This window comes from Microbacterium sp. Leaf159 (assembly GCF_001423615.1).
In the GTDB taxonomy this organism is placed as follows: Bacteria; Actinomycetota; Actinomycetes; order Actinomycetales; family Microbacteriaceae; genus Microbacterium.
The window spans coordinates 1,657,439-1,710,643 of record NZ_LMOU01000001.1; the positions used below are offsets into that span (position 1 = coordinate 1,657,439).

The following is a 53,205-nucleotide window of genomic DNA, read 5'->3' on the forward strand; positions in this document are numbered from 1 at the left end:
CCGTCGAGATCGTGCCGCGGGAGAAGCTCGGTCGAGCTATGGCCTTCACGACGGCCGGCGGATCTCTCGCAAGTATCCTCGGCATCCCGATCGGCAATGCGCTGGGTGAGGCATTCGGATGGCGGCAGGCGTTCATCGCCGTCGCGATCGTGGGCAGCCTCGTGACGCTCGTGTTGTGGCGCTGGCTCCCCCGCATCGAGACCACGAAGGGCAGGCGCGGATCGAGCCGCCTGAAGTTCGACCGCTCGGCACTCGGGATCGCGATGATCTGCATCCTGATCCTCATCCTGATCGTCGGGCAGACCAGTTTCGGCCCGTACACGACGCTCTGGCTCGAGGAGATCGCGGGTTTCGAGCGGGCGACCATCCCGATCTACCTTCTGATCACCGGAGTGGCCGGAGCCGTCGGCGCGATTCTCGCGGGCAACCTGTACGACCGATACCCCCGCATCACATTCATGGCATCGGGCCTGCTCCTGACGGCGGCACTATGCCTGCTCGCTGTCGTCGCCGACGACGGGTTCTCCCTCCAGCTCGTCGCGACGTCAGCATGCGTGAGCCTAGGTTTCGCTGGGCTTCCCATGATGCTGCAGGCCCGAATGATGCAGACCGCGTCACCGCAGATGAGGCGGATCGCTGGTGCAGTGCAGACGACGGTGTTCAACGTGGCCATCGGCGGTGGCGCCCTCATCGGCGGCTTCGTCGTCTCAGGCGCCGGGGTGGGGGCGCTGCCGTTGATCGCTGCCACAAGCGCCATCGTCACCACAGTCTTGGCTGCGGCATGGGACGCGCTTCGCCGCCGTCGACCCGCTGCCGATCAGGATGAAGCGCCCGGAGCCGATGAGCGGGCGATGCTCGCGATCAGCACCACGGGGTCGATCAGCCTGCCCGGGCGGTGAGCAAGGCGGTCTGAAGCACCGACAGCCATGCGATTGCGCCATTTCGCCGGGGAAGATACGCTCGCAAAGATGCCATCCATCAAGATGGTGTTTCAATTAGTCGAAAAGCGCATCCCCGAACGATTACGACTGGGCCCGCCACACGCCGACGACCGAGGACGCACATCATGGAACATCTCGACACCCGCCTCTCCGTTCACGAGCGTGTGAGCGCGCTGCTCGCGCGCATGACGACGGAAGAGAAGGCCCATCAGCTCACCGGCATCATGGCGTTCGATCTCGTGCGATCCGATGGATCGGATCTCTCGACCACAGAGCACACACTGACTCGCGTGTACTTCTCGCGGAGTTCCTCAGGAAAGGCCGGTGCGTGGAAATGACTGTTGCAGGTGTCGTGGGCCTCGGAACGATGGGCTCGGGGATCGTGCGCCTCCTGGCCCGCTCAGGCATCATCGTTCGCGGATACGACCCGCAGCCGGTCGCCGGCGATCGTCTCACCGATGAAGGACTGGCATCATTCACGACCACGACATCGATCGAGGACTGCGTGCACGGTGCGGACATCGTGTTCGAAGCGGTGCACGAGACTCTCGAGGCGAAGGCGCCCGTGCTGCGCAGCATCTCCGCCGCGACGAACGGAGTGATCGCGTCGAACACATCTACTCTCATGCCCAGCACGATGACGGGATTCGTCGATCGACCCGAACGCTTCCTCGTCGCTCATTTCTTCAACCCTCCGGAGATCGTGCCTCTGGTGGAAGTCATCCCCGCCCCGGAGACGAGTGAAGAGGTCAAGGAGCAGATCATGGAGATCCTCCGCCATCTCGGGAGCACACCTGTCCTCCTCGACCGCGAGTATCCGGGCTTCGTTGCGAACCGCCTGCAGGCCGCGATTCTGCGCGAGGCTCTACACCTGGTGGAAGAGGGCATTGTCTCCCCGGAGAACCTCGACGAAGTGGTCAGGACCGGACTTGGGCCGCGCTGGTCGGTCGCCGGACCGATAGGCGTCGCCGATCTGGGCGGGCTGGACATCTTCGAGCGAGTGTGCGCCGAACTCTTCCCGCGCTTGAGTAACGCGTCTCAACCCCCGGAGGCGCTCACGGAGCGCGTTGCGGAGGGAGACCTCGGAGCGAAGTCGGGCCGGGGGTTCTACCGGCACACGAAGGAAGCGGACGGAGAGCACTTCGACCAGATGGCCGCGCTCTTCGCGCAGCTGCGGAAAGGGAACTGAAAAGATGAATCGGAGCATGACAGTAGACCTCCTCGCAGAGGATCGCTATTCGCCGGTTGTAGACGCCTTCCGCGAGACTCTCCATGAGGTCGATCGCAGTGGTGCGGCCCTATCCGTCTGGGTGAACGGCGAGCCTGTGATCGAGGCGCGTGGTGGCACAGCAGATGCACATACCGGGCAGGCATGGCAGCGCGACACCCTCGCGGTGACCTTCTCGTGCACGAAAGGTCTGGCGGCCATCGCGATCGGTCGCCTTCTGCAGTCCGGGGCACTGGCGTCACTCGACATGCCGCTCGCGGAGATATGGCCCGAGTTCGGGGCGCACGGCAAGCATCGGGTCTCGGTCGGGGACGCCCTCGCGCATCGGGCGGGCGTCTCGGCGCCTCGCACCGACGTCTCCCTCGCGCAGCTGCTCGATGTCGACGAGTTCGCCCGGATCATCGCAGACCAGGAGCCACTGTGGGTCCCCGGCAGCTCACATCAGTATCACGCCGTGACGATCGGAGCGATCAGCGGGCAGATCGTCGCTCGCCTCACCGACCGATCACTCGGTGAGTACTTCGCCGACGAGATCGCCGGACCACTCCACGCGGACGCCTGGATCGGCCTCCCTTCAGACAGGGAGAGGGATGTGGCCCACATCATCCAGGCGCAACCGGCAGATCCGCCGTCTCCATCGACTTCCGACTCGAAGTGGCTGGAGAGAGCGATCACGCTGGGAGGCGCGCTACCGCTGGATCTGCTCGGACCGGGCCCAGGCTTCAACGATCGCGAGCTCCATGCCGCGGAGATCGGCGGTGCGGGCGGCGTGGCCAGCGCCTCCGCCCTCGCCAAGATCTGGTCGGCGACCGTCGCCAGCACCGACGGCGTCCGACTTCTCGAGGATGACACCGTCCGTTCACTGGCCCGATCCCGGAGCGAGGGCACACCGTTCTTCGACAACGGTCCACCCCCGTACCAGGCGTGGGGCGCGGGCGTCATGATCCCCTCGGGGTGGGACCCGTACTTGTCGCCTGCCTCTTTCGGCCACGACGGGGCCGGCGGGCAGATCGCGTTCGCCGACCTCGATGCGCGCGTCGGGTTCGCCTACGTGACGAATCGTGCCGGTGACATGGCACGCGGCATCAGCGTGGTCGATGCACTCAGGGAATCGCTCGCGTAGGGCTTCCTGCCTGGCCCTGCACCCCGTCACAATCGGCTCTTCTCAACGCCCGGGCTTGCGGAGTACGCGAGATCCTGGATACTCTGATTCAACGACTCGCAACGGCGTTTCATTAATTGGAATACGCGAGTCGGGTCCTGTTGCACCGCACCTGCAATTCCCGAAGAGAAGGACGATCGATGAAGATCAGAAGATTTGCCGCACTGACCAGCGCAGCCACCGTGACCGCACTCCTGCTTGCAGGATGCTCCGCCGGAGGCGGGAACGCCCCGGTCAGCGACGACGGAGAGGTCAGCGGAACGCTCACAGGCGTGTTCGCCTCGGCGTTCAAGGAGACCTACGAGGAGATCGCCACCAAGTTCGAAGAGAAGTACCCGGACGTCGACGTGAAGTTCGACTACCAGGGCGGCGACATCAACGCACTCGTCATGACGCAACTGCAGGGAAATACAGCGCCAGACATCCTGACGTCCTTCCCCGGCGGCGTCGAGGGCGACAGCTCCGACAACGTGATCCCGCTCGCCTCGACGGAACGGATCATGCCGCTCGATGTGAGCTGGGCAGACCAGATCCCCGCCGACTGGGAGAAGGACTTCGGCTACGACGGCAAGGTCTACGCGTATCCGGGCGCTTTCCAGCCGCTCACCTCGATCTACAACCAGACGAAGCTGGATGAGTTCGGACTGACTGTCCCCACGACTCTGGACGAAGTCCTGGCCCTGTGTGCGGATGCCAAGGAGAACGGCGTCTACGCCTATGGCCAGGGACTCGGAGACGCAGCCGGTGGCGGACCCCAGTTCCTGACCTACGCGCAGAACGCGACACTGGTGACCGGCCCGCATCCCGAGTTCGACGCCGGAGTCGCGACCGGCGACGAATCCTACCCGGGGTCGGCGTGGGTCGATCAGTTCGAGATCTACCAGCAGATGTTCGATGAGGGCTGCTTCGGTGAGGGCTCGCTTGGTCGCAGCCGCGACCAGGGAGCGACCGAGGTGGCGTCCGGCAACGCACTCGGCATCGTTGATGTCGGCGCCGTTCTGGCTTCGCTTGCCACGCAGGGGCCGGACAACGAATACGTGGTCGCTCCGATGCCCGCGACGAATGACGGCGACACCCTCGTCGCGGCCCTTCCTGGCTTCGTGACGACCATCAATGCGAACGCGAAGAACCCGACCGCCGCACAGGCATTCCTGGAGTTCCTCGGCGAGCCCGAGATCTCCGCGATCTACGCAGACGGTTTCGCCTCCGTCCCCGTGCTTCCCAACGACCAGTACACTCCCCCCGCATCGCTCGAGAGCTTCGCAGCTGCGGTGGCCGAGGGAACGACTGTGCCGCTCGGCGCCGTCAAACTCGAAGTTCAGGTCACACTGAACGAACAGCTGCAGGCGATGTTCCTGGGCGATTCGACTCCCGAGGACGTCGCCAAGAGCATGCAGGATGCAGTCGGCAAGTAGCGACACCGGCGAGACGGGGTGCTGCGATCTTTCGCAGCACCCCGTTTTGGTGTGCACACCCCCGACGTCTACACCCGCACCATCCTCCAGCCGTACTGACCCAGTACGACCCCACTGACCGCTTCCCCGGTGACGAAATCCGCTCCTGCGACGTCGAGCGAAACATCGTCCGTTCCGTGGTTGATCAGGGTCAGGACATCTCCGCGTCGGGCCACCTCCACCCACTCGCTCGCCACCTCGAACACAGCCTGAACGCCGGCGAGATCGGCGAGCCACCGGGTGATGGCGCGCATTCCGGCGTCGTCCGGCACTGACGCCAGATAGTGTGCGACGCCTCGCCCCGAGACACGACTCGTCAGCGCGGGCATGCCCGCAGTGCGACCGTCGGCATATCGTGCGTCGATGACGACCTGCTCGTCGAGCACCCGTATCTCTTCGGCAACGTATTCTCCTCGGACGACACCGAAGGGCGCGTCGATCATCGCAGCACGCTGCCCTGGCTCATCAGCGGAGATCGTGGTGCTGACCGCTGCTCCGGCCGAGTCCTGACTGGTGCGGACGGGTGGCGGCACCAGCGCGCCGAACTCCTCAACGCACACACCCAGGATGCTTCGGAGACCTACCTGGAACCCGCCGTCACGGAACGCGTCCTCAGCATCGACGATGTCGGTGAAGGGTGTGACCAGAAGGCGTCCTCCCCCGTTCACGAACTCCTTCAACGCATCGGCTCCATCATCAGTGAGCAGGTAGAGGTGAGGGACGATCACAAGCGCATAGGCGGAGAGATCGGAACCTGTGTGCACGAAGTCGACCGCGATGTTCTGCCGGTGCAAAGCGGAGTACCACCGCTGCACCAGTGCCAACCAATCGAGACGCACGGGGTGGTCCGGCTGCGAGATCGCCCACCAGTTCGCCCACTCGAATACGAGAGCGACCCGTGCGCCCGACCCCATCTCGCCGTCGTCCGTCGTCTTCGGAGGAAAGGCCGGAAGACTGCTCAGAGTCTGGCCGAGAGACTTCACTTCTCGCCAGGTCCTCGTCTCCAGTCCCGCGTGCGGCACCATGGCCGAGAAGAACTTCTCACTGCCCCGACGCGACTGGCGCCACTGGAAGAAAAGGATGCCATCGGCCCCGCGCCCGACGGCCTGCATCGACAGTGCCTCCATCTGACCTGGCGCCTTGGGCGCGTTGGTCGGTCGGAAGCTCACCACGTTCGTCGCCTGCTCCATCAACAGCCAGGGCGTTCGCGGCTTCAGCGAACGCATGAGATCGCGAGTGAAAGCTGCAGCGCGAAACGAGAACGGGTCGTTCGGCTCGAAGTAGTTGTCGTCGCTGACGATGTCGACCTCGTCTGCCCATGCCCAGTAGTCCAGAGGCTGGAAGGGGCCCATGAAGTTCGTTGTCACCGGCTGCGATGCTCCCGCCGCCTTGATGATGTCCCGCTCCATCACGAAAAGCTCGAGCAGGGTGTCAGAGCTAAATCGTCTGAAGTCGAGTACGCCCCCCGGGTTCACGCTGTAGGGCGATTTGCGCGGCGGCACGATTTCATCGAAAGACCCATATAGCTGGGACCAGAACGCGGTTCCCCATGCTCTATTCAGCGTGTCGATATCCCCGTAACGTCGCTGCAGCCAGAGGCGGAAATGCCGCGCCGCGTTGTCCGAGTAGTCGTAGGCGAGGTGACAGCCATACTCGTTGTTGACGTGCCACAACACCACTGCGGGGTGCGAGTGGTAGCGGTCGGCGATCGCCGTGACGAGGCGTGCAGCCAGTCGCCTATAGTCAGGAGAACTGGGGCTGTACGCCTGCCGACTGCCAGGCCAATAGGTCGAACCGTTCTCATCCTCAGGAAGAATGCCGGGGTACTTTTTCGCCGCCCAAGGAGGCGGCGACGCGGTGGCCGTCGCGAGGTCGACCCCGATTCCGTTCTCGTGGAGAAGGTCGATGATTTTGTCGAGCCATTCGAAGTCGAAGGTGTGCTCGTCAGGCTGGATCCGCGACCAGGCGAACACGCCAAGGGTGGTCATGGTCACCCCAGCCTCGCGCATCAACCGAACGTCGTCGAGCCACACGACTTCGTCCCATTGCTCGGGGTTGTAGTCTCCGCCGTAATACATCCGCTGTCAGCCTTTCTGTAGGAGGCGAAAAGTGCCTCGCGCTCTCAGGGCGTGTCGCGACGATGAGAATGCCGGCCGGGCCCGAATTCGAGGACGTCCACTCCCTCGGCCAAGCGAGCCACACTCCCCGCCGGGACGTCGATGTCGAAGGAGAGAGCCGTCGCAGTGCGAGACCACGAGAACGACGCCTCCCCGCGCGGGGTGCGATGCCTCAGGGCACCGCGCGTGAGCCGCGCATCGTCGATCGGATCCAGGTCGATCACACTCCAGCCCGGCGCGCCCGCGCGCATCCCTCCGACCCGCTGATACACCCAACTCAGTGCACCACCGAGGAAGTAGTGATTGCGCGAGCGGGCGTCGGCGTCCCAGGATTCCTTCATTGTGAGCTCGTCCTGGGCGAACCAGGCGCCCCACCCGGGAGCGGACGTCGTCGTCAAGACACGGACCGCGAGATCGTCTCGGCCGATCGAACTCAACGCGAACGGCAGATAGCGCGCGCCGATGGCACCGGCGTCGAGGTGGCCGCCCGTGCGATGCTCGACATCGTCTGCAAGCCCCGCCGCGACCGACCCGCGATGCTCGTCGGGGACGATGCCCAGCACCAGGGGCAACACATTGAGCGTCTGCCTGTATCCCACGCCCGGCACCGCGTAGTGCCCCACCCGAGCGTCGAAATACACGGAGTGATAGTTGGATGCGGTTCGCTGCGCGGCGCCGCTGAAGCGTGTCGCCGCGTCGGGTCGGTCGACGAGATCCATAATGCTCGCCGCATGCTGCAGAACCGCGATCATCATCAGCGTCGCGGTCGGTGCTGTTCCCTCAGGAGGAATCTGATGACCGGGAGAAAGCCAGTCCCCCCAGCTTCGGATCGGCCAGATACCTTCGCCTGCGATGGCGATCAGAGAATCAGCGTACCCCTCGACCATCGGAGCGAATCGTCGCAGGACCTCGATGTCCCCGGTCTCCCAGTAGACCTGCCACGGGATGAGCACGCTCGATCCGCTCCATGCCGGGTCTGCAGCCTCGCCGAATCCGGGCGTGGGCACGATCTGCGGGATCTCACCTGAGTCCGCCTGCGAATCCTCGTGGTCCTGCAACCACTTGATCCACAGATCCGTGATGTCGAAGCTGTGCAGCGCCGCCTCGGTCGCGACCATCGCGTCCGCAGTCCAGCCGTTCTTCTCATAGACGGGGGTGTCGGTCGGGATTCCCTGAAGGTTGTTGAGGAGCGTTCGTCCGAACGCGGCATCCGCCCAAGCCAGGATCGGATCATCGCAGTCGAACCAGCCGCGTCGCTCGACATCCGTGTGCATCGACACGGCGGTCGGGATCGATGCGGAAGCCCCGCCGCTCGTCTCGACGTCGATCCATCGGAATCCCCGGTAGCCGAATCTCGCCGACCATCCGGTCACCGAATCCTGGACATCGAAGCGGTGAGCGTCCAACTGGGAGACACCCGCGACCAGGGCATTCTCCACCGTCGCTTCGCCATCGATCGAGAGATACTCCCCATAGCGGACGGTGACCATGCCACCGGGCGGCCCCTGGATGTCGAGCAGCACCTTGCCGGTGATCACGGCGCCGAAGTCGTAGGTCGTCCGCGACCCGACGACAGTGGAAGAGACAGGCTGCAGACGACCCGTCTCCCGTGTCGGCTGCAGCGGCGATCGCTGCAGCACCCCTCGCGGGCCGACGATCTCGACCGCTGGCCGCTCGGGTCTCGAGTCGCCGACGGAAACCGAGATCTCGCCGCCGTACAGAGTCTCCTGCTCGGTCGCTCCGGGGGCGGCCCGCCAGCTCGCGTCGGTCCCGATGCCGCGCACGCCGTCGCTGTTCTGCCACTGGACGAGGACGTTCGCCATGGGCTCGGCGTGCCAGGGTGAAACGTGCCAGCCCCAGATGTTCGCGCCGCGAGCGGCGAACATGCCGCGACCCGCCTCAATGCTGAGCGAATTGCTGCCGACACGGAGAAGACCAGTGATGTCCCAGGTGCGGTACAGCACCCGTTTCGAGTAGACCGTCGGAGCCGGCTCGAGAAGCTCATCGCCGATGAGAGTCCCATTGAGCGAGATCCTCCCGTTGCCGAGCACGACGCCGGCAAGGAACGCACTGGTGAAGTCGTCATTCACGTCGAAGTCCCGGGAGAAGGTGGGGTTCGCCGCAGCGATCGTCTCCGCCGCCATGCAGCGCAGCCCCTCGACCCGTTCGCCCCCGATCCGCGCGATACCCGTGATCTGCAGCGGGCTTATCCCGTCATCCGTCGAGTCTCGGTCGGACGAACCCGTGTACCAGCCGACCGCTCCGCGACGACGCGTGAGTCTCAGGAGATAACGACCGGCCGGTGCGGGAGGGTCGAGCTCGACGAAGTGCAGGTGCCGATCCCAGATATGCTGCGGGCCCTCGACCACCCGGCTTCCCACGAGACGGCCTTCGTCGGTAAGCACCTCGAGCGCGAATGCGACATCTTCGAAGAGTCGACCGGTGAGGTCCGCGTGCACGGCGCAGAGGGGCCCGTCCACTGTGAACTCTTGAGAGAGCGGAAGGTCGTCGGCCCAGTCGACCCTCTCCCGCTGCGTGGATCTCAATGCTCGCGTCGACGCCGGGGTAGGGAGCGTGATCCAGGAAGACGTGCCCGCCTCGAGATCGTCTCCGATGCTTCGATCCGTGAGCCGGACTCCGGCGGTGGAAGTCAGAGGTGTCGATGAGATCTCGGTCACAACGGTCTCCACTGATCGTGTCTGAAGGGTGAGCGAAGGCTGTGCCGCACACCACCCGCCAGCGTACGACATGTCGACATATATGGAAACACGTTTACACTTATTGGAAATGAACGGAGTGCCAGGTCCCCGGCCACCACTCGCGGAGAGCGTCGCACGGGAGAACAACCATGGAACGGTTAGCCTGGACCAGCCTCCACGCTCCCCGCCGCCCAGCGGTTCGGGACGACCGACGCGGAGCACCACACAAGGAGAAATCATGACCGCCCCTCAGGACGAGGAACGCCTCGTCGGTGCCGACCGCGTTCTGGCGGTCATGATCGCCCTCTCCGAGCATCCCACCGGAGCCACTCTCGAAGAGGTGGCACACAGCGTGGGAGCAACGAAGTCGACAGTCCACCGCGCACTGGCCACGCTCCGCCGCGCAGGCCTCGCGACTCAGCTCGGTCGAGGCGTCTACATCCTCGGAGATGAGTTCTACCGAATCGCCTTCCGCAGCTACTCCCTGAGGCCCGAGGGGGTGCTCATCCAACCGGCACTGGATGAACTCTCACGCCGCTTCGGCGAAACGGTGCACTTCGCGGTGCTCGATGGGGTCGAAGTCGTCTACCGCGCGAAGGTGGACCCGCCTACCGGCGCGATCCGACTCACATCTGTCGTAGGCGGACGGAACCCGGCCCACGCCACCGGCGTCGGTAAGGTCCTGCTCGCCGAGACAGTGAACTCCGAGGACGAACTTCGCAGCCTTCTCGGCGATGAGTACCCGCAGCGCACGCCGGCGACGATCAACAGCGCAGAGAAGCTCTGGGCGGAACTCGAACTCACCAAAGAACGGGGCTACGGCGTCGACGACCAGGAGAGTGAGGCGGGCATCAACTGCGTCGCCGTTCCCGTACGCCTCGGCCCGGGCCTACCGCCGATCGGTGCGATCAGCATCAGCGGTCTGACCTTCCGCACCCCGCTCGCGCAGATGATCGCACGGCTCGACGAGATCAACTCCGTCGTGCACGACTACCGGGGCTCCAGCTCCGACTGACACCATCGCACCGCGGCGTCCGAGGCCATTCGGGCACCGATGTTTCGTCGCGCCCGATCCCGGCCCAATCCGATCCTCCGCGAGTCACCTGTCGATCCGGACGACTTGCAGGGACCGCTTTTGACGGCTACGCTAAATCAGCGATACGCAACAGCGTTTCAACTATTCGAATTAGTCAAGGGTGACAGAGATGCTCAGTACGCGTGAGGTGACCGACACGGAGATGCCGAGCCCCGCCAAGAAGGTCGAGCGCCGCCGCGGCCGATCCGTCGGACGCAGCTTGTGGTGGATGGCCCTCCCGGCTTTCGCCGTCTTCATCTACGTCCTGATCGTCCCGTCCGCTCAGGGGGTCGGCGCGGCATTCACGAACTGGTCGTTCGCCGTTCCCGATGCGGAGTTCATCGGGTTCGACAACTTCATTCGTGCATTCGAAGGCGACGCCGGTCCCGCGGCCCTGCGCACCCTGTTCATCGCCCTCATCGTGGTGGTGGGGCAGAACGTACTCGGCCTGGGGCTCGCACTCCTGCTGAACGGAAGAGTCGTCGGCCGCAACATCCTGAGGACCATCATCTTCGCGCCGATGGTCGTCTCGGCGCTCGTGGTCGGCTACCTGTTCAAGTACATCTTCGGCCCGCCTGGATACGGAGGGGTGAACCTGGTGCTGGACGCGATCGGGATCCCCCAGGTCGATTTCCTCGGCAACCCGACCACCGCGCTCTGGATCATCATCATCACGGTCATCTGGCAGTTCACAGGTTCAACGATGGTCATCTACCTCGCGGGCCTGCAGGGGGTTCCGCCCGAACTCGACGAGGCCGCAGCACTCGACGGGGCGGGCTACTGGCAGCGTTTCTGGTTCGTGACACGCCCTCTCCTCGCTCCGGCGGTCACCATCAACCTGATGCTCGGACTGATCGGAGGCCTCAAGCTCTTCGACCAGATCTTCTCGGTGACCGGTGGAGGACCCGGAGGTCAGACTCAGACGATCTCGACTCTGATGTACCAGATCTTCTCCCAGTACGGGGAGTACGGTCGGGCTTCCGCGATCGCGGTCGTCCTCGCCATCGCCGTCGGCGTTCTGGCATTCATCCAATTCAGCGTGCTGCGGCGACAGGAGCGGAACTCATGAAGACGACTCGTTCCAGCAGAATCACCACGAACGTGATGGCATACGGCATCACCCTGGTGTTCCTGATCCCGGTCTACGTTCTGGTGAACCTCTCGATCCGTCCGGCCGGAGATCTCACTCCCGCCATCATCCCGAGCGCGAATCCCACCTTCGACAACTTCATCGAAGCGTGGAACAGTTCTTCACTCCCCAGCGGCATCGTGACCAGCCTCATCGTCACCGCGCTCTCCTGCATCGTGGTCCTCATCCTCGGAACGATGGCGGCATACCCACTCGCCCGTTCGACGGCACGCCTGTCGACGACGACCTACTTCGTCTTCCTGGCAGGTCTCCTGCTGCCCTTCCAGCTCGCCACGATTCCTCTCTATACGCAGATGCGGGACATCGGACTGCTGGGATCGGTGTGGTCCCTCGTGATCGTGTACGCCGGCGTGCAGATGCCCTTCACGATCTTCCTGCTCACGACCTTCATCAGGTCCAGCGTGCCGTTGGAGTTCGAGGAGGCAGCTCAGATCGACGGCTGCTCCCCGCTCGGCACCTTCTGGCACGTCGTCGTCCCCCTTCTACGCCCCGCGATCGGCACGTGCCTCATCCTGAACAGCGTCGGAATCTGGAACGACTTCTTCACACCCCTCGTGTTCCTGGCCGGAAGCGGTCAGGTCACCATCCCGATGGCCATCTACCAGTTCGTCGGACAGTACGTGAACAACTGGCCACTCATCTTCGCGTCGCTGATCATCTCGATGATCCCGATCCTCGCTGTGTACCTCCTCTTCCAGCGGTACATCATCCGCGGATTCGCGGGCGGCCTCAAGGGCTGATCGCGCAGACGCGGATGTCATGCACCGACCTGGAGGCCGCTGAGCTGAGCAGCTCCACGCTCACCGCCCGTGTCGAGGCTCTTGGCGCACGGATGACATCCATCCGCCATGGTTCGACTGCGGTCGAGCTGCTCGCCCGGCACGATACGAGAGTGTTGGAGGCCGCGGACAGGCCCGCACTCCCCGATGGTCACCTGAGATTCGCAGACGGCTGGAACGTCCTGATCCCCAACGCCGGCGATTCACGGGTGATCGACGGCGTCGAGCATGAGTACCACGGTGAAGCGGCGAGGCGGGCGTGGCAGCTCTCCGTCTCGGCGAACGCCGTCACCGCCTCGCTTGCGCTTCGCTCATTGCCGTTGAGCCTCACGAGGACTACGAGCCTCGTGGGCGACTCGCTCCTGGTCCGGCAGACCATCCGGAACGACTCCGACGTGCCGCAGCGCTTCGCCTGGGTCGAGCACCCCGTGTTCGATGGCGCGCTGCTCTCAGGCGGAGGCGCAGTCCGAGTCGGCGCGTCCTCGGTCCCGCTGGTGCAGCTCGGACAGGGCGGCTTCGACAGCGCCCGTGTCCCGGCAGGATGCGCGTGCGTCGAACTTCCGGACGCTCGCCTGGCGCTACGGCTCCATTGGGATCCGCACGTGCTGCCGCACATGCACGTCTGGCAGGAACGGCGCAGCATCCTCGGACCACCGTGGTTCGGGCGAGTCGACGGAGTCGGCCTCGAGCCCGCTTCGCACGGCCCCGGTGATCCGGAGTTCGGTCTCGGTCCTCTCACGCTCGAACCGTTCGGCACCCTCGAATCCTTGCTCCGCCTCGAGGTCATCGAGGCGGAACGAGGAGAGTCGCCGCAGCCCGTCGAGGCTGCTCAGTAGGTGGCGCGGCCACCGCTGATGTCGTAGACCGCGCCTGTGGAGAAGCTGACTCGCTCTGACGCGAGCCACGCGACGAGCTCAGCGACCTCTTCCGCCGTCCCCACCCGCTGCATCGGGATGAGGCTGGTGATGTGATCCAGAACGTCCCGCGCGGTCTCGTCGTTCATCGGTGTGGCGATCACGGCCGGGGCGATGGAGTTGACCAGCACACCGCTGGTGGCGAGTTCCTTCCCCGCCGACTTCGTGAGAGCGATGACGGCGGCCTTCGACGCCGAGTACACCGCCAGATTCGGGTTGCCGTCCTTGCCCGCCATGCTGGCGAAGTTGACGACGCGCCCCCAACCGCGGGCCTTCATACCCGGAATGAACGCTGACATCATCGACACAGTGCCCATGACGTTCACCTCGAACGTCGCCCTCCACTGCTCGACACTCGTATCGACCAGCGGCATGTTGGGACCCACGACCCCGGCGGAGTTGATGAGAATGTCGACCGGTCCGATGCGGCCTGCCAGTTCATCGATGGCGGCGCAGTCCGTGACGTCGAGAACCTCGTCGACGTCGCCGGCCACGTCCACCGTGGTCACTCGGATGCCTTCGCGGCGAAGACGTGTCGCCGTCGCGGCGCCCAGACCTCGCGCGCCTCCGGTGATGACTGCATGCTTCATTGGTGTTCTCCTGGAGTGGTGTCGCGCCGAGGGATCTCGACGTGGATCTTGGGGCCTGCACCGGCGCTCGGCGGTCGCTCCCCGGCCAGCACACCGGGGAGATCATCGAGGTCGAGCGTTGCGGCGATGAGAGGGTGGGGATCCACAGAACCGGATGCGTAGGCTTCCACAGTCGGGACGAGACCGGCAGACGCCCCGAGGATGCCGACGGCCGTCACATCTTTCAGGGCGAGAGTCCGAGTGTCGATCATGCTCGGGCTCCCGGCGAGTCCGACGTGAACGATCCTTCGGCCCGGCTCGACCAGATCTAGAGCCTTCGCGGGAAGATGCGGAGCGTTGGAGGCGTCGATCACTGCATGCCATGCGAGGTGCGGCAGGTCCTGTTCTGTCCAGACACCCTCGAAGCCGAAGCTCCGTGCGAAGTCGAGCGAGCGTCCTGGGCGTCCCAGCAGATGCACCTCCACGCCGGCCGCCCGGGCGAACAGACCGCAGAGGAGACCGATCGTCCCCGGTCCGAGCACGAGCACGCGCTCGCCGGGGAGCACACCCGCCGCATCGACCGATCTCCACGCGTTCCCGCCCGGTTCCACCATGGCTCCGGCCGCGTCGTCGACCGAATCGGGTAGCGCGACGAGGGCGGATGCGGGCACAGCGACCTGCTGAGCGAGAGCGCCCGGTCGACCGCCCCGCACGCCGAGCTCCTGGCGGAACTCGCACACATGGTGAAACCCGCCGCGGCATCGGGCGCAGACACCGCAGCCGAGCATCGTGTCGCCTGTGACCCGCTGGCCGAGCCACGACTGATCGACCTCGGAACCGACTGCGGTCACGGTGCCCATCCACTCGTGACCGATCCGAACCGGGTAGGCGGCATGACCGTCGTGCAGATACTGCATCTCACCCGTGTAGAACTCGACATCGGTTCCGCAGATGCCGGCTCGCATGACGTCGACGATGACCTCGTCCGGCCCTGCGACCGGATCTACGACCGACTCGACCGATGCCTGGCGCGGCCCTGAGATGACGAGCGCTCTCATCGGGGTTCCCGCACGCTCTGACGCTGGTGGCCGAGGCCATCGATATCAAGCTCCATGACATCGCCCGCCCGCAACCAGATCGGCGGTCGATGGCCCATCCCCACCCCTGGCGGGGTGCCGGTGTTGATGAGGTCGCCGGGCTCCAGCACCATGAACTGGCTGATGTAGTGGACGATGAAGTACGGATCGAAGATCATCGTCGACGTCGACCCATCCTGTCGGGTGACTCCGTTGACCGAGAGTCGCATGCCGAGATCGAGTACGTCGGGGACCTCATCCTGAGTGACGAGCCACGGGCCGACCGGGTTGAAGGTCTCGGCGGACTTGCCCTTGAGCCACTGGCCGCCGCGCTCGAGCTGGAAGGCACGCTCGCTCACATCGTTGACGACGACCCAACCGGCGATGTGTTCCTTCGCCTGTGCGGGCGACTCCAGGTAGCTCGCACGGCTGCCGATCACGATGCCCAGCTCGACCTCCCAGTCCGGCTTCGTCGCGCCCCGAGGGATCCGCACATCGTCGTTCGGACCGACGATCGTGTTGGGGGACTTCGTGAAGAGGATCGGCTCGTCGGGTACTGCCTGGCCGGTCTCCGCCGCGTGGTCGCTGTAGTTCAGCCCCACACAGATGATCTGATGGGGCCGCGCGATGGGTGCTCCGATCCGCTCACCGAGCAGCGAGTGAGTATCGCCGGCAGACGTCCGGTGAGCGACGACGGAGGACAGGCTTGCGAGACCGCCACTGGCGAAGAAACCCTCATCGAAGTCATCGACGACGTCCGACAGGTCGACATAGGAATCGTGGTCGATGAAGGCGACGGGCCTTTCGAATCCGACCTCGCCGATACGAGCGAGCTTCATGGGTTCTCCTTCTCTTCGCGCAGCCCCTGCCACGGTGACACTCGCATGCCTCGGACTCCGGGCCTGGTGGTGAACAGCTTCCCCGAGTCCGGATGACGCGCGAGCTGTGCTTCGGTGAGCCCCTGCCGGGCTGTGGTGATGACGAGCACATCGAGGTCGAGACCGGCGAAGGCGACGCTCGACACATGCGGAACGTCGAGGACGATCGTGGTGACCAGCTCTCCGTCCGGCGTGTAGCGCCTCACCTGACCGGCGCCCCAGACGGCGATCCAGAGACACCCCTCCTCATCGGTGCAGATCCCGTCCGGGAATCCTTCCTCGAAACGGATCAGCGTCTCTCGCGCTCCGACTCGACCCGTCGTGGGTTCATAGTCTCGGCGATACACCGAGCGGCGCTCGGTGTCGACCGAGTACATCACCGTTCCGTCCGGGCTCCAGGCGAGACCGTTCGACAGCGTCAGGTCGTCATCGATGACGGAGACATGCCCAGCACCATCCACTCGAGCGAGGATCTCCGTGCTCGACGGGCCTGCAAGTGACAGACTGCCGACAACGAATCTGCCGACCGGGTCGGGTTTTCCGTCGTTGAGCCGCGCGTCGAGCTCCGCCCGGATCAGCGTGGCGATCCTGCGCGACGACCCACTCTCGTCGAGAGTGACGAGTTCGCGCCCGTTGGCCACGATCCATGATCCGTCGACCGCCACGGCGACCGCTCCGACGGTGCCCTCGAACGCCACGGTATCGACCAGCTGAATCCGGCCGGACGGCTCGAGGACGCCGATCATCACGAGTGCACGATTGATGTCGACCCAGAGAAGACGCTGGCGATGCGGATCCCAGACCGGTCCTTCGCCGAGCTCGCACGCGGTCTCCTCGGCGAGCAGGACACGAGGCGTTGCCGTCATTGGCTTCTCTCTCTCGACGAGGTGCTTCACTGGGTGCACATGGTTCCAGGACCCGATGTGGTCTCGATGGCTACTATAATCATTTTCCGACATACAAACCCAATTTCCGAAAGTTGGTAAAGCGCATGCACGGAGAACTCAGGAGTACAGAGTGGTACTCCGGCGACGATCGAAACGCGTACATCCACCGTGCATGGATGCGACGCGGCACACCCGACAGCGCATTCCGAGGCCGCCCGCAGATCGCGATCGCCAACACGGCATCGGACCTCACCCCCTGCAACTCTCACCTCGACGAGATCGCGCAGTCCGTGAAGAACGGGGTCTACGAGGCTGGCGGCATACCGTTGAACCTTCCGGTCGTCTCCCTCGGCGAGACCCAGGTGCGGCCCACCGCCATGCTCTGGAGGAACATGATGGCGATGGCGACGGAGGAGATGCTCCGCGCCAACCCCATCGATGGAGTCGTCCTCCTCGGCGGCTGCGACAAGACGATTCCCGCTCTGCTGATGGCTGCCGCCTCCGTGGACATCCCCGCGATCGTCATCCCCGGTGGCCCCATGCTGACCGGGCACTTCCGTGGCGAGGCGCTCGGATGCGGCACCGACGTCTGGCGGCTCAGCGAGGAGGTCCGTGCCGGCACCCTCAGCGAGACTCTGTTCAACAAGTCCGAGTCGTCGATGATCCGCTCCAAGGGGCATTGCAACACGATGGGCACTGCATCGACGATGGCACTCGTCGCCGAGGCGCTCGGAACTATCGTTCCGGGGCTTGCAGGGACCCCCGCGCCTGACAGCCGTCTGCTCGAGATGTCGCACCATACAGGGCGCCTTGCCGTCGATCTCGTCCACCAGGATCGCAGGCCCTCGTCGTTCCTGACGAAAGCGAGCTTCCACAACGCGATCGTCGCGCTCGCGGCGATCGGCGGATCCACCAACGCCGTCGTGCACCTTCTCGCGATCGCGGGGCGGCTCGGCATCGATCTCAGCGTCGACGACTTCGACCGGATCGGGTCGGATGTTCCTCTTCTCGTCAATCTGCAACCCGCCGGACGCTATCTCATGGACGATCTGTACCGCGCGGGGGGCTTCCTCGCGGTTATGAAGGAGGTCCGGGATCTGCTCGATCCCAGTGCCCTCACTGTGACCGGGAAGCCGCTGACCGACTATCTCGACGAGGCTCAGATCTGGGATCCCGATGTGATCTCGCGACGAGCCGCGCCTCTTCAGCCGGCCGCAGGCATCAGCGTCGTCCGTGGATCGCTGGCCCCCGGCGGTGCCATCATCAAGCCCGCAGCGGCGTCTCCGCATCTGCTCAAGCACCGTGGCCAGGCGGTCGTCTTCGACTCGATCGAGGACTTCCACGACCGGATCGACGACCCTGATCTCGAGATCGACGAGACCTCTGTGATGATCCTCCGCGGGTGCGGACCCATGGGGTATCCGGGCATGCCCGAGGTGTCGAACATGCCACTCCCCAAGAAGCTCCTGGAGAAGGGCGTGCGCGATATGGTCCGGATCTGCGACGGACGGATGTCGGGAACCGCGTACGGCACCGTCGTCCTGCATGTCACCCCCGAAGCCGCCGCGGGAGGTCCGCTCGCCCGCGTGCGCACGGGCGACTGGATCGAACTTGATGTGCGCAACCACCGACTCGACGTCGACGTTCCCGCCGCGGAGTTCGCCGCGCGCGGCGTCAACGAGGCCACGGTCGCGGGCTTCGCGAACCCACGGCGAGGGTGGGAGCGCCTGTACGTCGATCACGTTCTGCAGGCCGACACCGGAGCCGATCTCGACTTCCTGGTGGGCTCCAGCGGGTCGGAGGTCTCGCGTGAGTCCCACTGAGACGACAACCCTTCGCGCGCCGGACGCCGTTCTTCTCGAAGGGCTTGATGCCGTGGGGATCGTGGCGAAGACGCGCGCCACAGATCGCCTGGCGGCGGCGCATGACGGCTCCCACTATCTTCTGACCCCGCAGGCCGTCGTGTCGGCACGAAACATCGAGGAGGTGGCAGCCACGCTGCGGGTTGCGCGCAGATCCCGAGTATTCGTCGCCTTCCGTTCGGGTGGAACCAGCCTCTCCGGCCAAGCGGGCACAGACGGTCTGCTCATCGACTCGCGCACCCATTTCCGCGCGGTGACTCCGTCGGATGACGGGTCGACCGTGAGAACAGGCTCCGGCGCGACCGTTCGCGCCGTGAACACGCGGCTGCGTCGGCACGGAAGAAAGCTCGGCCCGGACCCGGCGAGCGAGATCGCCTGCACGATCGGCGGAGTGGTCGCCAACAACTCGAGCGGCATGTGCTGCGGCACTCATTCGAACACCTACCGCACGCTCGTCTCGTCAGTGTTCGCTCTCCCCTCGGGCACAGTCATCGACACAGCAAGCCCCCAGGCCCGCTCGCTGTTCGCCAGAGCCGAGCCGCGCATCCATGAAGGGTTGGCAGCACTGCGTGATCGCATCCGCTCCTCCGCGGAATCGGTCGCGACGATCGAAAGGCTCTATTCGATCAAGAACACCATGGGTTACGGACTCAACTCGTTCCTCGACCACCACGACCCGCTCGACATCCTCGAGCACTTGCTCGTCGGCAGCGAGGGCACCCTGGCCTTCGTGTCGGAAGCCACCTTCCGCACCGTGCCCCTTCTGCCGCACGCCGCGACCGGCCTTCTCGTGTTCCCCTCCCTGAGCGATGCCACCAGAGCCCTGCCCGAACTGGTGGACCAGGGCTTCGCCGCCATCGAGCTGCTCGACGCGACGAGTCTGCGTGTGGCTCAACGAGACCCCGAAGCCACCCCGGAACTGCGCGACCTGATCGTCAGCGATCACGCCGCGTTGCTTGTCGAGCATCAGGCGGAGAACGCCCTGCAACTCGACGGGCTCATCGCTGAATCCATGCCACTGCTCGAGCAGCTGTCACTCACCAGCCCCCCGACGCTCACAACGGACAACACAGTGCGCGCCCAGCTCTGGCACATCCGCAAGGGGCTCTTCACTGCAGTGGCCGGCTCTCGGCCCTCCGGAACCACGGCGCTGCTGGAAGACATCGCGGTCCCGGTGGAATCTCTCCTCGCGACCTGCAGGGGCCTCACCGAGCTGTTCGACGCCTTCGGCTACGAAGACAGCGTGATCTTCGGCCACGCCAAAGACGGAAACGTCCACTTCCTGCTGAGCGAGCGCTTCGACGACCCGCAGTCGCTCGCGCGGTACGAGGCCTTCACCGAGGCGATGGTCGACCTGGTCCTCGCGCACGGAGGCACTCTGAAGGCTGAGCATGGCACCGGGCGGATCATGGCTCCCTTCGTCCGCCGTCAGTACGGAGATGAGCTGTTCGAGATCATGCGCGAGGTCAAGGAGCTGATCGATCCGGATCGCCTCTTGAATCCCGGAGTGCTTCTGTCTGATGATCCTCGTGCCCATCTGAAGAGCCTCAAGGTCGCACACCCCGTCGAGCAGGAGGTCGACCGCTGCGTCGAGTGCGGGTACTGCGAGCCGGTCTGCCCCAGCAAAGACCTCACCCTGACTCCGCGAGAGCGGATCGTCATCCGACGCGAGATCGCCGCAGCGGAGTTCCAGGGAGACACAGAACTCGCCCGCCAGCTTCGCTCCGAATACGAGTACGACGGCGTCGAGACCTGCGCAGTGGACGGGATGTGCCAGACGGCTTGTCCGGTGCTCATCAACACAGGGGATCTCGTCCGCCGTCTCCGCGCCGAGAACCAGAGCGCGGTGTCAGAAGCCGGATGGAACATCGCCGCGAAGAACTGGGCGCCCGTCAGTCAGGTCGGCGGCGTTGCGCTGACGGTGGCCGCCGCGCTGCCCGCGGCTCTGCCGCGATGGGGCACTGGAATCGGACGGGCGATGCTCGGCGCCGATGTCGTGCCGATGTACAGCGCAGACCTCCCAGCTGGAGGTCGCCGCCGCCGCATCGCGTCGCAGCAGTCCGCGGTCGCGGTCTACTTCGCCAGCTGCACGACGACCATGTTCGGGCCCGCCGCCCCCGGCTCGGCCGGCGTATCGGCATCCTTCCTCGAGCTGTGCGACCGTGCGGGCGTGGCCCTTGCGCCCCCCGGCGACCTGCCCTCGCTCTGCTGCGGGACGCCGTGGAAGTCCAAGGGGCTCACCGTGGGCTACGAGACGATGAAGAAGAAAGTCGCGGAGTCGTTGCGAGAGGCCAGTCGCGACGGTGAGCTGCCGATCGTGTGCGACGCCTCATCGTGCACCGAGGGGCTGGAGCTCCTGCTCGACGCGGCCGGAGAGGCGCGATTGACGATCATGGATGCTGTCGAGTTCATCGACCGATACGTGCTCGACGCTCTCCCCGAGGCGGATCGGGTGGAAACGATCTCACTGCACCCGACGTGCTCCTCCACGCGCATGGGTATCAACGCCTCGCTCACGCGTGTCGCGGAGGCGGCCGCGACCGAGGTGCGCATCCCGGACGAGTGGAGCTGCTGCGGCTTCGCCGGCGATCGCGGCATGCTCCATCCTGAGCTGACCGCGTCTGCCACAGCCCGAGAAGCCATCGAGGTCGGTGCGGCGCAGTCCTCCGCGCATGCATCGCTCAACAGGACCTGCGAGCTCGGGATGACCCGCGCGACCGGACAGCCTTACCGGCACATCTTGGAAGTGCTCGCGGACACGATCCGCGGAAAGTAGACCATGGCGACGATGCTCACCCTCGCCGACATCCAGATCCGCGATCCTTTCCTCTACACGGATCGCGAAAGACACGAGTATCTGCTGTTCGGCAGCACCGACCCCGATGTCTGGCAAGGCGAGGGCGTGGGATTCGACTGTTATCGCAGCAGCGACCTCGAGACGTGGCAAGGGCCGATACCCGCGTTCCGACCGCCACGCGGGTTCTGGGCGACACGAAACTTCTGGGCGCCCGAGGTCCATGCTTACCGGAATCAGTTCTTTCTCTTCGCGACTTTCGCAGGTGACGGCCATCCTCGCGGTACTCAGATCCTCGTCGCCGATCGCCCCGAAGGTCCCTACCACGAGCACTCCGTCGGCCCGGTGACACCGCATGCATGGGAGTGCCTCGATGGCACTCTCCACGTGGACTCGGCCGGCCATCCATGGATCGTGTTCTGCCACGAATGGCTCCAGGTCGTCGACGGCGAGATCCATGCCCAGCGGCTGTCGGAGGATCTTCGCCGCGCGATCGGCCCACCGCAGCGACTCTTCTCAGCATCCGAGGCGGGGTGGGTGCGCCCGACCACTCACGAGTGGATGTCGGGTTGCCGACAAGGTTTCGTGACGGACGGTCCATTCCTGCATCGGATGCGATCTGGCGCTCTGACCATGCTGTGGTCGAGCTTCGGCGAGGAGGGCTACGCGATGGGCACTGCCACATCCTCGAGCGGGACCGTCCTCGGGCCCTGGAAGCACGAGAGCGTCCCGCTGTGGTCGCGAGACGGCGGACATGGCATGGTCGCTCGGACCTTCGACGATGAACTCGTGCTCGTCCTGCACCAGCCCAACGAGACGCCCCACGAGCGCGCGATCTTCCTTCCGATCCACGAGCGCGAGGGGACGTTGCAGATCGGGCCCTCATCTGAACCCGGCAGACGTTCCCGATAGTCAGTAGGCCGGATTCTCCGCAATTTGCGCAAGTTTTTTGGCGGAGAGGGACCGCTTGCCACACTGAGATGCCGACACACCGCCCTCTGTCATCTTCGACGCCGAAGGATCACACATGTCTCTCACCCCTCGAGCGCTCCCACGCCCCCCGTACGACGGAGATGTCGCGCGCGCGTTGGAACGTCTTGTCGCCGACGGTGTGCGCTTGAGCATGGGACGGGCCGACATCGAGACTGTACGAGCGGCGGCAGCGCCCGCACCGACGACTGCGGCGGACGTGCTCGGGTTCGAGGAGCGCGAGGTTTGGGTGCCCGGCTATGGCGGCGATGAGATCCGGCTCGCGATCTTCTCACCCCGTGGCGCCGCCTCAACGACAACCTGCCTGTTCCAGATCCACGGAGGTGGAATGGTCTCGGGGAGTCGTTATGACGGGATGGACGCCATGCTGCGGTTTGCGCAGGAGCTCGATGCGACCGTCGTCTCCGTCGAGTATCGGCTCGCCCCCGAACATCAGGATCCTGTTCCGGTCGAGGATTGCTATGCGGCGCTGGTCTGGGTGGAGAGCCATCGGAGCGATCTCAACATCGGAGACCGTCTCGTCGTCGCTGGCGGGAGCGCCGGTGGCGGACTCGCCGCCGGAATCGCGCTCCTCGCACGGGACAGGAAGGGGCCCACGCTCGACGGGCTGTTTCTCATGTGCCCGATGCTGGACGACAGGGACGCCACTGTGTCAACCCACCAGTTCGACGGAGTCGGGATCTGGGATCGAACGAGCAACCAGACAGGATGGTCAGCGCTGCTTGGCGATCGGATCGGATCGGACGACGTGTCCATCTATGCCGCGCCGATCCGAGCGCAGTACCTCGGCGGGCTTCCACCGACCTATCTCGACGTCGGCTCCGCGGAGGTCTTCCGCGACGAGGACGTCGCTTTCGTGTCGCAGATCTGGGCTGATGGCGGGGACGCTGAGCTTCACGTGTGGCCGGGCGGAACACACGGATGGGAGATTCTCGCTTCCGAAGGCTCGATGGCGGTCGGAGCGGATCAGATCCGTCGCCGCTGGCTCAGCCGATTGCGCGAATCGTGGACGGCGCTCTGAGGATCGGCGACACCCGCCGGGCGATGCTGGTCGTACGCGCCCGCGGATTCAGACCTCCGCGCTCGCGGCATCGCAAGCACTGCTCATGCGGACGAGTTTCGGCCGTGTTGCGGAGGTCGTGAGCCGCACCCTCTCCCCCGAATGAGCTGACTCCAAGAGAGCGAGCATCGCGTCGAGCGTGTGCAACGCGAAGTCACCGTCTGCGCGCGCAGTTCGACCCTCCCGGATCGATGCGATGAATTCCAGGAGGCCGACTCCGCGAGCAGCGTCGACATAGCCCGCACTCGGCTCGATGACAGTCCATGGCGTATCGGAAGAGTTCGTCATCGACACGTCTCCTGAGAACTGATTGGGGTCAGGCACGGAAAGGCTCGCGAGCTCGCCGTGCACCTCGATGGGTGAGGATCTCGTCGCTGCTGCATCGAAGCTCATCGTGAGAGTGGATAGGACGCCACTCTCATGCTCGAGCACCCCGGACACATGCGTCAGGACGGTCACCGGTACTCTTTCGCCGGCCCGCTGCCCGCTGCCGATCGTGCGTTGGGTCCGCAGGCTGCTTCCCGCCGCGATGACCGATCGCACCGGCCCGAGCAGATGCACGAGCGAGGAGATGTAGTACGGACCCATATCCAGAACCGGCCCGCCGCCGGTCACATAGTAGAAGTCCGGATTCGGATGCCATGCCTCGTGCCCCGGTGTGACCATGGTCGCCGTCGCACTCAGCGGGCGACCGATCGCTCCGCCGTCGATCACTGCTCTCGCGGTCTGGACTCCGGTGCCGAGAACGGTGTCGGGCGCCGAGCCCACCGCGACACCCGCCCTACGGGCTGCTTCGAGAATGGCTCGACCATCGGCCATCGTGATTGCGAGAGGCTTCTCGCCGAAGACGTTCTTGCCATGAGCGATCGCCGCAAGCGCGATCTCGGCGTGGGCGGCGGGGATGGTCAGGTTGAGGACGGTGTCGACCTCTTCATCGGCGAGCAGCTCCTGCACGGACAGAGCACGGGCCTCAGGCAGTCGCTCGGCAACCGCTGCTGCACGGCGTTCATCGAGGTCCGCGACCGCGGTGATCGCGACATCGGGGTGGCCGACGAGGGTTTCGAGATACGCGCCCGAGATCGATCCGAGTCCGACGATCCCTACACGGTGCGGCTGGCCCATAGCATTCCTCTTTCGATGATGGTGCGGACAGACGGGTTCTCGAGCACCGAAAGCGAGTGCCCCGGAGTCACCACGACGACGCGGCCTGCTCCCCAGAGTCTCGTCCACACGGCCGGCGAGACCACCGGCCGATGCCAGGGCTGCCAGGCCTGCGCAGGATGTGTGGTCGTCGCAAGCACGTCGTTGAGATCGTCATGCAACACCCAGTACTGCTCGCTGGTGAGTGGGAAGTCGTCGAGACCACGGGTGATCGGGTGGGCTCTGCCGAGGTCCGTGATCTCGACCTCGTAGGTCAGATCGTTGTTCTGTTCCGAGCCCTCGACGACCAGATCAGGCCGTCTGCTCGGGTGGGTCGCGAACTGGCCCCCCACGAGATGCAGGTAGTCGGATGAGTTCCGGTAGGAATCCGCAATACCGCCGTGCCAGCCGACGAGCCCGGTGCCGGCGGCCACCGCTGCCTGCAGCCCTTCGACCTGGCCGGGAGTCGCCTCCGACATCGTCACGGACTGCACTATGAGATCCGTCTCGGCCATGGCGACGTCATCCTCATACACCGCAGGCGATTCCTCAATGCGCACGTCATAACCGTTCTGCTGCAGAAAAGGCAGGAAGAGATTCGTCGACTCAACCGGATGGTGTCCTTCCCAGCCGCCTCGGACGACGCATGCGATGCGCTTCGCCATCTGTTCTCCTTCGGGATAGGCGCCGCCCGCCGGAGCCGCGTACAGGTCCGTGTCAATCCTCGCGCTGAGCCGGTGACCGGTAGTGGAACGAGAGCACCCGTCCCGCCGCATCCGGGGACCCCAGAGCGAGCATGCGCCCCGTGAAGCCAGCAGCGACCTCCGTCGAGAAGTAGCGGCCGTCGACGCGGGCGAGGTCGGTGCGTCCGGACGCCGAATCAACCGACATCGTGATGTCGTCGGGGCCGGCCGATCCGAAGGGAAGCGTCGGGCGACGAGGCGGCGAAGCCTCGATGCGCAGAGTCACCGTCGAACCGTCGAACGGCTCGTCCGCGATCAGCTGCTCCGCCCCGCCGACGCGAAGGATGGCACGTACCCTCCCCTTGTGCGCTCGAACTCCGCACCAGTGATGTTCGTCGATCCGGAGTCGCAGCTCTGCAGCATCCTCGATGACAGCCTCCGCCGCCCAGTCGAGGTCGAGCACCCGGGTGCACAACAGGTCGGACGCGGACCCGTGCGAGCGGAAACGGATCCCCCCGCGCGGCTCGCGGACGACGGCTGTCTCAGGCTCCCCGTCTGCGACCACCCATCGAGGGTCGAATCCGGGCCCGCTGAAATCCTCGAAGAATGTCGTGACGGCCTCTGGCACCTCGAAGCGCTTCTCATCGATCACCGGCCACCCCTCGACCCACGTCACACCGGCGAGGAACGTCTCGCGACCGAGCACGTGGAATCCCGGTGTCGAGCCTCGCGGTCGCGTGCCGAGATAGACGATCGCCCATTCGCCATCGGGCGCTTGGACGAGGTCGGCATGCCCCGCACTCTGGACGGGGTGTGACGTGCTCCGATGGGTGAGGATCGGGTTGGACGGGCAGGCCTCGAACGGGCCGGTCGGGTGCTCGGCCCGTGCCACGGTGACGCAGTGACCGCGCTCTGTGCCTCCCTCGGCGAGTATGAGATACCAGTAATCGCCCACGCGGTGAAGGTGTGGGCCTTCCGCCGCTTGCATCCCCGTGCCCTGCCAGACTGCATACGGCGACTCGCGCAGCGCTCCCGACTCGAGGTCGATGCGGGCCTGCCTGATCCCCTGACCTCCCACGACGAAGTCGAGCAGATGCCAGGTGAGATAGCAGTCACCGTTCTCGTCCCAGCTGAGGTCGGGGTCGATTCCCCTCGCCTCCGGCACGAAGACGGGTTCGCTCCAGGGCCCTGACGGGTCGTCGCTGTGGACGATCACCTGGCCGGCATCGAAGTCACTGATGTTGGTCGTGATGAACCAGAAGCGGCCGTCATGATGCCGCAGCGTCGAGCCGTAGATGCCGGTCGAGGGCCCGGGAGTGTGCAGACGGAATTGATCTCTCGTGGTGAGGATGTTGCCGATCTGTGTCCAGGTGACGAGGTCGCGACTGTGGAAGATCGGCGCACCGGGGAAATACTCGAAACTCGAGTGCGCGAGATAGTAGTCGTCGCCGACCCGGCAGACCGTCGGATCGGGGTGGAACCCGGAGATGACGGGCGTGACCGCCGCGCTCGTTGTGGCCGGGCCCGCATCTGTGCGCGCCCTGAGGGCGAGATCAGACATACCGATCCTCCCTGGTGGCGGCTTCCTCGTGGCCGCCCGTCAGATCGGCGATGACTCCGTGGAGGGCTGTCTTCGCCGGTGTGGCCGGCCACCCCTTCGTCCACACCCCGTCGAGAAGGTCGGCGACAGGGCGGTCCAGATAGGCGCCGAGAAGGTGCGCCAGCCGCTCTTCCGAGGGGCTGAGACTCACTTCGAGAACGATCGCGGTGAAGCGCGCCCACGCCACGGGATCGTCCATCAACTGCCGCACGGTGGTGATAGGCGCCTGCGCCGCCTGCGGCTCGACGATCCGCCAGGAGTGCTGACCGTGACCGACGGTGAATTCTCCGCCGCCCCAGGGGAGCTCGACATCGGCCACCGCGCCGACGGGCACCGTGGCCTCGAGCACGAGCCCGTCGTCGAGTCGTCTCCAAGACACTGCGGCCTCGCCATAGGGCGTGAGGTGTCGAGCTGTGGCATGCGTGAGCGCGCGGGGCGGGATCGGCCGAATGCTGATGCGGCGGTAGCCCGGCGCCGACGGCGCGAGTCCGGCCACTCGACGGTGCACCCAATCGACGACACTTCCCAGGGCGTAGTGATTGAAGGACGTCATCCCGCTCGGGTTGATCGTGCCGTCGGGGAGCAGGCTGTCCCACCGCTCCCACACAGTCGTCGCGCCCATCGTCACGGGATACAGCCACGACGGCGCCGCCGTCTGCAGCAATAGCCGATGTGCAAGCTCGGGGTGCCCGGAGTCTGTGAGCACGTCGCAGATCAGCGGTGTGCCGACGAAGCCCGTGGCGATCCGGAAGGCACCGATCCGCACGAGATCCGCGAGACGTTCAGCGGCCGCGCGGCGCTGAACGTCATCAGTGAGCAGGTCCCAGTGCAGAGCCACCGCGTATGCGGTCTGTGCATCCGAGAGGACCCGACCGGCCGGAGTGACGAACGCTCGACCGAAGGATTCGCGGATGCGGTCGGCGAGGCGGGCATAGCGAGCGGCGTCATCGGCGCGTCCCAGCACGGTGGCCGCGTCTGCGACGATACGCGCGGAACGGGCGAAGTGAGCCGTGGCGACGACGTCCGGGTCGGCCTTGGCCGCCGCGGCGTCATCATGCGGAGCTGTCGGGTCGAGCCAGTCCCCGTATTGGAATCCTCCGCGCCAGATGAGGTCGTCCCCCGCGGACGCCGCAATCCGGTCGACCCACGAGCGCATGCTCTCGAACTGCTGCTCCAGGACTCCAGCGTCTCCGGTGGTCTGCCACAGCGTCCACGGCACGACGGTCGCCGCATCGCCCCAGGCTGCTGCGGGAGCGGATGTCAGGGGGGTGCGCAGGATGTCAGGGATCACGTGCGGGACGCTGCCGTCCGGCTCCTGCTCCGCGGCAAGGTCAGCCAGCCACGAGGTGAGGAACCCCGCGCTGTCGAAAAGGTAGGTGGCGGTCGGTGCGAACACCTGAATGTCACCGGTCCAGCCCAGGCGTTCGTCGCGCTGGGGACAGTCCGTCGGCACATCGAGGAAGTTTCCCCGCATTCCCCAGACGACGTTCTCGTGAAAGCGATCGAGCAGTTCGTGCGATGACTCGAACCAGCCGGTCCGGCGGAGATCGCTCGATATCACCACCGCTTCGAGGTCATCGACCGACACGTCCTCCAGCCCGTCGATCTCAGCGAAGCGGAAGCCATGGAACGTGAACGAGGGCTCCAGGGTGTCGCCCGCGCCGCGAAGCAGATATGTGTCCGTCGCTCGTGCGCTGCGGAGCGGTTCGGTCCCGAGTTCGCCGTGTTCGAGAACCTCTGCGTGGCGAAGGATCACCTGATCACCCGAGCGACCTGTTCGCGCACGCAGCCGCACCCACCCGACGACATTCTGTCCGAAGTCGACAAGCGTGCGTCCTGACGGAGATGACCACACCCGAGTGGCCGGTAGCGCGCCCACGACGCGCATGGGCGGCCCCTCCTCGCCCACGAGACGTCCGAGATCGGCCGCCACTACGTCGACCGCGGCATCGAAACGACCCTCGTCCCCGACGCGGAGGTCGGTCGTTTGTCCGTCGTAGATGTCGTCTACGAGGATGCCAGTAGCCCGCGCCTGCCAGGTCTCGTCTGTGGCGAGGGTGTGCACACGCCCGTCGGCGGTCGTCACCTCCAGTTGAGCGAGCAGTGCGAGCCGATCTCCGTAGATGGCGCGCTCACCGAGGAAGCCGAAGCGACCGCGCCACCAACCGTTGCCGAGCGTCACCTGCAGGCGGTTGACCCCCTGCTGGACCTGGGCGGTGACGTCGTATGCACGGTAGCGAAGCCTGTGCTGATAGGCCGTCCATCCGGGCGCCAGAACAGTGTCATCGACCGGCGCGTCGTTCAGACGCGCCGACAGCAGACCGTGTGCCGTCGCGTACAGGCGCGCGGACACGATCTCCCCGTCGATCGCGATCGTCCCCTGCAGCTCAGGAGCAGCTTGTCGCAGCCCGCCGAGGCTGTGAGGGCTGATGAAGCGGGCGTTCCAATCCTCCGCCCGCAGAAGGCCAGCCTCCGCGGTGCTCGGATCGCTCCACTCGCTCTGATAGCCCATCCCGCGAACGCGGACACGGACGACCACCGACTCGCGGGAGGTGATCGGCTCCGCAGGCCAGGGCACGAGCACCTGGTCCGCGGAGTCCACCGACCAGATCGTCGTGTAGGTCCCCCGCGTCACCTCGATGTCGTAACCGGTCTGGATGTAATCCTCCGGAGCAGTATGCAGGATCCACGACAGACGAGGACTGCTTTGACCGAGACCGAGCGCAGGGCCGGTGTCGGTTCGATGCTCGAATCGTGGTGCGGAGGGGGCGATGATCGAGGCCATGTGGTCTCCAGGTCGTCAGAGAGAGAAGTCGAATGACGCGCGAGATGCGCTGAGAGCCGCGTGACGCCCGACCCGGCAACGATGATCGCCGTCTCAACTCCTCTGTCGACGGCGGTCCACCCCGCTGACGCGGTGGGGCGATGGTCACGGCTTGCCAACGACGCTACGCAGTGACGATCATGGACGTCAAAGGGCTGACGCAGTTTTGCGCAACTCCGCGATCGCACAGTTCCGGCCGCGTTCTCGAAGACGGCCCGTTTCTCGCGACAGCGAGTATGGTGCCGAGAGCGCTGCACACGTCAACAGGAGGAGGACCATGGATCCGTATCAGGAGCACCCGGTCACACTTCGGATGATCGCGGAAGCTGCCCAGGTATCGATCTCCTCGGTATCTCGCGTCCTCTCTGGTCGCGGAGACCTCAGCCGCGAGACGCGCGAACGGGTGCTCGATGCCGCACGGTCCCTCGGCTACACCCGCGGCTCCGAGATGCGCGGGCGGCCAGCCACCTTGGACCCCCGGCTTGTCGAGCTCGTGCTTGGCGGCTTCGACGGCGCTTGGACCGTTGCCGTCGCGGAAGGGGCGCGGCGCGCGGCGTTTCGCCTCGGATTCGATCTCGTCCTCACCCTGGAGCGCGACGATCCGGCGGACGACTGGCCGGCGCGGGTCGCGACGCGCAAGCCGTCCGGGGTCATCCTCGGGGTCATCAATCCGACACAGCGTCAACTCGACGAACTCCGCGGACTCCAGATCCCCCTCGTCCTCCTGGATCCACGATCGGATCCCGGAGGCGAGCTCGCAAGTGTCGGGACCACGGATTGGCAGGGCGGCTATGACGCTGGAGCCCACCTCGTGGCCACAGGCGCCCAGAGCTTCATCGTCGTGACGGCCGCGCCTGCATATCGTTTCGGACGGGCGCGCGAGGATGGCTTCCGCAGAGCGATCTCCGACCTCGCACCGACAGCGCGAATCACCCGGGTGACCAGCCAATGGAGCGACGTCGTTCCGAGCGCGGAACTTCGAGCCGCCCTGCAGACCGGTGATCTGCCCATCGGCTTGTTCGCCGGGAACGACGAGATGGCGCTGTCTGTCTATGCCCCCGCAGCGCGTCTCGGACTTGAGATCCCGCGTGACGTGCGCGTCGTCGGATTCAACGACGAACCCGGCGCCGCCTTGGCTGGCCCGCCGCTGACATCAGTGCGCCAGCCTCTACAGGAGATGGCAGAACGCGCCGTGGAACTCGTCCGGGATCTCCGCCACGGCGATGTTCACGCGCATGGTCGCGTCGAGCTGCCGTCCAGGTTGGTCGTGCGAAAGTCGTCTTCGCCCTGAACCCGGAGCGATGTTAGGAAATGAGCGTGCGATTCACCTCTGCGATGAGCTCGAATGCCTGCTCCAGAGCATCACCGAAGTCGACGTCCTCGGATCGCCACGTCTCCCACGCCATTTCGATGGCAGCCATCGCGGCATAGGCCGCCGCTCGCGCTTGGGCGTCGCCGGCGACGAGCTCGCGGAGGGCGACTTCGAGATCGGCACGCTGCGTCGATCGCTCTGAAGCGAGCGTGGCTCGCAGCGAAGGCGAGGCGCCGATCATCGCGACACGCGCCCGAAGAACCTCAGGTTCAGTCCGCGCGGCCACGACCGTGGCCGTCATCGCCTCGAGAACAGCGCGTGAGACAGGGGTCCCCGGGCTCGGCGTGACCCGCCGAAGCTGTTCGGCGAGGCTCAGCCTCCCGATCCGCGCCGAGGTGACGACGGCGTCCTCTTTAGACGCGAAGTATCGAAAGAAGGTCGCTCGAGAGATCCCGATCGCTCGAGCGATCTCCTCGACCGTGACCATGTCGAAACCCCGCTCAGCGCAAAATTTCGCTGCAGCATCGGCGAGCTCGCCGCGCAGAAGTTCGCGGCCGCGCGTTCGAACATCGGTTGCCATAGGTCGAGTCTAATGAGTGATACGGTTTCTCTTCTATGAGACTGCGTATCACTCGTCCGAGTTCTTCGCTCGATCCCGCCACCCCCAGGTCCTTCGGCGCGATCTTGGCCGTGCTTGCATACGCAGGACTCGGCGCATCCTTCATGCAGACGATCCTCATCCCCATCCAGTCGAGGTTGCCCGCTCTGCTCCACGCGTCCAGCGATGACACCGCCTGGGTGATCACGGCGACTCTCATCGCCGCAGCCGTCTGCACTCCAGTCGCCGGTCGGCTCGGTGACATGTATGGCAAGCGCCGGGTCGCAATGGCGCTGCTGCTTCTTCAGGCTGTCGGCGCCGTGCTCGCCGCACTCTCGAACGCGCTGATCCCGATGATCATCGCGAGAGTGCTCCAAGGGATGGCCGCAGGAGTGATCCCACTGGGCATCTCGATCCTTCGTGACGTGCTCCCCCGTCATCGCCTGGGCTCTGGAATCGCGCTCGTCAGCGCCACTCTCGGCGTCGGCGGCGCGCTCGGCCTCCCGGTCAGTGCCCTCGTCGCCGAGAACTACGACTGGCACGTCCTTTTCTGGGTGGCGGCTGGGATCGCAGTGAGCGCGTTCGTGCTGTATGCACTCGTCGTTCCCGCCGGACCGGCAGGCACGCCCGGCAAGGTCGACTATCTGGGCATCCTCGGCCTCGCACTCGGTCTCGTCGGCGTGCTCGTCGCAGTATCGCGGGGAGGCGAGTGGGGGTGGGGCGATGCTCGAACACTCTCGCTCCTCATCGGCGGCATCGTGATCCTCCTCGTTTGGGGCGCCTACGAGCTCCGAGTGAAGGAGCCTCTCGTCGATCTGCGCGTGAGCGCTCGTGCACCTGTCCTTCTGACCAACCTCGCCTCCGTCGCCATGGGGTTCGCTCTGTTCGCCTCCAACGTCGTGATGCCGCAGCTGCTCGTGCTTCCGGTGGAGACGGGCATCGGCCTCGGCCTCACCCTGCTCGGCGCGTCGCTGGTGCTCGCCCCATCGGGACTCGCCATGCTCGTGATGTCCCCCGTGGCCGGTGGCGTTGAGCGGAAACACGGCCCCAAACCGCTGCTCCTGTTCGGGGCGCTGATCATCGCGGCGAGCTACGGCGGCGCACTCCTCTTCCACGCCGCCGCGTGGCAGTTGCTCGTCCTCAACATCCTCCTCGGCGTGGGCATCGGTCTCGGCTACGCCGCGATGCCTGCACTGATCATGCAGGCGGTGCCCGCGAACGAAACCGGCGCGGCGAACGGGCTCAACGCGCTGATGCGCTCGCTCGGGACAAGCGTCGCTGCGGCTGTCATCGGTGCGATCCTGGCACAGTCGATGTCGACGGTCGGCGGCGTCACCGGACCCAGCGAAGGCGGGTTCATGCTCGCACTCGGGCTGGGGCTCGGTGCATCTCTTCTGTGCGCGCTCCTCGCCGTCCTCATTCCTGGGTCACGACCGGAGGCTGACACGGCGATCACGCGATCGAGCCTCTGATCGGTCGCGCCTTCCCGGCTGACGCAATGCCACCCGCTCGGGAAAGTGCGCCCCGAGAGGCCCTCAGTCTGCCACCGTGACGGCAGTGTGGAGCGTCGCTTCCGAGGAGGCGCCGACCCAGATGTCCAGTTCCGTCTCGTCCTGCACGAAATCGCGCACCGCGGACGACCAGTATCGAAGCTGATCCGGTCCCAGCTCGAACGTGACTGTGGCGGTCGCGCGCGCGGCGATCGTCACGCGACGGAACGCCTTGAGCTCGCGCACGGGACGCGATGATGCCCCGTATCGCTGGTGGATATAGAGCTGGACGACTTCGTCGGCATCGCGCTGCGATCCATTGGTGACATCGATGCTGACGCGTAGGACCTCGCCCCGAGCGATCGATGCCCTGTCCGTCCGGAGGCTCGCATACGAGAAGCTGGCGTAAGAGAGTCCGTGTCCGAAGGGGTACAGCGGAGTGCTCGGCTCCCCGAAGTAGCGTTCTGCCTGATTTGCCGGCTCGAAGGTGCGGTTGTGAGCATAGGTGAACGGCAGCTGTCCCGCGTGGCGCGGCCAGGAGAACGGCAGACGGCCCGACGGCGAGACATCTCCTGTGAGCACCGCGGCGAGAGCATCGCCGCCCCGGGTTCCCGGGTGCCATGCCTGGATGATCGCCGGAACGTTCGCGTCGGCCCAGCGAAGGTCGAGCGGGCGCGCCGACATGACGACGAGGACGACCGGCGTTCCGGTCTCCATGATGCGCTGCAGCTGCTCGAGCTGACGGCCCGGAAGATCCAACGTGGACGTCGACGCCTTCTCGCCGCTCTGGTCCTGACGCTGCCCGACGACCACCACGGCGACGTCCGCCGCCGCTGCCGCCTCGACGGCAAGCGCGAGCTGCTCGTCATCCAGCGACAGATCTCGGGCCGCTGAGTATGTCGGGTCGTTTCGCCCAAACGGAGAGGGGTACACGCGATCGGGGATACCCACTCCCGCGACGTAGACGATCTCGGTCTCGGGAAGCCGCAATTCAAGACCCTGACGCAGGGTCACGGTCTCCTCAGGGTCGCTGACGAAGACCCACGGCCCCAGGGTGTCCCGACCGCTGTCGGCGAGCTCACCGATCAGGGCGATGCGAATCGTCGCCGCCGTCGTGAGCGGAAGCGCCTCGCCCTCGTTGCGGAGCAGTACGAATGACTTCTCTGCTGCCTCCCGGGCGATCTCGCGGTGCGCGGGGGCGGCGAGCACGTCGGCGCTGAGCGAGATCTCCGCGTATGGCCGCTCGAACAGACCGAGCTCGAACTTCACAGTGAGCACGCGCCGCACCGCATCGTCGAGGACGCCTTCGTCGAGTCGCCCCTCGTCCACTGCGGCGGGCAGCCGAGAATAGGCCGGATCGAACATGCTCATCTCCATGTCCAGGCCCGCACTCAAAGCTCGAACGGCCGCATCCGAGAGGTCCCGAGCGAAGTGCTGCGTGGTGAGCGAGCGAACCGAGTTCGCGTCGGAGACGACGAACCCGCCGAAGCCGAGCTCATCGCGAAGCACATCGTTCAGCAGCCACCGATTGGCGGAGGCAGGCACGCCGTTCAGATCCATGTAGGCGCTCATGACCGTGCGGGCACCGGCTTCGACGGCTGCGCGGAAGGGCGGGAGGTATGTGTTCCACAACTCAGATTCGGAAACCTCGACGTCGTCGTAGTCCCGGCCTCCGCGCGCAGCACCGTAGCCCGCGAAGTGCTTGGGCCCGGCGAGGATGCGTCGAGGGCCAAGATCGCCTTGGAACCCGCGCACCTGTGCCGCGGCGAGAGCCGAGGCGAGCACGGGGTCCTCCCCTGCACCCTCGACGATGCGTCCCCAGCGCGCGTCATGCGTGATGTCGAGCATGGGCGCGAAGGTCCAGTGAATTCCGACCGAGCGAGCTTCCGCCGCGGCAACCGACTGTGCGGCCTCGACTGTCGCCTCGCTCCACGTCGCGGCGAGAGCTACGGGAACCGGGAAGATCGTCCGGAACCCATGAATAACGTCGAAGCCGAACAGGAGCGGGATCCCGTGCGGCGACTCCTCTATGGCTATCCGCTGCAGCTCGTGGATCATGGTGGCGTCCGTCGCGTAGAGCACCGAGCCGGAACGACCGGCTCGAATCGCGTCCTCGACCATCTTCGGCTGCTCGGCCATCGCGCGATGCTCGGGGGGCAGGGCTTCAACGTTGACGGGAGTGTCCGCGCGCTTCAAGTAAAAGAACTGCGTCAGCTGTCCTGCCTTCTCCTCGACACTCAACCGTGAGAGGAGATCCTCCACTCGGTCTTCGACCGGCAGTTCCGTGCGGCGATATCTGGGGAGCGCGTCTTCATCTGCAGTCAGGTCAGTCACGGTGAGCCAACCCCGCGCTTTCTCCGCCGTCCGCGACGAACTCGGCCCCCGTCGAGAACGAGGAGTCATCGCTGGCGAGGAACAGCACGAGCCGGCTGAGCTCCTCCATCTCCCCCATGCGCCCGAGTGCGACATGGTTCTGCGGAAACTCGAGGCCCTCGACCATCGGCGTTCGGATGAGGCCGGGGTGGATCGTGTTCACCCGAATCCCGTAGCGCCCGAGATCGAGGGCCGCATTCTTCGTCAGTCCACGCAGACCGAACTTCGACGCGTTGTAGCCCGTGATGCGCTCGTAGCCCTGGAGGCCGGCGTCGGACGACACATTGATGATGGATCCTCCTCCCGCGGCCTTCAGCGCTTCCGCGCTAGCCCGGATGCCGTAGAACGACCCCGTCAGATTGACCGCGATCACCAGATCCCAATCTTCGATCGAGTGCTGGTCGATGGGTGCGCTGCGGACCAAGCCCGCGTTGTTGATGAGCACGTCGAGCCGGCCGAACTCAGCCACCGTCAATCGCACAGCCGCTTCCCACTGTTCGAACTCTCTGACATCGAGTTTCACGAAACGGGCCCGCTCACCCAGTTCCTCTGCGAGAAGCGAGCCGGCATCTTCGAGCACGTCTGCGATGACGACGGATGCGCCCTCCGCGACCAGCACTCGCGCGTGGTGCGCACCCATTCCCCGCGCCGCGCCGGTGATCAGCACGACCTTCCCGTCCACTCGTCCTGCCATGTCGTCTCCTTTCGTTCGGCAGCGTTCGCTGCCGGGCGTCCTGGGCGAACGCGCAGTCACAGCGACGCGCGGTTCTCCGTCATTTCCGCTCTCCGCGGCGACGGATGAACGGAGCTCGTCGTTCCTCACGCACGACACGGACCGCCTCGGTCCCGCCGATGGCCACAGCCGTCGACGCGACGGTCTCGGGCAGGACCCCGGCTGCGGCGAGCTCGGTCTCACGACGCGCGAGCACCTCCGCGCTGATCACTTTGATCTGCCCCTCGAGCCGGTGGTAGTACAGGGCGATCAAGCCCACGATCACCGCGAAGATCGCGGGGATCCAGCTGTTGAGAGCGATGATGCTCTGCGTGGCGCTCGCGCTCTGGACGTCCGCAGTGCCGTCATAGCCGCCGACGGTCAGCACGATGCCGGAGATACCGGCCGCGATGGCAGCACCCACCGTAGAGGCGAAGGAGTTCAGGGCTCCGCCGACGCTCTCGAGTCGGCGGTTGCCCTTCCACTCGTTGTACGTGGAGTTGTCGATGATGAGGATCGGCGCGAGGAAGTTGACCGGAAGCGCAGCAAGCGCCGTGAGCACGGCGGAGACCATGATGAGCGCGATGTTGTCTCCGGCGACCATGAGGATCAGGAAGCCCCCGGCTCCGATGAAGCTGGAGATCGCGATCATTCGCGAGACCGAGATCTTGCGAATGAGCACGGGGAAGAAGATCATCAGCGGGATCAGAGCCACGAACGAGATTGCGACGATTCCCTGCAGTGCGAGGTCGCCCACGACGTACCGGAAATAGTACGACATCGCGATGTTGGCCGCGTAGATGCCGACCACGAACGACATCGCCGAAAGCACCCAGATGTAGGGGTTGGTGCGCAGCACCAGGAAGATGTCGTGCATGCGCAGACGCTCTGTCGAGATCTCGGCAGCTTCCGAGGACTCCTTGAAGATCCAGAAGCGGACCATGCCGAGGATCGCGAAAGGAACCGCGATACTGACCGACACCAGAGACCACGCGGCGGGGTCTTTGCCAGCGGCGCTCACGGCGATCGGGAGACCGATGGTGATGAAGATCGCCGCCAGGACGGTGATCAGTCCGGTCTTCGCCGCCAGGTCACTGTACTGCTCGCGGCGAGGGAAGACCCGTGCGGTGTAGAGCGCGGTGTTCGCGTTGTACAGCGGCATGAAGAGGGCCGTGAGGATCGTGTAGCTGGCGAACACCCAGATGTACTTGCCCACGTCGCCGAGCCCACCGGGCACGGAGAACATGAAGATGGTCGTCAGCCAGCACAGGACGATGATCAGGTCGAACGGGCGCGCCTTGCCGAAGCGCGTCTCCGGCGCCCGGTCGATGATGTATCCACTGAGCAGCGCTCCGAGTGCGTCGACCACCTTGGCGACGACGAGGAGCCCACCGACGATCGCCGGGTTCAGCGCCAGAGTGTCCGTCGCATAGATCGTGAAGTATCCCGTGAGAACGATCAGAGCGTTCATCGAGAACGAGTGGGTGGACCAGGGGATGACCTGCCTCATCGAGACGCGATCCTTCCTCGTCTCGCCCTTTCTCCGGCCCGCCGCTCTCTGGTCTGCGGCTGGCTCGGCCTCGTGAGTGGATGCCTCATTCATAGACGCCATCGTCTTTCTTCCTGTCTGCCGCAGCATCGCGGGATCCGGTACGCCGGGCTCAGCCCGGAATATGAAAACGGTACGTCGTGCCGATTTCGCCGTCAAGCGATTGTTTGCGCAATATCCGAGACGCCCGTGGGTTGAGCGGAGCCCACGGTCGGCACGCCGCCGACCGTGGGTCCGGACCGGACATCGACCGCTATCCGTGCACGACGACGCGTGACCGCGCGATGTTCTGGACTCGTGCATGCGGGCTGCTCAGGTCGCCGGCCGTCTGGGCAGCGATCCTCGCCGAGACGAAATAGGTCCCCGGTTCATCGAACGTGATGTCCCGCTCCACAGCGACCCGCGGTGCAGACTCGACCGGCAGAATCCGCTCGGTCACAGACGTGCCGTCCTCTCCCGCCAAAAGCTCGACCATTTCGACGATGAGCCCCTCGACCGCTTCTGCAGTGATCTTCAGGCGCACCGGTTGTCCGACGCGCACGTCCGTCCGCACACCGCCGTCTACCATCACCGTGACGACCGGCTGCACTCCGCCCCGCTCCTCTGCCGCTTCCGGCACAATCACCTGACCGTCCACTACCTGGTAAGACGTGGTCGGCGAGGGCTCGATCCCTCGTTCGACCCACGCGACCAACTGTCGAAGCGCGGTATCGAGGGCTCCGATGTATGAAACGGTATGGCCGGGGAACTCCTGCGGTCCGACATCCCCGTGAAGCGCGTTGTCGATGAACCAGACCCGCAGCTGATTGTCGGCCGCCTCCTCACCGATGCGAGACCGCACCAGATCGCGATACCAGTCCGCCTGCCAGGGGAACGCCTCTCGGTCCAACAGCGCCTCGACGACGATGACCTTGCCTGTAATGTCTCCGGTGATCTCGGTCCCGGTGGCTCCCGAGCTCATGAGGGGGCCCAGGAGCAACGAGCGCTGAGGAAACAGCGGCTCGCCGCGTGCGTCTCGGAACTGATCCCACACCGTGAACTCCGGGCCGGGAACCTGGTGCCGGTGATACGTCTGCACAGCGAGGAAGCTCGAGTTGTCGAGAATCACATCGTCGCCGGGGACGAGTCCGTCCGGCACTCCGCCCTGCCACCCCTCGAGGATCGCGAGTTCGCCATCGACGCCCGAGAGCCTCACGACCTGGCCTGCAGCGTCGCCGCTCACGATTCGCAGCTCAGCGCCCATGATCCAGCCCTGCGGGCGATCAGCGAGGCGGATCGCCCGCGTCCGAGCCGGCTGTCGCTCCGCGCCTTTGAACGACTCGTCGACACCTCCAGACACCTCCACGGCGTCGGCGGGCTCCTCGGCGATGAACTCGACGACGGTCGTGTTGAGTCGCACTCGGTCGCGGTGGATCGACGCTTCAGGGTCGGCTCCGAGGTATCCGTCGAGCTGCCAGAACTCCGTGGTGTAGGTGGGGTCCGCAGCGATCACACCCGGGTAGAGCGCGCTGAACCCATGCAGATCCATCGTCTTCCACCCGAACCACGAACGCAGCGGGAAGCCCATCCGCGTCACCTCATCGAACGCTGCACGTTCCTCCTCGGTCAGGTCCAGTGACGCCGGGTCCCCGCCAGCATCGAATGCGTCGGCGATGTCAGCGAGGCGATGACGGAGGATTCGCAGAGCATGCATGCGAACGCTGAACACGTTGGGGATCGCCACCGAGCTGCCGATGACGTGCGGCACGAAGCCGTCCCAGACGCCGACCGTGTTCTCGGCCGACCCGATCGAGCGGTACCCGCCGCCACTTCCGCCATACAGATAGCCGAACGCGCGATGCTCTCCATAGATCTCACGAGCGATCGCGCGCGAGAACTGCGCGGCGGCAGCGTTGGCACGAAAAGCGGAGATGGTGCGATCGATCCCCGAGGTGGGATCTGCTGACGCCGCCCCGCCACCATTGGTCTCGAGGAAGGCGGCGCCGCTCGCGTGCGCGAACACGATCTTGTTGTACTCGACAGGGATCGTCGGGCCCAGATGCTCACTCTGCGGGAACGGCGTGACGTGCTGGAAGAATCGACCCTCATAATTCTCGGCAGACGGCAGGTAGAGAGAGAAGTAGGTGTCGGTGTCTCGGAATCCTCCGTGCACATAGCGGTGGGGTACCGGGAGTGCCCGGTCCTCATCGACGTCGATGAAAGGATCGCGGAAGACCTCGTCATCGATGGTGAATGGGAGAGGCACGCCCACGAGCGATCTCTGGTCGGTCTGGGTGTCGGCGGGTGAAGGGTTCACGCGTTCCTCGCTTTCAGCGGATCTCAGAGGAGAGGATCGCCGCGCCATCGCGTGCTCATCGGCATCATTCCGATGTCCTCGTTCTCCGAATCCAGCATTGCATGCGGGTTTAGACAGCGCAACGACGATTGGCCATATCCTTCTGTACATGGCAGCCAGAGGACCCTACGCAAAGGGGCGAGCAAAGCGAGCGGAGATCCTTGACGCGGCAATCGCCGTGATAGCACGTGAGGGATACTCAGGTGCGACAGTGCGCCAGCTCGGCGATGCGGTCGGACTGAGCCAGAACGGACTCCTTCACTACTTCGGCTCGAAAGATGCGCTGTTCACTCAGATACTCGAGCACCAGGACGAGCGCAGCGCCGAGGTGGTCGATCCCGAGCACAGCGACTTCACTGCGGATCTCGTGGATCGCATCCTCGCCGCGATCGACTACGAAACGGCTTCCCCCGGAATGGCACAGCTCACGCTGCGGCTGAGTGGCGAAGCGACCGAGCCGTCGCACGCCGCGCATGACTTCTTCAGCAACCGCTACGAGGCGATCCGCATCATCGTCCGGGATGCAGTCATGGGGCTGCAGGCGGACGGGCGAATCGCGGCCGACGCGGAGCCGGAGGCGATCGCCGCCCTCGTCTACGCGAGCTGGGATGGCCTTCGCACTCAATGGATGTACAACCCCGCTGTGGACGTCAGAAAGAACATGATCTACCTGCTGGCGCGGCTTGGTTTGACGCCGACATCGGCCGATCCGAGCCTCACCACCGACCACGGTGCGCCATAGCGGACCTGATATGGCGCCGCGCGGGCAAGATCGACCGCGCGCACCCCGGGTCTTCGCCTTCGGAAACATGCACCAAAAATGCACCACGCCCACCCCCGGATACGGAAAAACCCCCGACTTCTCGGGGGTTTCCATGGCGGTGACAGTGGGATTTGAACCCATTGAATCGGCATCGACACCGTGCACGGCGGGTCATACGTGCGATTTGCGCAGCCGGCAGAGTGCTGAGGCTGGGGGCATCGCTCGGCACCAGCTCAGCTGGATCGACACCAAGAACGAACGCCATCGCGAGTAGGGATCTCCCTCGATCGGCATGTGCCTCGCAGCTTGCGGGTCGGTCCGCGATTTCGCGAGGAAGGCGCGAGCGGTTCAATTGCTCGGGCGAACTTACGAGGCGAAGAACGTGGTTGATCTAGCTCCTGAAACGAGCGGTCGAAGACTCGACGCTCCGCGGGAGCTCAGACGGCGAGTCCCTCTGGGGTCAGTCCGCGAACAACTGACGCGGCTGGCGTCGCATCCCGAGGGGGCGACCAGAGCGAGAGGTTAGGCGTGCATTTCTTGCGTTTCTGCCACTACTTGTGGAGGTCGCGTATGTGAGCGAAACGTTGTGACGTTGAGGAGGCGGAGTCGTTGAGCAGATGGGGATCTACTGTCGACATGTCTCATGAGAAGCGGGATCAAGCGCGATATCCGCGGCCTAAGGGAGGCTGCGTATCCGTCGATCTCATTCCACCGCCCATAGCGAGGGATCTTCGATCCATAAGACGGAGCAACGAGGTGACGCACCTCCTGAGGACGCCCCTCCATCACCGAGGTGACAATCTCCGCGACGGTGAGCGCCTGCACCGGCGGCGGAGTCTTGTTAGATAGCAGAGCGTGGACGACGTCCGGCATGGTCAACCGAACAAGAATCTCAACTTCAAGGGGGAAGCGCTCGAAGATGATCTTCGATTCCGTGGCTCCTCGTCGAATGTCGTCCGTGCCCCAGAGAAAGATGAGCTCGCGAACTGCCGTCATTGTGTGAGAGTCGTAGCCAGCGCCCCGCAATTTCATGGCGCCATTCAACTTTCTTTGGGATGCGATGTGACGTGGCCTGTCGCTGATGTCATCGTCGGCACCGCCAAGATGCCATCTGCGATGCTTCACGCAGACCGGTCCGCTCATCCCTCGCACATAGACTTCCTGTCCCGCCGCGCAACGACGACACATCGACGCGCCTTCGGACACGACTCGCCTGCGAACACGTCCTCCTGTCCCGACGTGCATTCGAACCGGCGGCGGGAAAGCGTCGGCTGGCAGACCGCCAAGACGAGCGATCGCTTGCGGCGCCAGGTATGCAGCCGGCGCGGTGGGAAGTTCGGGCCGCTCCACTTGAAGCTGCTTCCACACCACACCGGGTTCGACGCAGTTGAATGCGCAAAGGCGTCGCCAATAGCTATCGGCGGTCTCGTGTGGAAAGACGGGGACGAACACAGGAAGCCTCCTGATCGAGCTCATACCGACCCACCGTCCGCTTTAGACCGTTGCCGCAACTTCACCTCACGGCTGAACTCGGCGTTATCAATCTTTTCTGTTCCATCCAGCGTCGACCGAAGCGCGGTCAACTGAAGCATATTTTTTAATAGCCCGATCTCTCCCCCGGTGAGCGAGTGTAGGTCTCGGGCCGCGCCAAGAATCGCCCCCGGCGTTTGGTCAATCAAGCAGAGGGAGTCCTCGATAGAGAGCAGGAGATTCCCCCATTCGGTTTGTTGGGCCCTCGTATCGATTCCGTACGGGCCTGCCGTCTGTAGCAGGAACCGTTTGCGCATCTGTCCCTCTCGAGTCCCGGAGAGTAGACCGGTTGCCTCGACTTCGATACCCGCGAAGACGAACGTGCCGCCACAGCGCTCGGACAGCTGTTTGAGCATGTCGGAGGCTTCGACGTTCTTCCTCGAAGCCTGGAGATCAAGATGGTGGACATCGTCCACCAGCACCAACTCGGTTCCCGCATGCCTCATTGCGTTCGCAACCATTTCAAGAATCCCGCCGTACGTCATACGGGGCTTGACCGGAAGACCATAGAAGCGCGCGAACTCCTGCAACAGCGCCTTCGCGGAGCACTGCGCGGGCACGGCGACGTAAGCCACGGGGATACGGTGTTCCTTGGCCGCAGGGTGCCCGGTCTTTCTTCTTCTGCGCTCGTGCTCCTTGCCTATCTCAAGCAGAGTCGTCGTCTTGCCCTGGGCCGGCTGCCCGGAGACGATGACTCCTAGTTGGCCGACCTGTTTATGTTTGTTCAGCATCACTCGCTCCAACACGGCGCGCTGAACTTCGGTGAACTGCGGAGTCCTAACAAACGCACCCGCCTGTGAGTAGCGGGCACGCTCATCGTTGTAGTGCTCACGCTCCTCTTGAGATAGGCGCCGAAGTTCGTCTCGATCGATTTGTGCGGGGCGGACGTAGTTTGCGTCGACATACTCGCGCCAGCCTTCTTTAGTTCCGATGTCGCGCAGACTGTTCTCTTCCATCACTTGTCCTCTAGTCTCGACCGAACGCCGTCCATCTCGTCACTGGTCAACTCGAACCCGCCGCTGCTAGGCCAGGCCGAGTCTTCAGCAGCCTCGTCGACGTCATCAAACTCGGAAAGCTCATCCGGCGCAGGCTCGACCTTCAGAAGGTTCATCGGATCAGCAGCGACGACCTTCGCACGAACAGCAGCGTTAGAGCGTTTCGTGCGGTTCCCAGTGGCTGCGAAGTCACGCATCGCGGCCACCAGGGGTGCAGTGTCCTCCGCATGTGGAGCACCGTGTGCCCTTCGTTGGAACCGCGCTTGCCGCCAGACTTCTCCCAGCATTGGTGTCTCATGGACATCGTTTGCCCAACGCAGGGGGACAAACTCGCCACCATCATCGAGCCAGACGACGTGCAGGTTGTAGGGATCCACTCGGATCGACCATTTGCCTTGCTTACTCCGAACGGGAGACTGACGCTGACGGTAGTCGCTGAGCCGTTTGGAGTCGTAGACGCGATGATCTATCGTCACGCCATATCTGTTGATGCGTCTTTGGACCGTGGGCAGGAGAGCTATGAAATCGTCACGGTTGAGCGGAATGTGAAGCTCGGGTGCGATTTGGCGATACGCCCGACACATTTCATTGGGCGACAGGATGAGCGTCGGCTCTAGAGGATCCCGCAGTCCATCGTGGGCGCGAGTCTGCCAATGCACGGCGATCCAATCCTCGAGAAGCTCCTGCATCTGCGCAATCGTTAACAGTTCGTCAGAGCGGGTCCCAGCGTCCCGTCCGCGATACTCCACGCTCCGACCGACATACCCCTTCGCGTATTGAAGGAAGAGGGAGGCAACGGAGCCGAAAGTTCGCTCGACGTGCGCTTTGTCGGTTGGCGTATACGGGGCAGATGTATTGAGCGAGATACCGAGACGTTGGCACACCGCGCGGAAGTGTGTCGACAAGTAGGCGCGACCGTTGTCGGTCGTGATGGTCTCTGGGAAGATGAATGGCTGTTCGAGGCGAAGGCGCTCGTACTTCTCTTGGCCCGTGAGCGTTGCGCCTGCCCAAGCCGTGGAGATGAGTCGGCGGGTTTCCCTTGCCCCCTCCGGTCTGCGCCCGTACGGCACTAGGGCTCGGGCGAGGACAACGACGAGATCCATGCTCTTGGTTCCGACAGGCCTGAGCACGGCGGAGAGGATGGATCGCGTTGCGACATCGACCATGATGGTGAGCTCGGGCCGTGCCACCTGGCTCGCATCAATCCGGACCATTACGTCGAGTACCGTGCTGTCAATCTGCACATGTTCACCGGGGCGCAATATCGAGCGACGACCGAAGACCTCGTCGGGGCTTAGCGACAACGATTCCCGAGTCTTTGCCGAGCCGAACGAATGCCGTCCCCGTTCTTCAGTACTCAGCAGGCGGTAGAACGTGGCGCGACTCGGCATCTTGACGTCGGTTCCATGCTGGCGCCGGACGCGGACGGCTACCTGATCCATAACCGCACCCTTCGTGACGGTCGAGGCCCGTGCGCGGCTCGCAAGGACTGCGTTAAGAGCCTCGATCACACGAGCGTCGATCGAGCTATTCCGTCTCCGCGTTGGCGGACCACCACGAGTGATGAGCCCGCCGGGCCCTTGCTCGTGAAGCACTCTCATTTTCCGCCAGACAGTCCGCGCGGAGACTGGCTTGCCGAGTTCACCAGTGAGTCGTTCCGCCTCTCGGCTGACCGCGCCGCTAAGCGTGCCGTGGGACCGAGCGGCCACCTCGAGCCGGTCAAGAGCTTCGCACCACAACCGGAGTTCTTCGTCGCCCTCGTACTCGTCGGTATCAGGAGCCGGCCTCCACCCGCCCAACGCTGACGTCTGATGTTCAGCAGTCCTGCTGAGTTCATCTGTGTCTACTTCCATCTCATCGCCGTTGTCGTCCCGAAGGGTGACTGCAAGAGCTTGGACGGCAATGACGTTGTATGCGGCTCCGCGCCAGGTGATCCGTTCGCCTGCTCTGATCTTCATCGACCGTCCTCCCAGCTAAGCGTGGTTGTCAGCGCCAGTGGCTGCGCTAGGTCGGCTGCGAGTGTTCCTCGCCAGACGAGCGAGTAGCACTGTCCGAAGGCTTCGGGCGTGCCGCCCAGCAAGGAAACGGCGTCATCCAGTGTGCCTATGAAGCCGCGGAGTCGCCGCGCCGACTCGTCCGTCGCCCACGGGGCGTGCCGATACCGCATCAGAAACCTAAGATTGGACTCACGTACGCGGGAATCCTCAGAGAACACGACGTATCGCCAGCCGACCTCTCGACACATTTGAGCCGTGCGATCAAACTGCTCTCGAGCACGGCCATCGATCCGGCTCAGAGGTTTGACGTCGACGACGACGCCGCTCCCATCGTCGCAACGTACGAAATAGTCCGGGGCATGGGGAGGACGATCGTCCCGAGCCCAGTGAACCCACATCGGCTGGCTAGCCACCCCCACCACACCTGGCGTCCGGTCTAACTCGGCCAGGAACGAACGCTCGGCGAGTGATTCGAATCCGATGTGCCTTCGCACACTGTCCATGAAGAACAGTCCGGAGTAGTGGCGCTTGCCCGGCCAGGTCGGAAACGCCCGTACTGGTTCGCAGGTTTCGAACGGAACATCGCATGCGTCTGCAACATCGACCTCGAGCCGATCATCCCGAAGTTGATATTCGACTCGCTGGGGCAGACGCGCGGTTTGAGTTTCTGAGAGTGGCCAGGAAAGGGAAAGCAGCATGACGCGACCAATCGACGAACAACAAGGAGTGTTCGTCCGGCGGCGTAAGACGAGTCAGATGGAACCCGCCCCTGCCTCCCCTGGCGGCGAGGTAAGAGATTAAATGAGTCCACCCGCGAGAAACATACGACTCGACGGGGTTCTCGGGCTGCGACACGCCCCAACAGTGCCAAGCGAGTGAGACTGTGCTGCGTCCGCGAGAATCTGTGCCAACCGGGCGAGACTGTGCCAACCGCGATGAGAAGGGACACCGATCACGGACCCCGAACATTTTCGTGACCAAACCGTTGCATTCGTTACCTCGCCGTTATAGAGTGATCGCACGGTGAATGTTTGCTGTGGCATACACCGCATGTGATTGCAGGACACTCTTGGTGCAAGGGACAAGGGCCGGTCGGGAGCCTCTCCGACCGGCCCTTTACTGTTGCCAGTACGCTGTTCCCATGACCGATCGCAAGCTCGCCCTCGAGGCCTGGGAGAGCCTGTTCCGCGCGCAGCACGAGCTGTTCACCGAGATGAACGCGGACTTCGAGGACACGGATCTCGGCCAGGCCGAGTACGACGTGCTGCTCACCGTCACCCGCTCCCCCGGAATGTCCGCGCGACTGCGCGACGTGACCGCGAACATGCTCATCAGCCAGCCGAGTGTCTCGCGACTGATCGACCGCATGGTCTCCCGCGACCTCGTCTCGAAGTGCCCCGACCCCGATGACGGACGCGGCGCACTGATCAGGGCGACGGATGCCGGCGCCAAGGCGTTCCGCAGCATCGCGACCGTGCACGGTCGATCGATCGCCGAGCGGATGTCGCGCCTCGACGACGCCGAGCTGCAGACGCTCCGCGACCTGGCCGAGAAGCTCCGGGCTCGCTGACCTTTCCCTCCGCACCACGGCCCCGACGGCCTCCCTCGATTTCTGGCAGGGTGGAGCGTGAACGCCCGCGCGGCCGCGCCGGCATCCAAGACCGCCCCCTCGGGGGGAACCAGGGAGGTCATCCATGGAGATCGCCGGAATCGTCGGCATCCTCGTCATCGTCGGAATCGCAGTCGTCGTCGCCGTCGTCGTCCTGCTCATCCTGCTGCTGTTCGCACGCAGCTGGATCAAGGTCGCGCGCGCCGATGAGGCGCTCGTCATCTCGGGACGCAAGCAGAAGGTGGCACGCGCTGTCATCGGAGCGGACGGCTCGACCAGAGACGAGATGTCGGAGTCGCCCGTCACGGTCATCGTGAACGGCAAGTCGCTGGTGAACCCCATCACGCAGCGCCACGAGATCATCTCGCTGCGCTCGCGCCAGGTCTCGCTCAACGCCGAGGCCCAGTCGCTCGACAGCGTCACGCTCAACGTCGACGGCGTCGCGATCGTGAAGATCGGCTCCGACCCCATCCTCGTGCGCCGCGCCGCCGAGCGTTTCGCCTCGCAGGACAAGGCCATCGAGCAGTTCACCACCGAGCAGCTCGAAGGTGCGCTCCGCGGCATCGTCGCGACGCTCTCGGTCGTCGAGCTCATGCGCGAGCGCAAGAAGTTCTCCGACCAGATCGCCGCCGACGTCTCGCAGGAGCTCGCCGAGCAGGGTCTGATCCTGGACTCGTTCCAGATCAAGGGCATCACCGACAAGGTCGGCTACATCCAGTCGCTCGGTGCTCCCGAGATCCAGGCGAAGCGTCAGTCGGCGGAGATCTCGCAGACCAACGCCGACCGTGCGATCAACCAGAAGAACATCGCCAACCAGGAAGCCAACCTGATCGAGCAGACTGCGCTCGACACCAACACGGCGAACTCCAACGCCGGCATCGGCCGCGCGCGCGCCGAGGCAGAGCAGGCCGAGAACCTCGCCCGCGAGCAGGCTCAGCAGGCCGTTCTGCAGCAGCAGGCCGAGAACCGCCAGGCTCAGCTCGACGCCGACGTCAAGCGCGTCGCCGACGCCCAGCGGTACGAGGCAGAGACCCGCGCCCAGGCCGAGCTCTACACGCGTGAGCGTGCTGCCGAGGCCGGCGCGATCGAGCAGGTCAAGCAGGCCGAGGCCCGCACCCGCATCGCCGAGCAGCAGGCACAGGCCGACAAGGCCAAGGCCGACGGTGAGGCCGCAGCCGCGATCGCCCGTGCGACCGGTGAGGCCGACGCCCTGCGCGCCCAGGCCGAGGCGGAGTCCGAGGCTCGTCGTCTGCGGGCGAACGCCGAGGCCGACGCCATCCGCGCCGAGGGTGAGGCGCGAGCCGCAGCCGTCGAGGCCGAGGCGAAGGCCATCGCGTCGAACCAGGATGCGTTCCTGTCGCAGCGCGTTCTCGACACCCTGCCGTCGATCATGGCCGAGTTCTCGAAGGGCTACGCCGCGATCGGCAGCGTCTCGATCATCGGAGGTTCGGGCGAAGACGGTGCGTCGAGCGTCGTCGGCGCCGACAGCGCGAAGGCACTGAAGTCAGTGTTCGACAGCGTCAGCGCGGCGACCGGGCTCGACCTCGCGTCGATCATCCAGGGTCAGGCCGTGGGCCGGGGAATCGGCGAGGGCGTGGCCGCGGCATCCGCCCCGGCCGGCGCACCGACACGCAGGTCGGCCCCGACCACCCCGCCGCCGCCGGCACCGCCGGCTCCCGCAGCGGAGTAGTCAGCACACAGCACACAGCGGATGCCGCGGCCGGATCGGTCGCGGCATCCGTCGTCTCCGGGCTCATCGAGAACGGGCAGACTGGAGGGGTGACCACCCCCGCCTTCGACCTCGCCGCCATCGGCGCCGGGCTCTCGTTCGCGGACGCTCTCGACGACCTCTCCGCAGCGCTCGATACGAGTGCGTCCGTGGTGGTGAGCGCGCCGCCGGGCACGGGCAAGACCACGCTCGTGCCGCCGCTCGTCGCATCGAGGTCGACCGGTCGCGTGATCGTCACTCAGCCCCGCCGTGTCGCCGCCCGCGCGGCCGCCCGGCGACTCGCCCACCTCGACCGCACCCCACTCGGCACCCGCGTGGGCTTCACCGTCCGCGGCGAGCGCTCCGCAGGACCCGAGACCTTGATCGAGTTCGTCACGGCCGGCGTGCTCCTGCGGCGGATGCTCGATGATCCAGGGCTCGACGGCGTGAGCGCCGTGATCATCGACGAGGTGCACGAGCGGGCACTCGAGACCGACCTTCTGATCGGCCTGCTCTCGGAGGTCCGTGAGCTGCGGGACGACCTGACGGTCATCGCCATGTCCGCCACCCTCGACGCGCCTCGCATCTCGGCCGTCCTCGGCACCGACGACCTTCCCGCACCGATCATCGACCACGATGTCCCCGCCTTCCCGCTCACGGAACGCTGGGCGCCGAGCCCCGGGCCGCGACTCGATGAGCGCGGGGTCACCTGGGGTTTCCTCGATCACATCGCCGCGACCACGGCATCCGCCGCCAGGGAGGTCACCCGAGAAGATCCTCGGGCCGACGCGCTGGTCTTCGCTCCGGGTGCCCGCGAGGTCTCCGAGATCGCCCGTCGCCTCCGCAGCACGAGCGACGCGTTCGATGTGCGCGAGCTGCACGGACAGATCCCCGCGGCAGAGCAGGATGCCGTGATCCGCGGCCGCGCACCGGACGCCGCGCCGCGCATCATCGTCACGACGTCGCTCGCCGAGTCATCTCTCACCGTGCCGGGCGTGCGCTTGGTCGTGGACAGCTGCCTGTCCAGGCATCCGCAGCGCGACGCCGCACGCGGCATGACGGGTCTGGTGACCACCGCCGCCTCCCGCTCGTCGTGCGTGCAGCGTGCGGGGCGCGCCACCCGCCAGGGCCCCGGCACCGTGATCCGCTGCGTCGACGAGCGCACCTATGCGGCCGCTCCTGTGCGTCCGGCCCCCGAGATCGCGGTGACAGACCTCGCGGATGCCGCTCTATTGCTCGCCTGCTGGGGTGCCTCCGGCGGCGCCGGCCTGCGGATGATCGACCCGCTGCCCGCCCCGAACCTGGCCGATGCGCTCGCCGTGCTCCAGGGGCTCGGCGCGATCGACGACGAGGGTCGAGTCACCGCGGAGGGGCGCATCCTGGCGCGCATCCCGACCGACCCCCGACTCGCCCGCGCTCTCCGCGACGGCAGTCCGGCGGTCGGGGCGCGGCTCGCGGCCGAGGTCGTCGCGCTCTTGGGTGGCGACCTGCGTATCGCCGAGGCCGACGTCGCCCAGTCGATCATCGCCCTTCGTGGCGGTCGGTCTCCGGACGCCCGCCGATGGCGCAGCGACGCCGATCGCCTCGAGCGCATGGTCCGCCCCGCGCCGGGGGTCCGCTCGGATCTCGACGGGGTCGGCCTCGTGATCGCTCTCGCCTTCCCCGAGCGCATCGCCCACCGCGTCGAGCGCACCTCCGAGGGCGCGACTTTCCTGCTCGCATCCGGCACCCGTGCAGGCGTGCGCGGTCCGCTCGCGGCGGTCGAGTGGCTCGCCGTCGCCGACGTCGCCCGCGCCTCGGCCCGTGCGGCAGCGGGATCCGGCGCGATCATCCGCTCCGCGGCCGTGCTCACCGAGGCGCAGATCGAGCGCGCCGCGAGTCATCTCATGACCGACCGCGTCGAAGCGGAGTTCACCGGCGGTCGGGTCCAGGCTCGTCGCGAACGCCGCATCGGTGCGATCCTGCGCTCCTCGGCGCCGGTGCGCGCATCGGCCCAGGAGGGTCGCGATGCCGTGCGCCGCGCGATCCGACGAGGCGGACTCGGCATGTTGTCGTGGTCCGAGGGCGCAGACGCCCTGCGCCGCCGTCTGGCTCTGCTTCGACGCGAGATCGGCGATCCCTGGCCCGACGTGTCGGATGCCGGGCTGATCGAGGCCCTCGATGCCTGGCTCGCGCCGGAGCTCGACGCCCTCGCGGGTGGCGCGCCCGTGAGCCGCCTGGATCTGGCGTCGGCTCTTCGCCGGCTGCTCCCCTGGCCCGAGGCCGCACGGCTCGACGAGCTCGTCCCTGACCGGCTGGAGGTGCCCACCGGTTCCCGCATCCGCATCGACTACCCGCCGCACGATGATGCGACCGCGCGCCCTGTCGTCGCCGTGAAGCTGCAGGAGTGCTTCGGTTGGGCCGAGACGCCGCGGCTGGTCGACGGACGGGTGCCGGTGCTGTTCCATCTGCTGTCCCCCGCACGGCGACCGCTCGCGGTGACCGACGACCTCGCGTCGTTCTGGTCGGGCCCGTACTCCCAGGTGCGCGCCGAGATGCGCGGGCGCTACCCGAAGCATCCGTGGCCGGAGGACCCCTGGGCCGCGGTGCCGACCAGGCACACCAAGAACCGCTCCGCGCGCTGAGTGACAGTCGAGCCTCAGGGGGTACGGCGCCGCAGAGTCAGCGACGCGAGCACGAGCGCGCCGACCCCGAACGCGACGACCACCAGCAGCGGTCCGTAGACGTCCCACCCGTCGTCGCCTGCGGTCACTGCGTTGATCGTGTCGATCGCGTAGCTCAGAGGCAGCCAGTCCGAGATCGCGTGCAGCACGTCGGGCATCTGGTCGCGCGGCATGAAGAGCCCGCCGAGGATGATCTGCGGGAAGACCAGCAGGGGCATGAACTGCACGGCCTGGAACTCGGTCTGGGCGAACGCGCTCGCGAGCAGGCCGAGCGCCGTGCCGAGAAGCGCGTCGACCACCGCGACGAGTCCGAGCTGCCACAGTTCGCCCTCGACGTCGAGACCGCACACTCCGACCGCGAACGACACGGTGATCACGGCCTGCAGCAGCGCCATGAGGCCGAATGCCAGGGCGTACCCGAGGATGAAGTCGGCCTTGCCGAGAGGCGTCGTCATCAGCCGCTCGAGCGTGCCCGAACGCCGCTCTCGCAGAGTCGTGATCGACGTGATCAGGAACATCACGATGAAGGGGAACAGCGCGAGGATTGCACCGCCGAACTGATCGAAAACTCCGTCCTGGTCGCTGAACAACCAGGCGAAGAGACCCACGAGCAGGCTCGGGGCGATGAGCATCAGAGCGATCGAGCGTGGGTCGTGGCGCAGCTGGCCGAGTACCCGTGCGGCGGTCGCGAGCATCCGTCGGTCGTTCATTGCGCCGTCCCCCGTCGCTCGCGCCGTGTGGCGGGCGGTGCATGGCCCTCGTGCTCACGGCTGTCGCGTTCGATCAGGGCGAGGAACGCCGCATCGGGGTCGGCTGTGCCGGTGTCGGCGAGCAGCGCCGCCGGGTTCGTGTCGGCGATGATCCGTCCGCTGCGCATCAGCAGCAGCCGGTCGCACCTCAGCGCCTCGTCCATCACGTGGCTCGACACGATCATCGTCACTCCGCGCTCGGCGAGCCCTCGGAACAGCTCCCAGAGCTCGACCCGCAGCACCGGATCGAGGCCGACCGTCGGCTCATCCAGCACGATGAGCTCCGGCGTGCCGATGAGGGCCATCGCCAGCGAGATCCGCGTGGTCTGGCCACCACTCAGCGATTCGACGAGCTGACCGGCCTGTGCGCCGAGACCCACCTCATCGATCACCCGGTCGACATCACCCTTCGGCGCGTGGAGGACGGACGCGAGATACGAGAGATTCTGACGCACGGTGAGGTCGCCGTATACGGCAGCGCCCTGCGTGCCGTAGGCCACCCTGTGACGCAGCTGCCGTGATCCGCCGGGCTCCCCCAGCACCGTCACCGTGCCGTCGGCGATGCGCTGCACCCCCACGATCGAGCGCATCAGCGTGGTCTTGCCGCACCCGGACGGGCCGAGGAGCCCGGTGATCTCGCCCTGCGGGATCGTCAGATCGATCCCGTCGAACACTGCGGTCTTGCCCCTGCGCACGCGGAGTCCCGAGACCTCGACCGCCGATTTATTCATCATGTGATGAATTATGCGCCCGCCGACGGACGAGGTCAACGGGTTTCGAGCGCTCGAGCGCGGCCTTCACAGTTCCTTGCGGGCACAGCTTCGGAGCCGGCCACGGGACTCGCCGGAGTGACCACCCAACGGCCGGGGTGTCGCCGTCGGCATCCGAAGTTGTGCCCGGGAAGTCACGGCGCGCCACCCCTCGGCATCCGAAGTTGTGC

General features: G+C 65.5%; 39 protein-coding genes (1 of these 39 running past the window's edge). 19 read left to right on the plus strand and 20 right to left on the minus strand.

The features are described from left to right. The 5 genes from ASF80_RS07920 to ASF80_RS07940 all read left to right on the plus strand — a co-directional run. Positions 1–899, plus strand: the 3' portion of a protein-coding gene (locus ASF80_RS07920) for an MFS transporter (protein WP_162239120.1). It extends 325 nt beyond the left edge of the window; only the last 899 of its 1,224 coding nucleotides appear in the window; its start codon lies off the left edge, out of view; it ends in the stop codon at positions 897–899. A 167-nt stretch (positions 900–1,066) separates the two neighbouring features. Next, a complete protein-coding gene (locus tag ASF80_RS07925; protein WP_056309583.1) occupies positions 1,067–1,279 on the plus strand; it encodes a hypothetical protein in 213 nt (70 codons plus the stop codon). Then, a complete protein-coding gene (locus tag ASF80_RS07930) occupies positions 1,276–2,130 on the plus strand; it encodes a 3-hydroxyacyl-CoA dehydrogenase family protein (protein ID WP_082488220.1) in 855 nt (284 codons plus the stop codon). Before ASF80_RS07925 ends, ASF80_RS07930 begins: the two co-directional genes overlap by 4 nt. Positions 2,131–2,146: 16 nt before the next feature. Continuing rightward, positions 2,147–3,292 (plus strand): serine hydrolase domain-containing protein, encoded by a 1,146-nt coding sequence (locus ASF80_RS07935; protein WP_082488221.1) that lies wholly within the window; start codon positions 2,147–2,149, stop codon positions 3,290–3,292. Positions 3,293–3,471: 179 nt separating this feature from the next. Then, positions 3,472–4,746, plus strand: coding sequence for an ABC transporter substrate-binding protein (locus ASF80_RS07940; RefSeq protein WP_056309590.1), 1,275 nt, complete (start codon positions 3,472–3,474; stop codon positions 4,744–4,746). A 68-nt stretch (positions 4,747–4,814) separates the two neighbouring features. Here ASF80_RS07940 and ASF80_RS07945 read toward each other — a convergent pair whose 3' ends face one another. Both ASF80_RS07945 and ASF80_RS07950 read right to left on the minus strand, forming a co-directional pair. Continuing rightward, complete coding sequence (locus ASF80_RS07945; RefSeq protein ID WP_056309592.1) at positions 4,815–6,863, minus strand: beta-galactosidase; 2,049 nt, start codon at positions 6,861–6,863, stop codon at positions 4,815–4,817. A 44-nt stretch (positions 6,864–6,907) separates the two neighbouring features. After that, positions 6,908–9,382 (minus strand): family 78 glycoside hydrolase catalytic domain, encoded by a 2,475-nt coding sequence (locus ASF80_RS07950; RefSeq protein WP_162239121.1) that lies wholly within the window; start codon positions 9,380–9,382, stop codon positions 6,908–6,910. 457 nt (positions 9,383–9,839) lie between these two features. On the opposite strand from ASF80_RS07950, the gene ASF80_RS07955 reads away from it, so the two are divergent. The 4 genes from ASF80_RS07955 to ASF80_RS07970 all read left to right on the plus strand — a co-directional run bounded on the left by ASF80_RS07955 (position 9,840) and on the right by ASF80_RS07970 (position 13,441). Beyond that, positions 9,840–10,616, plus strand: a complete 777-nt coding sequence (locus ASF80_RS07955) for an IclR family transcriptional regulator (RefSeq protein WP_056309597.1) — start codon at positions 9,840–9,842, stop codon at positions 10,614–10,616. 190 nt (positions 10,617–10,806) lie between these two features. Then, on the plus strand, positions 10,807–11,745 hold the full coding sequence (locus tag ASF80_RS07960) for a carbohydrate ABC transporter permease (RefSeq protein ID WP_082488223.1): 939 nt from the start codon (positions 10,807–10,809) through the stop codon (positions 11,743–11,745). After that, a complete protein-coding gene (locus ASF80_RS07965; RefSeq protein ID WP_056309599.1) occupies positions 11,742–12,566 on the plus strand; it encodes a carbohydrate ABC transporter permease in 825 nt (274 codons plus the stop codon). The genes ASF80_RS07960 and ASF80_RS07965 overlap by 4 nt, the downstream gene beginning before the upstream one ends. Before the next feature lie 14 nt (positions 12,567–12,580). Beyond that, positions 12,581–13,441 carry a hypothetical protein gene (locus tag ASF80_RS07970; RefSeq protein ID WP_056309602.1) on the plus strand — a complete coding sequence of 287 codons (861 nt, stop codon included), beginning with the start codon at positions 12,581–12,583 and terminating at the stop codon, positions 13,439–13,441. Here ASF80_RS07970 and ASF80_RS07975 read toward each other — a convergent pair. Genes ASF80_RS07975 through ASF80_RS07990 form a run of 4 tightly spaced genes read right to left on the minus strand, consistent with a single transcriptional unit; the run spans position 13,435 to position 16,908 of the window. Next, positions 13,435–14,109 (minus strand): SDR family NAD(P)-dependent oxidoreductase, encoded by a 675-nt coding sequence (locus ASF80_RS07975; protein WP_056309604.1) that lies wholly within the window; start codon positions 14,107–14,109, stop codon positions 13,435–13,437. The two genes, ASF80_RS07970 and ASF80_RS07975, sit on opposite strands and share 7 nt — an antisense overlap. After that, positions 14,106–15,146: a zinc-dependent alcohol dehydrogenase gene (locus tag ASF80_RS07980; RefSeq protein ID WP_056309606.1), complete on the minus strand. Its 1,041-nt coding sequence runs from the start codon at positions 15,144–15,146 to the stop codon at positions 14,106–14,108. Before ASF80_RS07980 ends, ASF80_RS07975 begins: the two co-directional genes overlap by 4 nt. Beyond that, entirely contained in the window at positions 15,143–16,003 is an 861-nt protein-coding gene (locus tag ASF80_RS07985; protein ID WP_056309608.1) for a fumarylacetoacetate hydrolase family protein, read from the minus strand. Before ASF80_RS07985 ends, ASF80_RS07980 begins: the two co-directional genes overlap by 4 nt. Further along, positions 16,000–16,908 carry an SMP-30/gluconolactonase/LRE family protein gene (locus tag ASF80_RS07990; protein WP_056309611.1) on the minus strand — a complete coding sequence of 303 codons (909 nt, stop codon included), beginning with the start codon at positions 16,906–16,908 and terminating at the stop codon, positions 16,000–16,002. Before ASF80_RS07990 ends, ASF80_RS07985 begins: the two co-directional genes overlap by 4 nt. Positions 16,909–17,033: 125 nt before the next feature. On the opposite strand from ASF80_RS07990, the gene ASF80_RS19280 reads away from it, so the two are divergent. The 4 genes from ASF80_RS19280 (at position 17,034) to ASF80_RS08010 (ending at position 23,596) form a co-directional block, all read left to right on the plus strand. Next, positions 17,034–18,752, plus strand: coding sequence for an IlvD/Edd family dehydratase (locus ASF80_RS19280; protein ID WP_056309613.1), 1,719 nt, complete (start codon positions 17,034–17,036; stop codon positions 18,750–18,752). Continuing rightward, positions 18,739–21,567, plus strand: coding sequence for an FAD-binding and (Fe-S)-binding domain-containing protein (locus tag ASF80_RS08000; protein ID WP_056309615.1), 2,829 nt, complete (start codon positions 18,739–18,741; stop codon positions 21,565–21,567). Before ASF80_RS19280 ends, ASF80_RS08000 begins: the two co-directional genes overlap by 14 nt. Before the next feature lie 12 nt (positions 21,568–21,579). Continuing rightward, positions 21,580–22,497 (plus strand): glycoside hydrolase family 43 protein, encoded by a 918-nt coding sequence (locus tag ASF80_RS08005; protein WP_056311918.1) that lies wholly within the window; start codon positions 21,580–21,582, stop codon positions 22,495–22,497. Positions 22,498–22,612: 115 nt separating this feature from the next. Further along, a complete protein-coding gene (locus tag ASF80_RS08010) occupies positions 22,613–23,596 on the plus strand; it encodes an alpha/beta hydrolase (protein ID WP_056309618.1) in 984 nt (327 codons plus the stop codon). A 48-nt stretch (positions 23,597–23,644) separates the two neighbouring features. On the opposite strand, the gene ASF80_RS08015 is transcribed toward ASF80_RS08010, so the two are convergent. Genes ASF80_RS08015 through ASF80_RS08030 form a run of 4 tightly spaced genes read right to left on the minus strand, consistent with a single transcriptional unit; the run spans position 23,645 to position 29,843 of the window. Next, positions 23,645–24,757 (minus strand): Gfo/Idh/MocA family protein, encoded by a 1,113-nt coding sequence (locus ASF80_RS08015; RefSeq protein ID WP_056309621.1) that lies wholly within the window; start codon positions 24,755–24,757, stop codon positions 23,645–23,647. Next, entirely contained in the window at positions 24,736–25,440 is a 705-nt protein-coding gene (locus tag ASF80_RS08020) for a ThuA domain-containing protein (RefSeq protein WP_056309623.1), read from the minus strand. The genes ASF80_RS08015 and ASF80_RS08020 overlap by 22 nt, the downstream gene beginning before the upstream one ends. 52 nt (positions 25,441–25,492) lie before the next feature. After that, a complete protein-coding gene (locus tag ASF80_RS08025) occupies positions 25,493–27,019 on the minus strand; it encodes a glycoside hydrolase family 43 protein (protein WP_056309625.1) in 1,527 nt (508 codons plus the stop codon). After that, on the minus strand, positions 27,012–29,843 hold the full coding sequence (locus ASF80_RS08030; RefSeq protein WP_056309628.1) for an alpha-L-rhamnosidase: 2,832 nt from the start codon (positions 29,841–29,843) through the stop codon (positions 27,012–27,014). Before ASF80_RS08030 ends, ASF80_RS08025 begins: the two co-directional genes overlap by 8 nt. A 316-nt stretch (positions 29,844–30,159) precedes the next feature. Between ASF80_RS08030 and ASF80_RS08035 the strand changes: the two genes are divergently transcribed. Beyond that, the gene (locus ASF80_RS08035) at positions 30,160–31,173 is read left to right on the plus strand and encodes a LacI family DNA-binding transcriptional regulator (protein WP_056309631.1); all 1,014 of its coding nucleotides are present in this window, start codon (positions 30,160–30,162) and stop codon (positions 31,171–31,173) included. Between the two features lie 13 nt (positions 31,174–31,186). Here ASF80_RS08035 and ASF80_RS08040 read toward each other — a convergent pair whose 3' ends face one another. Beyond that, positions 31,187–31,774, minus strand: coding sequence for a TetR family transcriptional regulator (locus tag ASF80_RS08040; RefSeq protein WP_082488225.1), 588 nt, complete (start codon positions 31,772–31,774; stop codon positions 31,187–31,189). A 143-nt stretch (positions 31,775–31,917) separates the two neighbouring features. Between ASF80_RS08040 and ASF80_RS08045 the strand changes: the two genes are divergently transcribed. After that, positions 31,918–33,264, plus strand: coding sequence for an MFS transporter (locus ASF80_RS08045; protein WP_414845688.1), 1,347 nt, complete (start codon positions 31,918–31,920; stop codon positions 33,262–33,264). A gap of 63 nt (positions 33,265–33,327) precedes the next feature. Here the strand turns inward: ASF80_RS08045 and ASF80_RS08050 are convergent, their stop codons facing one another. The 4 genes from ASF80_RS08050 to ASF80_RS08065 form a co-directional block, all read right to left on the minus strand. Next, the gene (locus ASF80_RS08050; protein ID WP_235559911.1) at positions 33,328–35,616 is read right to left on the minus strand and encodes a glycoside hydrolase family 3 N-terminal domain-containing protein; all 2,289 of its coding nucleotides are present in this window, start codon (positions 35,614–35,616) and stop codon (positions 33,328–33,330) included. Then, positions 35,609–36,349, minus strand: a complete 741-nt coding sequence (locus tag ASF80_RS08055) for an SDR family oxidoreductase (protein WP_056309637.1) — start codon at positions 36,347–36,349, stop codon at positions 35,609–35,611. Before ASF80_RS08055 ends, ASF80_RS08050 begins: the two co-directional genes overlap by 8 nt. Positions 36,350–36,428: 79 nt before the next feature. Continuing rightward, positions 36,429–37,877, minus strand: a complete 1,449-nt coding sequence (locus tag ASF80_RS08060; RefSeq protein ID WP_056309640.1) for an MFS transporter — start codon at positions 37,875–37,877, stop codon at positions 36,429–36,431. Between the two features lie 292 nt (positions 37,878–38,169). Then, a complete protein-coding gene (locus ASF80_RS08065; protein ID WP_157521003.1) occupies positions 38,170–40,212 on the minus strand; it encodes a hypothetical protein in 2,043 nt (680 codons plus the stop codon). A 148-nt stretch (positions 40,213–40,360) separates the two neighbouring features. On the opposite strand from ASF80_RS08065, the gene ASF80_RS08070 reads away from it, so the two are divergent. Then, on the plus strand, positions 40,361–40,993 hold the full coding sequence (locus tag ASF80_RS08070) for a TetR/AcrR family transcriptional regulator (RefSeq protein WP_082488228.1): 633 nt from the start codon (positions 40,361–40,363) through the stop codon (positions 40,991–40,993). Positions 40,994–42,486: 1,493 nt separating this feature from the next. Here ASF80_RS08070 and ASF80_RS08075 read toward each other — a convergent pair. Genes ASF80_RS08075 through ASF80_RS18710 form a run of 3 tightly spaced genes read right to left on the minus strand, consistent with a single transcriptional unit; the run spans position 42,487 to position 46,234 of the window. After that, the gene (locus ASF80_RS08075) at positions 42,487–43,500 is read right to left on the minus strand and encodes an ATP-binding protein (RefSeq protein WP_056309643.1); all 1,014 of its coding nucleotides are present in this window, start codon (positions 43,498–43,500) and stop codon (positions 42,487–42,489) included. After that, positions 43,500–45,497: a Mu transposase C-terminal domain-containing protein gene (locus tag ASF80_RS08080; RefSeq protein WP_082488229.1), complete on the minus strand. Its 1,998-nt coding sequence runs from the start codon at positions 45,495–45,497 to the stop codon at positions 43,500–43,502. Before ASF80_RS08080 ends, ASF80_RS08075 begins: the two co-directional genes overlap by 1 nt. Beyond that, positions 45,494–46,234 carry a TnsA-like heteromeric transposase endonuclease subunit gene (locus ASF80_RS18710; protein WP_082488230.1) on the minus strand — a complete coding sequence of 247 codons (741 nt, stop codon included), beginning with the start codon at positions 46,232–46,234 and terminating at the stop codon, positions 45,494–45,496. The genes ASF80_RS08080 and ASF80_RS18710 overlap by 4 nt, the downstream gene beginning before the upstream one ends. Before the next feature lie 443 nt (positions 46,235–46,677). Here ASF80_RS18710 and ASF80_RS08085 point away from each other — a divergent pair, with 443 nt between their 5' ends. From ASF80_RS08085 to hrpB, 3 genes are all read left to right on the plus strand, one after another. Beyond that, on the plus strand, positions 46,678–47,106 hold the full coding sequence (locus ASF80_RS08085; RefSeq protein ID WP_056309649.1) for a MarR family winged helix-turn-helix transcriptional regulator: 429 nt from the start codon (positions 46,678–46,680) through the stop codon (positions 47,104–47,106). Positions 47,107–47,230: 124 nt separating this feature from the next. Then, complete coding sequence (locus tag ASF80_RS08090; protein ID WP_056309651.1) at positions 47,231–48,835, plus strand: SPFH domain-containing protein; 1,605 nt, start codon at positions 47,231–47,233, stop codon at positions 48,833–48,835. An 89-nt stretch (positions 48,836–48,924) separates the two neighbouring features. Then, entirely contained in the window at positions 48,925–51,477 is a 2,553-nt protein-coding gene (gene hrpB / locus ASF80_RS08095; RefSeq protein ID WP_056309653.1) for an ATP-dependent helicase HrpB, read from the plus strand. A gap of 14 nt (positions 51,478–51,491) precedes the next feature. Here the strand turns inward: hrpB and ASF80_RS08100 are convergent, their stop codons facing one another. Together ASF80_RS08100 and ASF80_RS08105 are read right to left on the minus strand one after the other, a co-directional pair. Next, positions 51,492–52,226, minus strand: a complete 735-nt coding sequence (locus tag ASF80_RS08100) for an ABC transporter permease (protein WP_056309655.1) — start codon at positions 52,224–52,226, stop codon at positions 51,492–51,494. Continuing rightward, positions 52,223–52,999: an ABC transporter ATP-binding protein gene (locus ASF80_RS08105; RefSeq protein WP_200934750.1), complete on the minus strand. Its 777-nt coding sequence runs from the start codon at positions 52,997–52,999 to the stop codon at positions 52,223–52,225. Before ASF80_RS08105 ends, ASF80_RS08100 begins: the two co-directional genes overlap by 4 nt. Positions 53,000–53,205: the final 206 nt, after the last annotated feature.

Bases quoted from the DNA above. Each gene is read 5' to 3' on its own strand.
- ASF80_RS07970 (WP_056309602.1), top strand. From the start codon at position 12,581: ATGTCATGCACCGACCTGGAGGCCGCTGAGCTGAGCAGCTCCACGCTC.
- ASF80_RS07975 (WP_056309604.1), bottom strand. From the start codon at position 14,109: ATGAAGCATGCAGTCATCACCGGAGGCGCGCGAGGTCTGGGCGCCGCG.
- ASF80_RS07985 (WP_056309608.1), bottom strand. From the start codon at position 16,003: ATGAAGCTCGCTCGTATCGGCGAGGTCGGATTCGAAAGGCCCGTCGCC.
- ASF80_RS07960 (WP_082488223.1), top strand. From the start codon at position 10,807: ATGCTCAGTACGCGTGAGGTGACCGACACGGAGATGCCGAGCCCCGCC.
- ASF80_RS07945 (WP_056309592.1), bottom strand. From the start codon at position 6,863: ATGTATTACGGCGGAGACTACAACCCCGAGCAATGGGACGAAGTCGTG.
- ASF80_RS07930 (WP_082488220.1), top strand. From the start codon at position 1,276: ATGACTGTTGCAGGTGTCGTGGGCCTCGGAACGATGGGCTCGGGGATC.
- ASF80_RS08030 (WP_056309628.1), bottom strand. From the start codon at position 29,843: ATGGCCTCGATCATCGCCCCCTCCGCACCACGATTCGAGCATCGAACC.
- ASF80_RS08070 (WP_082488228.1), top strand. From the start codon at position 40,361: ATGGCAGCCAGAGGACCCTACGCAAAGGGGCGAGCAAAGCGAGCGGAG.
- ASF80_RS08055 (WP_056309637.1), bottom strand. From the start codon at position 36,349: ATGGCAGGACGAGTGGACGGGAAGGTCGTGCTGATCACCGGCGCGGCG.
- ASF80_RS08035 (WP_056309631.1), top strand. From the start codon at position 30,160: ATGGATCCGTATCAGGAGCACCCGGTCACACTTCGGATGATCGCGGAA.
- ASF80_RS08005 (WP_056311918.1), top strand. From the start codon at position 21,580: ATGCTCACCCTCGCCGACATCCAGATCCGCGATCCTTTCCTCTACACG.
- ASF80_RS07990 (WP_056309611.1), bottom strand. From the start codon at position 16,908: ATGACGGCAACGCCTCGTGTCCTGCTCGCCGAGGAGACCGCGTGCGAG.
- ASF80_RS08075 (WP_056309643.1), bottom strand. From the start codon at position 43,500: ATGGAAGAGAACAGTCTGCGCGACATCGGAACTAAAGAAGGCTGGCGC.
- ASF80_RS08085 (WP_056309649.1), top strand. From the start codon at position 46,678: ATGACCGATCGCAAGCTCGCCCTCGAGGCCTGGGAGAGCCTGTTCCGC.
- ASF80_RS08100 (WP_056309655.1), bottom strand. From the start codon at position 52,226: ATGAACGACCGACGGATGCTCGCGACCGCCGCACGGGTACTCGGCCAG.
- ASF80_RS07925 (WP_056309583.1), top strand. From the start codon at position 1,067: ATGGAACATCTCGACACCCGCCTCTCCGTTCACGAGCGTGTGAGCGCG.
- ASF80_RS07955 (WP_056309597.1), top strand. From the start codon at position 9,840: ATGACCGCCCCTCAGGACGAGGAACGCCTCGTCGGTGCCGACCGCGTT.
- ASF80_RS08020 (WP_056309623.1), bottom strand. From the start codon at position 25,440: ATGGCGAAGCGCATCGCATGCGTCGTCCGAGGCGGCTGGGAAGGACAC.
- ASF80_RS08080 (WP_082488229.1), bottom strand. From the start codon at position 45,497: ATGAAGATCAGAGCAGGCGAACGGATCACCTGGCGCGGAGCCGCATAC.
- ASF80_RS08010 (WP_056309618.1), top strand. From the start codon at position 22,613: ATGTCTCTCACCCCTCGAGCGCTCCCACGCCCCCCGTACGACGGAGAT.
- ASF80_RS18710 (WP_082488230.1), bottom strand. From the start codon at position 46,234: ATGCTGCTTTCCCTTTCCTGGCCACTCTCAGAAACTCAAACCGCGCGT.
- ASF80_RS08040 (WP_082488225.1), bottom strand. From the start codon at position 31,774: ATGGCAACCGATGTTCGAACGCGCGGCCGCGAACTTCTGCGCGGCGAG.
- ASF80_RS19280 (WP_056309613.1), top strand. From the start codon at position 17,034: ATGCACGGAGAACTCAGGAGTACAGAGTGGTACTCCGGCGACGATCGA.
- ASF80_RS07940 (WP_056309590.1), top strand. From the start codon at position 3,472: ATGAAGATCAGAAGATTTGCCGCACTGACCAGCGCAGCCACCGTGACC.
- ASF80_RS08045 (WP_414845688.1), top strand. From the start codon at position 31,918: ATGCAGACGATCCTCATCCCCATCCAGTCGAGGTTGCCCGCTCTGCTC.
- ASF80_RS08060 (WP_056309640.1), bottom strand. From the start codon at position 37,877: ATGAGGCAGGTCATCCCCTGGTCCACCCACTCGTTCTCGATGAACGCT.
- ASF80_RS07980 (WP_056309606.1), bottom strand. From the start codon at position 15,146: ATGAGAGCGCTCGTCATCTCAGGGCCGCGCCAGGCATCGGTCGAGTCG.
- ASF80_RS07965 (WP_056309599.1), top strand. From the start codon at position 11,742: ATGAAGACGACTCGTTCCAGCAGAATCACCACGAACGTGATGGCATAC.
- ASF80_RS08090 (WP_056309651.1), top strand. From the start codon at position 47,231: ATGGAGATCGCCGGAATCGTCGGCATCCTCGTCATCGTCGGAATCGCA.
- ASF80_RS08015 (WP_056309621.1), bottom strand. From the start codon at position 24,757: ATGGGCCAGCCGCACCGTGTAGGGATCGTCGGACTCGGATCGATCTCG.
- ASF80_RS07935 (WP_082488221.1), top strand. From the start codon at position 2,147: ATGACAGTAGACCTCCTCGCAGAGGATCGCTATTCGCCGGTTGTAGAC.
- ASF80_RS08105 (WP_200934750.1), bottom strand. From the start codon at position 52,999: ATGATGAATAAATCGGCGGTCGAGGTCTCGGGACTCCGCGTGCGCAGG.
- ASF80_RS08025 (WP_056309625.1), bottom strand. From the start codon at position 27,019: ATGTCTGATCTCGCCCTCAGGGCGCGCACAGATGCGGGCCCGGCCACA.